Source organism: Butyrivibrio fibrisolvens, assembly GCF_037113525.1.
Classification (GTDB): domain Bacteria; phylum Bacillota; class Clostridia; order Lachnospirales; family Lachnospiraceae; genus Butyrivibrio; species Butyrivibrio fibrisolvens.
The window spans coordinates 4,152,348-4,210,018 of sequence record NZ_CP146963.1 but is presented as its reverse complement, the minus strand read 5'-3'; the positions used below and the strand labels follow the sequence as shown (position 1 = coordinate 4,210,018).

54 protein-coding genes (2 of these 54 cut by a window edge) are annotated in these 57,671 nt (G+C 37.4%); 51 read left to right on the top strand and 3 right to left on the bottom strand.

From position 1 onward, the window contains the following. A protein-coding gene (locus WAA20_RS17950) for a glycosyltransferase (RefSeq protein ID WP_139263672.1) crosses the window boundary here: on the bottom strand, window positions 1-1,043 show its 5' portion. The gene continues 250 nt to the left of window position 1, outside the view; 1,043 of the gene's 1,293 nt are visible here — the first part of the coding sequence; it begins with the start codon at window positions 1,041-1,043; the stop codon falls past the left edge of the window. A 147-nt stretch (window positions 1,044-1,190) separates the two neighbouring features. Between WAA20_RS17950 and WAA20_RS17945 the strand changes: the two genes are divergently transcribed. The 17 genes from WAA20_RS17945 to WAA20_RS17865 all read left to right on the top strand — a co-directional run bounded on the left by WAA20_RS17945 (window position 1,191) and on the right by WAA20_RS17865 (window position 20,621). Continuing rightward, window positions 1,191-2,141 (top strand): NAD-dependent epimerase/dehydratase family protein, encoded by a 951-nt coding sequence (locus tag WAA20_RS17945; RefSeq protein ID WP_073386498.1) that lies wholly within the window; start codon window positions 1,191-1,193, stop codon window positions 2,139-2,141. Between the two features lie 17 nt (window positions 2,142-2,158). Next, the gene (locus WAA20_RS17940; protein ID WP_073386496.1) at window positions 2,159-3,247 is read left to right on the top strand and encodes a glycosyltransferase; all 1,089 of its coding nucleotides are present in this window, start codon (window positions 2,159-2,161) and stop codon (window positions 3,245-3,247) included. 52 nt (window positions 3,248-3,299) lie between these two features. After that, window positions 3,300-4,178 (top strand): alpha-1,2-fucosyltransferase, encoded by an 879-nt coding sequence (locus WAA20_RS17935; protein WP_073386491.1) that lies wholly within the window; start codon window positions 3,300-3,302, stop codon window positions 4,176-4,178. Window positions 4,179-4,271: 93 nt separating this feature from the next. Beyond that, the gene (locus tag WAA20_RS17930; RefSeq protein ID WP_073386489.1) at window positions 4,272-6,104 is read left to right on the top strand and encodes an ABC transporter ATP-binding protein; all 1,833 of its coding nucleotides are present in this window, start codon (window positions 4,272-4,274) and stop codon (window positions 6,102-6,104) included. 26 nt (window positions 6,105-6,130) lie between these two features. Then, the gene (locus WAA20_RS17925; RefSeq protein WP_073386644.1) at window positions 6,131-7,084 is read left to right on the top strand and encodes a glycosyl transferase GT17 family protein; all 954 of its coding nucleotides are present in this window, start codon (window positions 6,131-6,133) and stop codon (window positions 7,082-7,084) included. A 17-nt stretch (window positions 7,085-7,101) separates the two neighbouring features. Continuing rightward, the gene (locus WAA20_RS17920) at window positions 7,102-7,854 is read left to right on the top strand and encodes a DUF5672 family protein (RefSeq protein WP_073386487.1); all 753 of its coding nucleotides are present in this window, start codon (window positions 7,102-7,104) and stop codon (window positions 7,852-7,854) included. Beyond that, on the top strand, window positions 7,855-8,625 hold the full coding sequence (locus tag WAA20_RS17915) for a glycosyltransferase family 2 protein (protein ID WP_073386486.1): 771 nt from the start codon (window positions 7,855-7,857) through the stop codon (window positions 8,623-8,625). A gap of 107 nt (window positions 8,626-8,732) precedes the next feature. Beyond that, window positions 8,733-10,232 (top strand): radical SAM protein, encoded by a 1,500-nt coding sequence (locus WAA20_RS17910; protein WP_073386484.1) that lies wholly within the window; start codon window positions 8,733-8,735, stop codon window positions 10,230-10,232. Between the two features lies 1 nt (window position 10,233). Then, window positions 10,234-11,508, top strand: coding sequence for a hypothetical protein (locus tag WAA20_RS17905; protein ID WP_073386482.1), 1,275 nt, complete (start codon window positions 10,234-10,236; stop codon window positions 11,506-11,508). Next, window positions 11,495-12,904, top strand: coding sequence for a sugar transferase (locus WAA20_RS17900; protein ID WP_073386480.1), 1,410 nt, complete (start codon window positions 11,495-11,497; stop codon window positions 12,902-12,904). Before WAA20_RS17905 ends, WAA20_RS17900 begins: the two co-directional genes overlap by 14 nt. After that, on the top strand, window positions 12,901-13,467 hold the full coding sequence (locus tag WAA20_RS17895) for a hypothetical protein (RefSeq protein ID WP_073386479.1): 567 nt from the start codon (window positions 12,901-12,903) through the stop codon (window positions 13,465-13,467). The genes WAA20_RS17900 and WAA20_RS17895 overlap by 4 nt, the downstream gene beginning before the upstream one ends. Window positions 13,468-13,485: 18 nt before the next feature. Beyond that, window positions 13,486-14,520, top strand: a complete 1,035-nt coding sequence (locus WAA20_RS17890; RefSeq protein ID WP_073386477.1) for a glycosyltransferase family 2 protein — start codon at window positions 13,486-13,488, stop codon at window positions 14,518-14,520. Then, complete coding sequence (locus WAA20_RS17885; RefSeq protein WP_073386475.1) at window positions 14,517-16,013, top strand: DUF6056 family protein; 1,497 nt, start codon at window positions 14,517-14,519, stop codon at window positions 16,011-16,013. The genes WAA20_RS17890 and WAA20_RS17885 overlap by 4 nt, the downstream gene beginning before the upstream one ends. 57 nt (window positions 16,014-16,070) lie before the next feature. Beyond that, window positions 16,071-17,603: an oligosaccharide flippase family protein gene (locus tag WAA20_RS17880; protein WP_073386474.1), complete on the top strand. Its 1,533-nt coding sequence runs from the start codon at window positions 16,071-16,073 to the stop codon at window positions 17,601-17,603. Window positions 17,604-17,630: 27 nt separating this feature from the next. After that, window positions 17,631-18,551 (top strand): alpha-1,2-fucosyltransferase, encoded by a 921-nt coding sequence (locus tag WAA20_RS17875; RefSeq protein ID WP_073386472.1) that lies wholly within the window; start codon window positions 17,631-17,633, stop codon window positions 18,549-18,551. Between the two features lie 88 nt (window positions 18,552-18,639). Next, window positions 18,640-19,827 (top strand): radical SAM protein, encoded by a 1,188-nt coding sequence (locus tag WAA20_RS17870; protein ID WP_334292857.1) that lies wholly within the window; start codon window positions 18,640-18,642, stop codon window positions 19,825-19,827. Further along, window positions 19,824-20,621, top strand: coding sequence for a glycosyltransferase family 2 protein (locus tag WAA20_RS17865; protein ID WP_073386469.1), 798 nt, complete (start codon window positions 19,824-19,826; stop codon window positions 20,619-20,621). The genes WAA20_RS17870 and WAA20_RS17865 overlap by 4 nt, the downstream gene beginning before the upstream one ends. On the opposite strand, the gene WAA20_RS17860 is transcribed toward WAA20_RS17865, so the two are convergent. After that, window positions 20,622-21,539 carry an ATP-grasp fold amidoligase family protein gene (locus tag WAA20_RS17860; RefSeq protein ID WP_073386467.1) on the bottom strand — a complete coding sequence of 306 codons (918 nt, stop codon included), beginning with the start codon at window positions 21,537-21,539 and terminating at the stop codon, window positions 20,622-20,624. Window positions 21,540-21,665: 126 nt separating this feature from the next. Between WAA20_RS17860 and WAA20_RS17855 the strand changes: the two genes are divergently transcribed. The 23 genes from WAA20_RS17855 (at window position 21,666) to WAA20_RS17745 (ending at window position 45,833) form a co-directional block, all read left to right on the top strand. Then, complete coding sequence (locus WAA20_RS17855) at window positions 21,666-22,040, top strand: desulfoferrodoxin family protein (protein ID WP_073386466.1); 375 nt, start codon at window positions 21,666-21,668, stop codon at window positions 22,038-22,040. A gap of 14 nt (window positions 22,041-22,054) precedes the next feature. Next, window positions 22,055-22,579 (top strand): hypothetical protein, encoded by a 525-nt coding sequence (locus WAA20_RS17850; RefSeq protein WP_073386465.1) that lies wholly within the window; start codon window positions 22,055-22,057, stop codon window positions 22,577-22,579. A gap of 172 nt (window positions 22,580-22,751) precedes the next feature. Further along, window positions 22,752-23,990, top strand: a complete 1,239-nt coding sequence (locus WAA20_RS17845) for an ATP-binding protein (RefSeq protein WP_207649278.1) — start codon at window positions 22,752-22,754, stop codon at window positions 23,988-23,990. Window positions 23,991-24,026: 36 nt separating this feature from the next. Further along, on the top strand, window positions 24,027-24,341 hold the full coding sequence (locus WAA20_RS17840) for an RloB family protein (RefSeq protein WP_073386462.1): 315 nt from the start codon (window positions 24,027-24,029) through the stop codon (window positions 24,339-24,341). A gap of 43 nt (window positions 24,342-24,384) precedes the next feature. Continuing rightward, window positions 24,385-25,032 (top strand): flavin reductase, encoded by a 648-nt coding sequence (locus WAA20_RS17835; RefSeq protein ID WP_073386461.1) that lies wholly within the window; start codon window positions 24,385-24,387, stop codon window positions 25,030-25,032. Between the two features lie 128 nt (window positions 25,033-25,160). Further along, window positions 25,161-25,379, top strand: a complete 219-nt coding sequence (locus WAA20_RS17830) for an AAA family ATPase (RefSeq protein ID WP_073386459.1) — start codon at window positions 25,161-25,163, stop codon at window positions 25,377-25,379. 291 nt (window positions 25,380-25,670) lie between these two features. After that, window positions 25,671-27,062, top strand: a complete 1,392-nt coding sequence (locus WAA20_RS17825; RefSeq protein WP_073386453.1) for an AAA family ATPase — start codon at window positions 25,671-25,673, stop codon at window positions 27,060-27,062. Next, window positions 27,049-27,759, top strand: coding sequence for a hypothetical protein (locus WAA20_RS17820; RefSeq protein WP_073386445.1), 711 nt, complete (start codon window positions 27,049-27,051; stop codon window positions 27,757-27,759). Before WAA20_RS17825 ends, WAA20_RS17820 begins: the two co-directional genes overlap by 14 nt. 174 nt (window positions 27,760-27,933) lie before the next feature. After that, on the top strand, window positions 27,934-28,731 hold the full coding sequence (locus WAA20_RS17815) for a hypothetical protein (RefSeq protein ID WP_073386444.1): 798 nt from the start codon (window positions 27,934-27,936) through the stop codon (window positions 28,729-28,731). 117 nt (window positions 28,732-28,848) lie between these two features. Then, window positions 28,849-29,262, top strand: coding sequence for a hypothetical protein (locus tag WAA20_RS17810; protein WP_110072106.1), 414 nt, complete (start codon window positions 28,849-28,851; stop codon window positions 29,260-29,262). Next, window positions 29,259-29,603, top strand: a complete 345-nt coding sequence (tnpB, locus tag WAA20_RS17805; RefSeq protein ID WP_110072105.1) for an IS66 family insertion sequence element accessory protein TnpB — start codon at window positions 29,259-29,261, stop codon at window positions 29,601-29,603. The genes WAA20_RS17810 and tnpB overlap by 4 nt, the downstream gene beginning before the upstream one ends. Window positions 29,604-29,754: 151 nt before the next feature. Beyond that, a complete protein-coding gene (locus WAA20_RS17800) occupies window positions 29,755-31,401 on the top strand; it encodes an IS66 family transposase (protein WP_338801708.1) in 1,647 nt (548 codons plus the stop codon). Window positions 31,402-31,552: 151 nt separating this feature from the next. Continuing rightward, window positions 31,553-33,763 carry a DEAD/DEAH box helicase family protein gene (locus WAA20_RS17795; protein WP_081374001.1) on the top strand — a complete coding sequence of 737 codons (2,211 nt, stop codon included), beginning with the start codon at window positions 31,553-31,555 and terminating at the stop codon, window positions 33,761-33,763. A 120-nt stretch (window positions 33,764-33,883) separates the two neighbouring features. Next, on the top strand, window positions 33,884-34,531 hold the full coding sequence (locus tag WAA20_RS17790; protein ID WP_338801705.1) for a flavin reductase: 648 nt from the start codon (window positions 33,884-33,886) through the stop codon (window positions 34,529-34,531). 24 nt (window positions 34,532-34,555) lie between these two features. Then, complete coding sequence (locus WAA20_RS17785) at window positions 34,556-35,614, top strand: acyltransferase (protein WP_073390097.1); 1,059 nt, start codon at window positions 34,556-34,558, stop codon at window positions 35,612-35,614. A gap of 96 nt (window positions 35,615-35,710) precedes the next feature. Continuing rightward, entirely contained in the window at window positions 35,711-36,814 is a 1,104-nt protein-coding gene (locus WAA20_RS17780; protein ID WP_073390095.1) for a hypothetical protein, read from the top strand. Between the two features lie 41 nt (window positions 36,815-36,855). Continuing rightward, window positions 36,856-37,410, top strand: coding sequence for a hypothetical protein (locus WAA20_RS17775; RefSeq protein WP_073390094.1), 555 nt, complete (start codon window positions 36,856-36,858; stop codon window positions 37,408-37,410). 419 nt (window positions 37,411-37,829) lie between these two features. After that, window positions 37,830-38,969, top strand: coding sequence for an acyltransferase family protein (locus WAA20_RS17770; protein WP_073390092.1), 1,140 nt, complete (start codon window positions 37,830-37,832; stop codon window positions 38,967-38,969). A gap of 92 nt (window positions 38,970-39,061) precedes the next feature. Further along, on the top strand, window positions 39,062-40,072 hold the full coding sequence (locus tag WAA20_RS17765) for a glycosyltransferase family 2 protein (RefSeq protein ID WP_073390091.1): 1,011 nt from the start codon (window positions 39,062-39,064) through the stop codon (window positions 40,070-40,072). A 239-nt stretch (window positions 40,073-40,311) separates the two neighbouring features. Beyond that, a complete protein-coding gene (locus WAA20_RS17760) occupies window positions 40,312-41,769 on the top strand; it encodes a hypothetical protein (protein WP_338801703.1) in 1,458 nt (485 codons plus the stop codon). 33 nt (window positions 41,770-41,802) lie between these two features. Further along, window positions 41,803-42,726, top strand: a complete 924-nt coding sequence (locus WAA20_RS17755) for an acyltransferase family protein (protein WP_073390087.1) — start codon at window positions 41,803-41,805, stop codon at window positions 42,724-42,726. Window positions 42,727-42,769: 43 nt separating this feature from the next. After that, entirely contained in the window at window positions 42,770-43,813 is a 1,044-nt protein-coding gene (locus tag WAA20_RS17750; protein ID WP_073390086.1) for a glycosyltransferase family 8 protein, read from the top strand. A gap of 13 nt (window positions 43,814-43,826) precedes the next feature. Continuing rightward, a complete protein-coding gene (locus WAA20_RS17745; RefSeq protein ID WP_073390084.1) occupies window positions 43,827-45,833 on the top strand; it encodes a glycosyltransferase family 39 protein in 2,007 nt (668 codons plus the stop codon). 27 nt (window positions 45,834-45,860) lie between these two features. Here the strand turns inward: WAA20_RS17745 and WAA20_RS17740 are convergent, their stop codons facing one another. Next, window positions 45,861-46,541, bottom strand: a complete 681-nt coding sequence (locus WAA20_RS17740) for an O-antigen ligase family protein (RefSeq protein WP_330393677.1) — start codon at window positions 46,539-46,541, stop codon at window positions 45,861-45,863. On the opposite strand from WAA20_RS17740, the gene WAA20_RS17735 reads away from it, so the two are divergent. The 11 genes from WAA20_RS17735 to WAA20_RS17685 form a co-directional block, all read left to right on the top strand. Then, window positions 46,540-46,728, top strand: coding sequence for a hypothetical protein (locus WAA20_RS17735; RefSeq protein ID WP_338801699.1), 189 nt, complete (start codon window positions 46,540-46,542; stop codon window positions 46,726-46,728). The two genes, WAA20_RS17740 and WAA20_RS17735, sit on opposite strands and share 2 nt — an antisense overlap. A gap of 225 nt (window positions 46,729-46,953) precedes the next feature. Next, window positions 46,954-47,076: a hypothetical protein gene (locus WAA20_RS17730; RefSeq protein ID WP_338801697.1), complete on the top strand. Its 123-nt coding sequence runs from the start codon at window positions 46,954-46,956 to the stop codon at window positions 47,074-47,076. A gap of 290 nt (window positions 47,077-47,366) precedes the next feature. Beyond that, window positions 47,367-48,440: a polysaccharide biosynthesis protein gene (locus WAA20_RS17725; RefSeq protein ID WP_073390081.1), complete on the top strand. Its 1,074-nt coding sequence runs from the start codon at window positions 47,367-47,369 to the stop codon at window positions 48,438-48,440. A gap of 3 nt (window positions 48,441-48,443) precedes the next feature. Beyond that, complete coding sequence (locus WAA20_RS17720; RefSeq protein WP_073390079.1) at window positions 48,444-49,721, top strand: NAD-dependent epimerase/dehydratase family protein; 1,278 nt, start codon at window positions 48,444-48,446, stop codon at window positions 49,719-49,721. A 35-nt stretch (window positions 49,722-49,756) separates the two neighbouring features. Further along, window positions 49,757-50,935 carry a non-hydrolyzing UDP-N-acetylglucosamine 2-epimerase gene (gene wecB / locus WAA20_RS17715; RefSeq protein ID WP_073390077.1) on the top strand — a complete coding sequence of 393 codons (1,179 nt, stop codon included), beginning with the start codon at window positions 49,757-49,759 and terminating at the stop codon, window positions 50,933-50,935. A gap of 79 nt (window positions 50,936-51,014) precedes the next feature. Then, window positions 51,015-52,262, top strand: a complete 1,248-nt coding sequence (locus WAA20_RS17710; protein ID WP_073390076.1) for a glycosyltransferase family 4 protein — start codon at window positions 51,015-51,017, stop codon at window positions 52,260-52,262. 80 nt (window positions 52,263-52,342) lie between these two features. Continuing rightward, window positions 52,343-53,611 carry a hypothetical protein gene (locus WAA20_RS17705; RefSeq protein WP_073390075.1) on the top strand — a complete coding sequence of 423 codons (1,269 nt, stop codon included), beginning with the start codon at window positions 52,343-52,345 and terminating at the stop codon, window positions 53,609-53,611. Window positions 53,612-53,846: 235 nt separating this feature from the next. Beyond that, window positions 53,847-54,026: a hypothetical protein gene (locus tag WAA20_RS17700; RefSeq protein ID WP_073390073.1), complete on the top strand. Its 180-nt coding sequence runs from the start codon at window positions 53,847-53,849 to the stop codon at window positions 54,024-54,026. 29 nt (window positions 54,027-54,055) lie between these two features. Then, window positions 54,056-54,286: a hypothetical protein gene (locus WAA20_RS17695; RefSeq protein WP_139263863.1), complete on the top strand. Its 231-nt coding sequence runs from the start codon at window positions 54,056-54,058 to the stop codon at window positions 54,284-54,286. A gap of 492 nt (window positions 54,287-54,778) precedes the next feature. Continuing rightward, complete coding sequence (locus WAA20_RS17690) at window positions 54,779-56,164, top strand: MBOAT family O-acyltransferase (protein WP_338801691.1); 1,386 nt, start codon at window positions 54,779-54,781, stop codon at window positions 56,162-56,164. A gap of 8 nt (window positions 56,165-56,172) precedes the next feature. Beyond that, window positions 56,173-57,671: the 5' portion of a hypothetical protein gene (locus WAA20_RS17685; RefSeq protein WP_073390069.1), read on the top strand. Its footprint extends 97 nt past the window's final position; 1,499 of the gene's 1,596 nt are visible here — the first part of the coding sequence; the start codon lies at window positions 56,173-56,175; its stop codon lies beyond the right edge, outside the window.

Below are 57,671 nucleotides of genomic sequence, written 5' to 3'. Positions count from 1 at the left end.
CACATAGCTTCAAGAAGAGCATTGGGCATACCCTCAGTATCAGAAGTGTGCAGGAATAAAGAGGCTTTGCACAGCTGACTTCTTATGTCGGTAACGACACCCGGCATAGATACCTTATCGCCTACATTAAGCTTTGCAGCAAGGTCAAGCATCTTCTGCCTGTCAGGACCATCGCCGCATATAAGGAGACTGTAGTCAGGGAAGTCCTTGCTTATCCTTGCAAAAGCGCGGATCATAAGGTCGTGACGCTTATTATCATCAACTCTTCCAACAGCAAGTATCAGCTTTTGTCTTGAATCATAATCAGGTACATCACCATTTAAATACTCATCGCGGACCATATTGTGAAGGATCTTAGCTTTCTTCTGAACAGATTCAGGGAAGAAAGAACGGCTCCTTTCAGTCTGCAATATAACACCCTTTGCCTTTGGGAAAAGGAGCTTAACTCCCATGCCCATTGCACGTCCCGGGTATTCGAGTTCGGGCATTGCGATAACATATGCTGCAACAGGAATAGAAAGCCCGTTGGCAGAAGCAAGAGCCATGAGATTGTTTTTGCCGTTACAGGAAAGAATAAGATCAGGCTTTAAGGTCTTCCAGATACGGCGAAGCTTATTACAGCGTTTTATAAAATCTGATACTCTGGATCCTCCTGAAGTAGAGATCTCAAGAGCAGCATTATCGTTTATATCGGAATAGTATCTTGTTACAGACCCTTTCCAGATATCTTCATTACCTGCAATTTCCTTATTGGATCCTGATCCGTCAAGCGTATTAATAAATGCATTTTCCGCAGCGCCGTTCATAGGAACATATCTAATATCTGTTCCCGGAATAAGGCTTTCATCTCCCGTTTTTGGAGCCTGCTTTCCGCAAAGATCATATTCATTAGGTGATCTGAAGATGGTAACGAAGCTGACCCTGTATCCTCTTTTTGCAAAATACTCTGCAAGATTTACGAATACTCTTTCAGCGCCGCCCTTAGAAAGAGAGCCGATATATAAAGCTATATGTTTTGTTTTCTTAGTATTTTCCTGATTCATAGAATCAGTATAGCACATTATTCGACTTTTTTTATTGGTTAGGATATAATGTTAAAGGCTATAAGGGGAGGTCTGCGTTTTTTGAGGTTGCAGGCCCTTATATACCTCTAATAACAAAACTATGATACCCGGAGAATACAAAGCCGAATGGCAGATAACTATTACAGTAATAAAAAAATATTGATACTTGGAGCCGGTGGTTTTATCGGAACAAATCTTACCGATGAACTTATATCCCGCGGCGCTTCTCTGACCCTTTTTGACGCTTCGTTTGAACAGACGCGTGCTGCAAGATGGGAAAAGAGCGGTGCGAAGTTTATAACAGGTGATTTTTCAAAGATAGCTGATATAGCTGATGATCTTGTAAATGGACAGGATCTTATTTTCCACCTTATCAGTACTACCTGCCCGACTAACTCCAATCAGAATATAGCAGCAGAGTACACGGACAATGTATTACCTACAACAAAGCTCCTTGATGCAAGTATCTCATCCCGTCCCCGTGTAGTGTTCCTTTCTTCAGGAGGAACTGTTTACGGCAAGGATCACACAGGTATTTGCAAGGAAGATGATGATGCATTTCCTATCTCATCATACGGAATCCAGAAGCTGACTATTGAAAAGCTATTATACCTTTATAACTATATCCACGATATTGACTATCGCATCATAAGACTTGCCAATCCTTACGGTCCATACCAGAGGACTAATGGCGTACAGGGCGTTGTTACCAATTTCCTTCACCGCGTCCTTAAAGATGAGCCGCTGACACTGGCAGGAGACGGAAGCGTAGTCAGAGACTATATCTATATAGCTGATGTTATCAAGGGAATCCTCAGGATATCAGAGGATGATGCTGCCAATAAGCTTTATAACTTTGGAAGCGGCCAGGGCACAAGCGTCCTTGAAGTTATCCAGGCTATCGAGAAGATAACGGGCAAGAAAGCAATAGTTAATCGCGTGCCTGCAAGGCTTGTGGATGTACCTGTTAATGTACTTGATATCAGCAGATATAAAGCGGATTTTGGAGATCCAGAGCTTTTGTCACTAGAAGAAGGAATACAGCTTACTGCGCAGTTTCTTAAATCGCAGATGTGATATTTAAGGTTTGATATATGAAAATACTTGAAAAATACATTCCCGGTATAATACCTGAAGCTGATCAGACAGATAAGATCAGCATATCAGTTGCTGTCTATAACGGAGAAAAATATCTTAATAAATGCGTTGATTCACTTCTGGCTCAGACTTATAAGAACATAGAAGTGATCCTTGTAGACGATGGCTCTACAGATGGATGCCCTGCAATATGCGATGAGTATGCGGATAAAGACCCTAGAGTAAAAGTCGTACATAAGAAAAACGGCGGACTTGCATCCGGAAGAAATGCAGGAATCGAAGCTGCAACAGGAACATATCTTGGCTTTATGGATGGCGATGACTGGGTTGATCCTGACATGTACATGCGTCTTATGGCAGCCATAAGAGAGCATAAGGCAGATGTAGCTATAACAAGATACCGCTGGGTATACGAAGACAGAACAGAGGATCCGTCTACTGACAAGGCTTACATTATGGAAGGTCAGGAAGCTCTTGAACAGTATATCCTTGAAAATGATGATATACAGATTCAGAACTGTGCCTGGAATAAACTCTACAGCAAAGACTTCCTCGGTGACCATCGCTTTGATGAAAGTAAATGGTATGAGGATGTTATGTTCACCACAAAGCTTATTTCAAAGGCGAATAAGGTTATTTTCCTTGATCATGCAAGTCATAATTATATCTGTGACAGATCAGGAAGCTATATGAATCAGGGAATAAGCGAGCGTATCATTACTGACCTTATCCCTATCTACAAGGAGCGCACAGCTTTCCTTAGATCAATAGGAAGAGACGACCTTGCAGATACACACAATTACTATTTTTATAAAAGGCTAATGATCTATTACACTCAGGCTTATCGCGGCCCTGATAAAAAAGATGTAAAAAGGTCCAAGATGAACCGCATCAAGGATGCTATATATAGTGAGAAAGCTAATTTTGATGCTGCCTTCAATAGTAATGGTGCTAATCCTAATGAAAAGAAGAAGATGGATATATTCCTCTTTTCACCAAAGATATATCTTATCGTTATGGCTATAAATGACAGATTTATCATTCCTGTAAAAGTTAGAAAGGCAGCTGCAGGGAAATCCAGATAAGAGATTTTGATCTGACCTGAACTAAGAATGCAGGGAGATAACGAGGATACATATGATAATAATTAAGATGCAGGGAGGCCTGGGCAACCAGCTCTTTTTGTATGGACTGTATAAGGAACTTCTTTTTCTTGGCAGGGAAGTTAAGATGGATAATAATGCAGGCTTCATAGAAGATCCTCTGCGTGATCCTGTTCTTTCAAAGCTTGGAATATCCTATGATCTTGCAGAAGATAAAGAGATAAGGAAGATGAGGGATTCATATATGGATCCTTTAAGCCGCATCAGGAGAAAGCTTACAGGCCGGAAGAATAAAGACTACTATGAAGCTCTTGATGGGAACTTTGATGAGACTGTATTAAAGGCAGATGATATATATTTAAACGGCTATTTCCAGTCTGAAAAGTATTTTAATGATGATAGTGTCAGACAGGAACTTCGAGCTGATATCTGCAAAAACAAGGAACGTTACATGAGCGAAAGTGACGTGGCAGATCTAAGACAAGAAATAGCAAATGCAAACTCAGTATCCATGCACATCAGAAGAGGAGACTATCTTACACCTGTTTCTAAAGAAACCTACGGCGGGATCTGCACTGATGAATATTATGAAAAGGCCATGGACCTTGTAAAAGAAAAGAACCCTGATGCGAGGTTTTATATTTTTTCAAATGATATAGACTGGTGCAAAGAAAAGTATAAAGATACAGACAATGTAAGCTTTGTAAGCCTTACAGGCGATGACAGTGATATTAAGGAATTCTTCCTTATGTCTGAATGCAGGCATCATATACTTGCTAATTCAAGCTTTAGCTGGTGGGCAGCATTTTTGAGCGCGGCAGATGATAATAAGAGTCTTAACATAGTCCCGTCTAAATGGACTAACACAAGACAGATGAAGGACATCTATGCCTCATGGATGACCAGGATCTAATAATAGATCATTAAGATATATCCTATAGATAACTTATCCAAGATGATATTTTGGATAATATGTAAAACGATACTAATTTGAAAGGTTTGACTCATGGGAATCGTAACTAAAGACAGAAAGAAAAGCGGAACAGCTTCCCTTAGTATACTTCATAAACTGCGTCATATATTTGATAGAAAGCAGAAGGAACAGTCATTGATCCTTGCTGTGATGATCCTCATTGGAGGTCTTCTGGAAACACTCGGAGTATCCTCAATCCTTACAGTAGTCCAGTCACTTATGGATCCGGAACAGCTCCATAATTCCATCGAGAAGATCAATGAGAAAGTTCCCTTTACCCATAAGCTTATGACTATGGTAGGGCTCAATGATGATAACAGCATCATAGTATTCATGCTGATAGCTCTTATCCTTATATTCGTTATCAAGAATATCTACCTTCTGGTGCTGACTTCAAGACAGAACTCTTTTATAGCAACAGGCCAGAACGATATGATAAGCCGTGTAATGCGAGAGTTTCTGAATAGGCCCTATGAGTATTACCTGGGAGCAGATATCCCTACAGTCTTTCGTATAACAGACAGTGATATACCTAAGATGTTCGCGCTTATCCTTGCTCTTTTGTCACTTACAACAGAGATCGTAGTATCCGTATGTCTTGCCGCAGTACTTGTATTTATCAGCTGGCAGATGACATTTTTCATAGTAGCGGTATTCCTTATACTGACTCTTATCATCATCAGACTCATGAAGCCAAGGCTCAACAGCATCGGTCAGAAGAACCAGAGCATTCAGTCAAGGATCGCCAAGTGGCGTATTCAGGCTATCTACGGACTTAAAGACGTAAAGGTGCTCCACCGCGAAGACTTTTTTATCAGGAATTATTATGAATCAGGTAAAATAGGTGCGCGCCTTGCTACAAGATATTCAGTAATGAATGCAGCCCCGAGATTCCTTATTGAGACAGTATTCATTGCTGCAGTACTTAGCTATATAGCAGTTTATATAGTAAGAGGCGGAAGCATAAATACTCTTGTTCCCCAGCTGTCAGCCTTTGCTGTTGCTGCCATGAGACTACTTCCTTCTGCTAACCGTATCAATACATATCTTGCTGAGATCGCATATGAAGAGCCCAGCCTTGACTATGTCTTTGATAACCTTACTGAATCAATGAAGTCGAACAGCGAGATGAGAGCAAAGCGTGAAGAGATCTCAGGACCTGAGCTTAGCCTTGATAAGGAGATAAAGCTTTCTCATATCACCTTCCACTATCCTGACTCAGACAAAAATATCTTCTCAAATGCAGATATGTTAATTCCAAAAGGAAAGTCAGTAGGAATTATCGGATCATCCGGTGCCGGTAAATCTACTATAGTAGATATCCTCCTTGGACTTCTCCATGCACAGACAGGTGATATCCTTTGCGATGACAGGAACGTCTTTAGTAACTATGAGTCATGGCTTTCCAAGATAGGCTATATCCCTCAGTCTATCTACCTTATAGATGAGAGTATTCGTGACAATATCGCATTTGGAATAGATGCTGACAAGATCAACGAAGACAGACTCTGGGAAGTACTTAAGGAAGCCCAGCTTGATGAGTTCATCAAAACACTTCCTGAAGGCCTCGATACCAGAATCGGTGACAGAGGTGTAAGACTGTCAGGCGGTCAGAGACAGAGAATCGGTATCGCAAGAGCTCTTTATCACAATCCCGAGATACTTGTATTCGATGAAGCGACAAGTGCACTTGATAATGAAACAGAGGCAGCAGTCATGGATGCAGTCAACAGCTTCCATGGACGCAAGACCATGATCATAATCGCCCATAGACTTAACACTATTGAAAAGTGTGATATAATCTATGAAGTTCACGATGAAAAGATAATGGAGACGACACTTGAAGGTCGTCATATAGCACACTGATTAACGACAAATTGATTGGAATAAAAATGGTTTACGATTGCTTTCCTTTTTTTAACGAAGTAGATATATTGGATCTGCGACTTCATATCCTTGATAAATATGTAGACAGATTCGTTATAGAAGAAGCTACGACTACCTTTTCGGGTCAGCCCAAGGAACTGTGCTTTGAGAAGAACAAGGACAGGTTCAAGGACTTTCTTCATAAGATCACTTATATAGTCGTAGATGAAAATCCTACTGATATAAACGCTTTTGAAAGAGATGTCTTTCAGAAGAACCACCTTATAGAAGGCCTTAAGGATGCGGGAGAAGATGACATAATAATGCTCAGCGACTGTGATGAGATCCCTGATCCCAAGGCTCTTACAAAGGTCTTTGCAGAGTTTGACCCGGGTAAGGTATATCACCTTGCCCAGGACAATTTCTATGCTTTTATAAACATGATGGAAGTATCCGGTAAGCTCCTTGAAACAGAAGGCGAGTTCCCAGAGATTCCTGAAAAAGACAGAAAGTGGCTTGGTACCAAGATCACAAGCATTAACCAGTTCCCTAAGGACGGAATCGTAAGACTTCGCGATCAGATCGCAACCACAGATCCAAGGTCAGTCCGCGTACCAAATGGCGGATGGCATTTTGGCTACATGGGCGGAATCAAAGAGACCAATGCAGCCAAGAGGATCGGCATTAAGGTCAAGGCAGCAGCTCATCAGGAATACAATGACAGAGAGATCCTTGCAGAGACAATGGATCAGCTGATACTTGGAAGAGACCTTCTCGGAAGAGATGCTGAGTTTAAAAGGGTTGAAGTAGATAACAGATACCCTCAGTACCTTCTTGATAACCTGGATTATTACGGTTACCTTGTAATGCCTCCTATCACAGGATGGATGCGCATAAAAGCAAGGCTTGACCTGACTGTGGGAAGATTTTGCCGTAAGGCTTATCATCATGTGATGAGAAAAATTGGACTAAGTAAGTAGAAATATTGAGGATTGATATGCCTGAGTATAAAAATGGTAAACTTCAGCTTCCAAATGTGACGCTTGTAGCTCTTACCAGTGTTAAGATAAAACCTACGATCAAAGCAATGCTATATAGCATGCGCGGCATAGATTTTGGTGATGCGGTTCTTATAACCCATGAAAAGCCCTTTATGCTTCCAAAGAAGATCCGCTATGCTCATATAGACAAGATAGATGAGATCAACAAGTTTAACTACGCCTGTGTATATGAGCTTGGTAAATACATAAAAACAGACTATATCCTTCTGGTTCACTATGATGGCTTTGTAATACATCCTGAGAGCTGGAGAGATGAGTTCCTTGACTATGACTATATCGGATCTCCATGGCCGCTTCCACCTGATGACGATCCTGTAAAATACAGAGATCCTGATGGAAAGATAATAAGAGTTGGTAACAGCGTCGGAATAAGAAGTAAGAAACTCTTAGACCTTCCCGGACAGCTTAATCTTCCATGGGAGAGCTTTTATGGATGGTACAATGAAGACGGCTTTCTGTGCTGCCATCATCATAAGGAGCTTGAAGCTGCCGGCTGTAAATATGCTCCTATAGAAGTTGCAAGATACTTTGGAAGAGAGCAGACATTTGAAGAGACCACAGGGATAAAGCCCTTTACCTTCCATAAATGGGGAGGCGAGAACGCAGACTTCCCTAAATTTGATAAGACTCCCTGGATCAAGGTACTGTACAGAAGAATACGGTATGGCCAGAAGAAAGAGGACACCTAAATGCCTAAGGTTTCAATATGCATACCTGCCTACAGGGACAGGGATGGCCTTGAGAGACTTTTAAACAGCATAGTAGCGCAAAGCTTCACAGACTATGAAGTGATAGTATCTGACGATGTTACAGATAATAATTCATCATCACTTGAAGACATTGCTGGAAAATACAAAGGCGCCCTCGGCGACAGACTTATTTACAAAAAGCACACATCAACAGGAAGGCCCGGAGATAACTGGAACTCTTCAATAGAAAATGCCAAGGGTCAGTACATCAAGATGATGCTTCATGATGACTGGTTTACAGATAAGGATTCGCTTTCAGAATACGTATCACTTATTGAAGAGTCAGATGCACCTCTTGCCTTTTCCGGGACATGGGAAGTGTCCGCCGACTGGAGATATGCAAGGCACATTACTGATGAAGATGTGCTTCTTATCAAAAAGGACATAAGAAATCTTTATACCAAAAGTGTAATAGGCGCTCCAAGTGCTACTATCTACAGGAATAACGGAAGGCTCTATGATCCAAAGCTTAAATGGCTTATAGATATGGAATTTTATATACGCCAGATAAGAGCAGGTGGCGGCAGCTTTGTTTATACCAATAAGCCGCTTATGAGCATAGGAAGAAGTGACAGTCAGATGACAAGCTACTGCCTGTCCCATCCAAATCTTGTACGTAAAGAGTACTTTTATGTATATAAAAAACTGGGTCTTAAAAGTGAGAAAGAGTACGCAGACTATCTTAAAGGCCAGCTTAAAAAGCCTCACTAAGTTCAAGAGACTTATAATCTGATTGATAACCAAAAATGATGATTTACATAATATAAAGAACTTAACTATCTTACTAAAAACGGATTTATAGAAAGAGAGATTTACAAATGAGAGTATCAATAGCATATCCGCCGCTTGAAAACGTAAAGGGAGTACCGCTTCTGGGACAGAATCGTCAGTTCCAGTGGTTCAACAGTCCGACATATATATACCCTATGGTACCTGCATCCTGTGCGACCCTCCTTCAGAGCAAAGGCTATGAAGTATTCTGGGATGACGGAATCGCAGAAGAGAAGACCTACAAGGACTTCACAGCTGAAGTCATGGGACGTGATCTTGACGTTATGATGATCGAGACCAAGGCTCCCGTAGTAAGATTCCACTGGGAGATCATTGATGAATACAAGAAGATGAAGCCTGATATGATCATCGTAGTAGTAGGCGATCATGTTACAGCTTTCCCTGAGGAGACAATGAACTCCTGTAAGGCAGATTATGTACTTACAGGTGGTAACTATGATTTCCTTATGGCTGACCTTCTTGATAACCTTAAAGCTAATGGCGGTAAGGTCAAAGTATCAGATCTTCCACAGGGTATCTGGTATAGAAAAGAAAATGCTGCAGGAGAAAACGCTGAAAGCGGCATTGCATCTACAGGTGTATTTGTACTTAATCAGAACCTTAACGACCTTCCTCTTATAGACAGAGACCTTACAAAGTGGAAGCTCTATAGTGAAAAGAACGGTAACTATTCCAGAACACCCGGAACCTATACAATGGCAGCACGTGACTGCTGGCACCATAAGTGTACTTTCTGCAGCTGGACAACTCTTTATCCTCAGTATCTTACAAGATCTCCCGAGAGCCTTCTTGATGAGATCGGAATGCTTATTGAAAAGTACGGCGTTAAGGAGATCATGGACGATTCAGGGGCATTCCCTATTGGAACATGGCTCCATACTTTCTGTCAGGGAATGATCGACCGCGGATATAATAAGAAAGTTATCATGGACTGTAACATGCGTCTTGATGCTCTTTCTTATGAAGAGTACAGACTTATGCGTGAAGCAGGCTTCAGATTTGTCCTCTTCGGACTTGAAAGTGCTAACCAGGAAACTCTCGACAGGATCGACAAGAGAGAGAATATTGACAAGATGGTTGAAAGCCTTAAGAATGCCAAGAAGGCAGGCCTTTCACCTCACATAACTCTTATGTTCGGATATCCATGGGAAGATGAGAAGATGGTCCAGAACACTGTAAAGCTTGGTCGTCAGATCCTTATCAAGGGCTGGGCACATACACTTCAGGCAACAGTTCTTATTCCTTATCCGGGAACACCTCTTTATAAAGAGTGTAAAGAGAACGGATGGCTCCTTACAGAAAAATATGAGGACTTCGATCAGAGAATGCCTGTTATGAAGACTCCAATGGGTTCTGAGAAGATCAAAGAAGCTGTTGAGAGTGTTTATAAGGTATCATTTAACCCTGAGTTCCTTGCAAGAAGAATAGCAGGAATCAGAAGTATCGATGACGTTAAGTTCCTCTTCAGGGCAGCAGGTAAGGTTATAGGACATCTCACAGACTTCGGCGGCAAGAACGGCAACTGATATGATGGACGAGATCAGGAAAGCATCAGATAAAAATTTAATCAGTATACTTAGAAATGTTCTCTTTGATCTTATGCTGACTATAGAGATCCTTATAGTTATCATAGATAAGAGTGCGCTTCACTTAGGCTTTGAAGGACAGGTATTCAGGATCACATTTCTTATAAATGTTATAATAGTGATCCTTGGGATATATGAAGGCTTTAAGGATAATCCCGGTGATGTCAAAAAAGGTATAACGGGCTTTTATAACTTATGGCAATGGGGACTTCTATTAGTAGCAGGATTTATCGCTGTCATAGATTATAAGACCTCCGGAAGAAATGAGATGCTAAGATTCCTTATGGTCATTGCAGCCTGCAGGAAGCTTGATATTACCAAAAAGCTAAAGATCTTTTTCTTTGAGACACTTGGAGGATGTACGATCCTTGTTCTTCTTTCCTTACTGGGAATACTTGGTGAAGTGCAAAAGCTCTCCGGAACAACCGGCCAGATGCAGTATGTACTTGGAATGGGAGATCCCAACGCTCTTCACTGCATGTTCCTTATGCTAGTACTTCTTGCCATATATCTGTATATGGAGAAGATGAAGTGGTATCATTATCTGGCTTTAGTTATAGCGGATATCATCTTGTGGAGGATGACAGGAAGCGAGATAGGAGCGGGGGTAACGCTCCTTGCTATTATAGCGGCTGTCATAGTACAGGCTACTAAGATCAAAGAATATAAGTTTCCTTATATTACAGGGATTGTCTTACTTATATTTGAAGTCCTCTTTTCCATATGGTCAGGATGGTTAAGTGTATATAGCATAGGACAGTCATCTGCCATGGATGAGCTAAGGGCCATGGGGCGTGAAGCAGTTCTTATAGATGGCTGGCTTGAAGATATACTTAAGATAGTAAACAGGATCTTAACTGGACGCATAACATATCTGTATTGGGGTAACGAATACCACCAGGGTTCGATATTTTCCTGGCATCTCTTTGCGGATGACAAGTACGAGATATATTATGATATGGGTTTTTGCAGGCTCTTCTTCTGGTACGGATGGGTACCTGCAATTTGTGTGATTGGGTTAATAATTTTTGTATATATTCTGTCCATGCTCAAAAAAGATGGCAAGACACTTGTTGTGCTATCCTGCATGTGCATTTATACTGTTGTAGAAGCACATTTAGTCTCGGTTTATGCGGGACGAAATTTTGGGCTTTTGGTGATGGGATTATATATTATGAATTATGCTCGGGAGGAGCAGGGGAATGAACGGGGATAATAAGTTTTCAATTAAATATCTTTTGTGGTTTTTGGATATGGTTGTCGCAGTTATATGCTTTTATGCTGCAACCTTCATCAGGTTCCAGAATTTCAGGGACATGTATTCCAAAAATCTCCACTTTTTAGTTTGTGTAGTCATAATATTTGTGGCTTCGGTATATTCATTTGGTGTTGACTATAACAGAGATTTTATGAAGAGGCGTATGCCGCAGGAAAGCTATGCTCTCATAAAATACGAGATGGTTATTTTTGTTGGCACAACAGTTATCATATACCTTATAAATATCGGAAGTACCTTCTCAAGACTTGTAATGTTTTATTTTGCAATTCTTGATTATATCCTTACACTTCTTTCACACCACTTTGCCAAGACATTTCTTGGTGCATACTGGAAAAATGCAGATACAGCAGTTAAGATGCTTGTCCTTACAGAAGAGAAGTTCCTGGAGAAGACTATAAGACACCTTCAGCATCATCTTGACATCAACTATAGGATAGTTGGTGCTGTATGCCTTGATAAGGATATGAAGGGCGAAGTTGTAAGAGGAGTCAATATCATTGCAGATAGAAAAGGCCTTCTTAAGACTGTTACTATCATGCCACTTGATGATGTATTTATATATACACCTGACAGTACCCAGAATGCTCTGGAAGACGTTATCAACGCATTTCAGGATATGGGCGTAAGAGTTAATTACTGCGTAGAACTTCCCGGCATGAGAGGAAGGACCTCCGTTGATATGATCGGCGGATACAGCGTAGTTACTTATTCCAAGGGTACAGGCCGTTACAGAGCACTTATCATAAAGAGAATGTTCGATATCCTTGGAGGACTTGTAGGTATTATCTTTACAGGAATACTTACAGTATTTGTCGGACTTGCGATCAAGATCGACTCACCCGGCCCCATCTTCTTTTCTCAGACGAGAATAGGAAGGAACGGACGAAGGTTCAAGATATACAAATTCAGATCTATGTATATAGATGCTGAGGAGAGAAAAAAGGAGCTTGAATCTCAGAATGAGATGACAGGTCTTATGTTCAAGATGAAGGATGATCCAAGGATCACAAAGGTGGGAGCCTTTATCCGTAAGACATCACTTGATGAGTTCCCACAGTTTCTCAACATCCTTAAGGGTGATATGAGCCTTGTTGGTACAAGACCACCGACAGAGGCAGAATTTGAACAGTACAACGAGTATTACAGACGTCGTATATCAATGACTCCCGGCCTTACAGGAATGTGGCAGGTCAGTGGAAGAAGTGATATTGAAGACTTTGATGAGATCGTAAAACTGGATCTTCAGTATATTGATAACTGGTCCTTAGGACTTGATCTGAAGATATTATTAAAAACCGTTAGCGTAGTATTTAAGGGAAGCGGAGCGTCATGAATCTTGCAATAGATTGCTTCAGGCTGGTCAAAGGGGACCAGTCAACAAACGGAATATATGAGCTGACAGTAAAGCTGATACATTATCTCGGGAATGAGAATTCCAGAAGAGATATGGAGCATCATATCATGGTACTGGGTAATATTACTAATCAGTGTGATATGGATGTCGATGGTGTAAGCTTTCTTCTTATGGAGGGTGACCCCGGAGACAGAATGCTTTCAGCATGGTGGCAGAAATGGAAGTCAGGAGCCATAGCCAGGAAACTTGGCTGTGACAGGATCTTTTTTCCGGAAGGAAGACTCCCAATAGTGTATAGAGGGAGAAAGACCATCATGATCTACGAAGACAGTTCTGAGAAAGAAAAGCGGATCAGCTGGAAACTGGTATCAGCAGCTAGACGTTCCGATCACATCATTGTGATAAATGAAGCAACTAAGGACAAGCTCATAGCTGCCGCGCCCAAGACCCAGAAGCGAATTAGACTGTTAAAGGATCTTGGAACCAAAGATCGTAATCCCATGGAACTGGGAGGATACTGGATAGATCTTTTCAGTGATTGACAACAGAAAGGTTATTTAATGGAAATCTCAAAACCAGGTAAGAATTTCATATCGATAATAGTGCCTGTTTATAATGCGGAAAACTGTCTCCCAAGATGTGTAGAGTCTATTCTTGCCCAGACTTACAGGAATTTTGAACTGATACTTGTTGATGACGGATCTACAGACGGAAGCAGTAAGCTTTGTGATGGCTATACTACAGACTATGGCGCTATTCCTGCTGTATTTGTTAAGCATACTAAGAACATGGGCGTATCTCATGCAAGGAATGAAGGTCTCTCCTATGCAGAAGGAGAATGGATCACCTTCATTGATGCTGATGACTACATAGAGCCTGATTATCTTGAGAGGCTGATAAGCCCTATAGAATCAAGACAGAATGCTATAAGGATAGCTAAGGAGGAAGGCGCAAATGTTGCTAATCCCACGGTGATTTCTGTTATCACCATGACAGACCAGATACTTGATACTCAGCCTATAACTGGTTTTTATTTCCTTGAGCATGGAATCCTTAACCGTGATGCCCATGTCTGGAGTAAGCTCTACAGCAAAGAAATCATGCAGGACATGAGATTTGAAGATGACCTTACTATCGGCGAAGACATGGTGCTTCTTGTAAAGCTTGCGATCAAGATCGGCAATGCAAAGTCAGTCCTTTCAATTGATGCCGGTTCCTATAAATATTATGACAATGAAAACGGGGCTATGAACAGCTCCTATAAACCAAGTTATATAGACCAGATCAGATGCTGGCAGAGAGCAGAAGAGCTCCTTACACCATACAAAGACGACATCAGCGACATTATCTTCTCTCAGCTTGCTACTACGCAGATCGTTTCTGCAATGCTTGTTGCAGGTAAGATCGCACAGGTTCCTCATGATGAGAACACCAAAGATGCTATAGTAAAGGTTCGCGAAGCCCTTAATCATGCTTGTAAGAGAGAGGGAGCATTTGCAGGACTTTCCAAAGGATATAAATTAAAAGTATCTATATTCAGACTTTCACCGGCTTTGTATTTGAAGCTCTACGGAACGTGGAAGAAGAATAAATGATCCTTAATCCCAGAAAGAGAAATAATAAGATGGTATCAAATCTTAAGAATACAGATCTTAAGAATATAGATCTAAAGAACAGAAAGATATGCTTTTACTTAATAGTGATGATATCTTTCTTTCTTATATTTGCAATGAATTGTTTTACTCCGATGTTATCGGATGATTTTGATTATGCCGGTCAGGCAAGATCGGCTGGCAGCCTTCTTGACCTTTTCAGGCAGGAATATCACCAGTACATGACCTGGAATGGCAGGAGCGTAACCTTCATGTGCTTTAGAATATTCCTGAATGCTCCTGAGATCATTCTAAAGCTTGCAAACAGCATTGTATTCACAACATTATCAGTACTCATATATCTGAATATAGATGGCAAAAAAGAATACGATCCTTTCGTAATGCTTCTTTCACAGCTTGGACTTTGGATATTTACAGTATCCTTCTCACAGACAATCCTGTGGGAATGCGGAGCCTTTGTTTACCTTTGGGGAATGACCATAATACTTGGATTTGTGACCCTTGTAAGGCAACTGCTCATTGAATTTGATAAGAATGAAAGCATAGATAAAAAGGTACTTTGGGTTATCCTTGTGTTTATATTTGGATGGCTTGCAGGATGGTGCAATGAGAATACTTCAGGTGGAAGTATCCTTTTTATTCTCATCTATATAATCTATCGAAAAGTTAAAAAGATAAAGATTCCCACATTCTTATATAGTGCCCTTTCAGGAAATCTTATAGGACTTGGATTTCTCGTACTGGGACCCGGAGTAAGAACAAGAGCAGCTCTTGCTGCTGACGATAACTATACAGGTATCATGGCGATAGTAGCAAGAGTTCAGAAGCTGACTTTATACGAAAAGGATGCCTTTTTAGTACTCCTTATGATCATGGCGGCTACAATGATCTGGACAGTTGTTATTAGCGTTGCGGATGGAAAAGAAAAAGGCCTTATTGATTACGTTGTAGTGATGAGGAAAAGGTTACTTTATTTATTCCTTCACTTTGCAACTGTATATGCACTGGCACTTACATCTCTTCCGGAGATAAGAGCAGTCTTTGGCCCAGGAATATTCCTTCTTATTGCCTGCATTCAGGGTATTACTGACAATATGCAGACAGATTCTCCTCTTACAGATGGAGAGCACAAGGCAGCAGGTATCATGCTCCACTTTGTATACGTCTCTGTTGCTATTGCTATGACTATATATCTTCTTTTTGATATCGTAGAAGGAGCAGTTAATCTTCAGCGTATCAGAAGAGATTATGATGAACGTATAGCATATATTGAAGAGCAGATTGCTTCGGGCAATCAGGATATAGTTGTAGCAAGGTTCCATACAGATTTTGCCTGTAGATATACCTGTGCTTATGAGATGGAGCTTTCTGATGATCCGACATATTGGACCAATGTTCAATACACTAAATATTTTGGAGTAAATTCCATAATAGCAATCCCTTATGATGAATGGGAAAGCACCTATGGGCAATGATAAAGCCTATGATAAGTTTTGATCACTTAATAATAATAAATATAAATGAGGGAAGAAATGGCTAATACCTCAGGAAGAGTCAAAAATACCGTTCGAAATATTTTCTTTGGATATCTCGGTACAGTCATAACAGCGCTTCTTGGCTTTGGAGCAAGGAAGCTGTTCATTATGCGCCTGTCAGATACGCTTCTTGGCGTTAATGAATTCTATACAGGCATATTATCAGCTTTGTCATTGGCGGAGCTTGGAATAGGAACAGCCCTTAATTTCAGCCTTTATAAGCCGATCGCTGAGGATGACACAGAGACTATCAAGTCATATATGGCCCTTTATAAGAAGGCATATAGAATAATCGCTGCTACAGTCGGAGTTATAGGTCTTGCTATAGCTCCTTTTCTTCCATACATAGTTAAGGACAGGGGAAGTGTAACTGTCAGGGATCTGACACTGTACTATCTGATATTTCTCTTCAACAGCGCGACATCATATCTTGTTGCATATAAATACAGTCTTGTTAATGCCCAGCAGAAATCCTATATACAGACCAATATAACAACTGTGACCAAGATGTTCTCAGTCACAGCACAGATAGTAGTTCTATTTCTTACATCCAGCTTTTATGCCTACCTTCTTACAGATGCTTTTGTACAGCTCTTGCAGAAGGTTGTTGTGAGCCGCTATCTTAATAAGATGTATCCTTATCTTGAAGATAAGGAAGTAAGGCCTCTTACCAAACAGCAGACAGATGTTGTAAAAGAAAAGACAGCATCTCTTCTGTGGCTTAAGATAGGCGATACAGCAAGGCTTCAGACAGATTCCATCATTATTACAGCATTTATTGATGTTACGACTACAGGACTTGTAGGTAACTTCAACATGGTCATAAATACGATATCCAGTTTCGTTAACACCATATTTAATGCAGCGCTTCCTGGATTTGGCAATCTTATCGCAACTGAGACCAAAAAGCGCCAGTACGAGCTGTTTAAGGTATATAGATTCTTTGCAGTATGGATATATGGATTTTCTGCAGTTGGATTCTATATCCTCTTAACACCTCTTATAGTGATAATGTACGGCCAGGAATGGGCTATGGCCCAGAATATACTTGCTTGGATAGTAGTAGAGTATTATCTTAAGGGCGAAAGGATAGTAGTTAATAACTTCAAAACAGCGGCCGGCAAGTTTGAACAGGACAAGTATCTTGCTATGATACAGGGTATAGTAAACCTTGTTATATCTATCGCTCTTGCTAAGACTATAGGCCTTGTGGGTGTATATATCGGAACCGTTGTATCAGGACTTATTGCCAACTTTGTAAGACCTGTAATAATCTACAATGAATGCTTTGATATTAAAGCCGGAGAGTATTTTATAGATTCTGTAAAGTACCATGTAGTGCTTATAGTAACGCTTGTTGTATGCGTATTTCTTAGTAAGTATACCCTTCCTGTTATATCAATTCCTGCTTTTATAGTTTCAGGTCTTGTGATAAGCCTTGTTTACAATGCATTCTTCCTGATCATATTTGGAAGAAGCAGTGAATTTAAGTATTTACTGGGCATCTTAAGACGCAGGAAGAAAGCCTAAAAAGATAGCGAAGATAAAAGGGGTCACATGATAATAATCAGAGTCGCAGGCGGCCTGGGCAATCAGATGCAGCAGTACGCCATGTATAGAAAACTAAAGAGTCTTGGCAAGGACGTAAAGCTTGACCTGTCATGGTTTGATGCAGACAGCCAGAAGGGTCTGGCAGCTCCAAGGAAGTGCGAGCTTAAGTATTTCAAGGATCTTCCTATGGATGTCTGCTCTAATGATGAACGCGGAAAGTTTGTGAATAGAAGCTTTGTAACAAAAACTTTGAATAAGCTGATACCATCCACAAGCCGTATCTTTGAAGAAAGCAAAATGTATCACCCTGAGATATTTGATCTTGAAGATAAATATCTTGAAGGGTTCTTTCTTTGCAATAAGTATTATGCGGATATTATGCCGCAGCTTCAGAAGGATTTTGTATTCCCTCTCCATTCTGATCCTAAGAAGCAGGAAATAAATGAAGCCTTAATGGATGAGATGATGAATAAAAACGGCGGAGAGTCAGCCTGCATACATCTAAGACGCGGTGATTATGTAACGCAGCAGGTCAATGTAGACCTTTTTGGAAATATAGCAACTGACGCTTATTATGACGCAGCTGTAGAATATGTCCTGTCGAAGTCTCCTGATGCTCACTTTTATATCTTCTCTAATGATCCTGAGTATGCAGAAGAAAAGTACCCTGACAGAGCCCGCTTTACTATCGTTACCGGCAATGAAGGAACAGACAGCCTTCTTGATATGCAGCTTATGAGCAGATGTAAATATAATATCTGTGCAAACTCAACCTTCTCCTTCTGGGGAGCAAGACTCAATGCAAGACCTGACAAGATCATGATAAGGACCTACAAGATGCGCAATAACCAGGATGTAGTAGAAGACCTCATGCATGATTACTGGCAGGGCTGGGTACTTATAGATGAAAATGGTATAATTAGGTGATATTTGCATATACATATGATCATCTTGTATATAAAGAGATAATATAAATTGGCTGATAAAATTTGAAAATTGGTAGAAAGAGATTTTTATTAAGATGAAAAAGTTAAATGGTACCGTCATAATAACATACAGATGTAATGCGCGCTGCAATATGTGCAACCGCTATAAAGCGCCTTCCAAACCTGATGAAGAGCTTTCAATAGAGACTATTAAAAAACTTCCGCCCATGTACTTTACAAACATTACAGGTGGAGAGCCTTTTATCAGAGAGGATATTAAGGACATCGTAAGAGAGCTCAAGAAGAAGAGCGACAGAATCGTTATATCAACTAACGGATTCTTTACAGACAGGATCATCGACCTTTGTAAGGAGTTCCCTGATATAGGTATCCGTATATCCATCGAAGGCCTAGAACAGACCAATAACGAGATAAGAGGCCTTCCTGATGGCTTCAACAGAGGCTATACGACCCTTAAAAAGCTTCGTGAGATGGGTCTTAAGGATGTTGGCTTTGGAATGACTGTTCAGGACAGGAATGCGGCAGACCTTGTGCCTCTTTACAAGCTTTCTGATGAACTTGATATGGAGTTTGCAACGGCATCTCTCCATAACAGCTTCTATTTTGTAGAAGCCAAGAATATCATTCATGACAGAATGATGGTTGGTAAACACTTCGAAGATCTTGTAAATGAGCTTCTTGATTCAAACAGCCCTAAGAAGTGGTTCAGAGCTTATTTTAATCACGGACTTATAAACTATATCTATGGTCAGAAGCGCCTTCTGCCTTGTGATATGAGTTTTGATACCTTCTTTATCGATCCTTATGGCGATGTAATGCCATGTAACGGAACCAAGGATAAAGAGGTAATGGGTAACCTTAATACCCAGAGTTGGGATGAACTTTGGAACAGCGAAGATGCCGAGAAGGTACGTGCTAAAGTAAGACACTGTGACAGAAACTGCTGGATGATAGGATCTGTATCACCTGCAATGCACAAGTATATATGGGTTCCTGCTCTGTGGGTAATCCATCATAAGTTCCTTAGATTCTGGAAGAAGAAAAAGTATAGCATGTATGAGCTTAAGGTTGTAAGAGACTACCGTGACGGTAAGGTGACCAAAGAGCAGCTCGATAAGTGCAGTACCTGTGATTTTAATGCAGCTGTTAACAATGGCCTTTCTGCAGCATCGATGGAGCAGCTTAAGAATAAGACTGGAGAAGAGATCGTTGCTGAAGATATCGAAAGGCAGCAGAGCAGAAAGCAATCCCGATGAAACAGAAGACTAAAAAAGTATCCCTGATCATGACAACCTTCAATTGTCATGATCAGTTTCTAATTTCAATAAAGAGCGCCCTTACTCAGGATTATCCTGATATAGAGCTTGTTATAGTAGACGGCGGATCAACTGATGGAACTCTTGATGTCATCAAGGGGTATGCTGATAAGATCAGTGCAGATCCTGAGCACTATAAGAACTTTTCCATAAGATGGATAAGCGAGCCTGATAAGGGAATATATGATGGCATGAACAAGGGCATACGTATGGCATCAGGAGATGTCATAGCTGTATTTAACGACGAGTTCACATGCCCCGATGCAGTATCCAATTATATGTATATTCTGGAAGATGGCGGATATGATGCAGTCCACTCAGATCTTGTATATGCCCAGGGTGATGTGTGGAAGCGCTATTGGCATATGCCAAATGGAAACATACATACTGGATGGATGCCGGCTCATCCGACTCTTTATATCAGGAAAGAAATATACGACAGATACGGCCTTTATAAGACCGAATATAGAAGCTCATCAGATTATGAGTTTATGATAAGGATCCTTGCAGATGGAACCTTAAAGCTTGGCTACATTCCCAAAGTCCTTATCAGAATGTTCTATGGCGGAACTTCAAGCGCAGGCTTAAAGGGTTATGCACGAAATACAAGGGAAGCATACCTGTCACTTGTTCATAACAAGGTATCCTTCCCCATAACAATAATCGTATTAAGGATCATAAGAACTTTGCATCAGTACCGCGTGGCAGAGAAGATGCAAAAGGAACTGGAGTGATCACAGCTTAGGAAGAGTGATCATATCTCCAAGCTTTCTATCCCACTCATCTGGCTCAAATATCATGAAGCCGTCCCAGGTATTGAAAGTAAGTTCGCCAAAGTAGATAACACCATCTACGATGTAGAAATCAGCACGCACATAAGGAATGCCTGCGGATAACTTCTCAGCATAGCTTATCATCTCATCTATCTGTGGTGGAAGGCTTACAGGCTCCTTGGAAGGCTTGTAATAAGCATACCATGGCATCTTATTGCCCTGTCTGTCGAAATGATCATTGGAACGAAGACTTAAGTCTGTGTGTGCTATGCCTTTGCAAACTGTGGTGAAGGCAACCTTACCATCGATACAGGTCAGCTTATACTCAAGAGAGTCCGGTCTTCCAAGAGAATCAATATACTTATCAGCAATTATCCTTGGCTTAATATTCTTATATTGCCATTCACGGCCACTCCAGTAGAAATTGCGCTTTAAAGCCTTGTCGAATTTTTTCTTGGCAGCAGCTTTATCAAAAGTCTTTTTGTCTTTGCAGATCATGAATCCGCCACTATCATGAGTGGTCTTTAAGATGAACTGATCCGGAAGCTTATCAAAATCAATATCATCAAAACTATCCCATACCCCATAATTAGGAATAACGTGTTCTGCACCTATAGCATCAGCAACAACCTGCTTTACCGCATACTTATCAGCAAGTGTGGTATAACGAGGATTGTGATCGTGGATCTTGAGCCACTGAAGCTTCTCGCAGATAGTCTTGGGATCGTCAAGATTCAAAGGTTTATTCATCTTGTATTTCCAGAGCCTCTTGACATAGTCTTCATCAGACATTGAGTGGTAGAAACCGTGTGCGGAAAGATAATAGAACCTTGTTGCCGGATCCTTGATAAGATCGGCTAAGAAGTTTAATTTACCCATATTTAAACCTTCTCCCTAACAAAAATTTATTAATCCTTTTTATTATAACAATCATAAGTTAACAGTGCTATAATTAAAATTACAGTATCGTATTGATATATTTTTTCAAATAAGGAGGGTGCCTACATGAAATTCTACAGATGTGAAACTTGCGGTAACATAATTACGAAGTTGAATGATTCAGGTGTTCCAGTTGTATGCTGTGGCCAGCCAATGAAAGAGCTCGTGCCCGGTGCAGTTGACGGCGCAGTAGAAAAGCACGTACCTGCAGTAACCGTTGATGGTAATACTGTAAAGGTTCAGGTAGGCGAAGTAGAGCACCCTATGGTTGAAGGACACTTCATTCAGTTTATCGCACTTGAAACAACTGTTGGAGCACAGATCAAATACTTAAAGCCTGAAGAAAAGCCTGTTGCTGAATTCGTAGTAGCAGATGGCGCTAAGGCAGTAGCAGTATATGAGTATTGTAACCTTCATGGACTTTGGGTTAAAGAGATTTAAATAAAAGAGCCGAAATGTCTGCAAGGGAAGTATCCTTTGCAGACATTTTTTGTAAGCCCGATAAGCGGCGAACATATAAAAAAGAGAGAGGATCTAAAGAGACTATGACTCCCGACAAACATATAATAAGTGGCATCATCCTGGGAGCAGGAGCATATGCAATAACTAAGAATATAGCGCTGGCTGGCACATCCTGCCTGTCAGCTTTTATGTGTGATATAGATCATGCTTTAGAATATGGCATGTACTGCGCAAGAACAAAAGTAAAACCTACACTTAAAGAGTTTTCAAGCGGAGAGTATTTTGAGAAGAAAGATACGATATGCGTTATCTTTCACGCGTATGAGTATCTTGCAGTATTGATAATAGCAGCGCTTATAACAAGGAACCCTGTCATAATAGGGATAACTATGGGGTATGCTTTGCATTTGTTACTGGATACGATAGGCAATGATTGTACGTTCATAGGATATTGTATAACGTATAGGATCAAAGTCAGGTTTAAGCTAGGTAAGATATGTGTGAGGGCTAAGGGCTGAAGGAGCTGAAGGAATAGGACAAGGTAAACTTTTTACAGAATATAAAATTGATTATTGCGTAATAATGGCAAATATTAAAATTAATTTTTGACATTACAGGAATATAAGCATATACTTTTACTAGAAAGGGTGGTAAAAGTATATGCTTATTCAGTTTTCTGTAAAAAACTATATGTCATTTAAGGAAAAGGCTGTTTTGGCGTTAAATCCTTCGCTAGATACAGATCATCCGGAAAACATAAATGAGAAAAATGGATATTCTGCAACTAATCTAATAGCGATATATGGTGCAAATGCTTCTGGTAAGACCAGCTTATTTAAGGCAATGACTGCAGCAATAAATATGGTAAGACTATCTAATATTATGCAGGTAAACCAGTCGATTGGATCTGTGATTCCATTCAAATTTGATGCGAAAACTGTTGAAGAACCATCGGAATTCGAATTTATCTTTGTTGCAGATGATGACATTAGGTATGTTTATGGATTCGCCGCTGATAGTAAAAGAATAACTGAGGAGTATTTATATCAGTACAAGAGCCAAAGGCCGACTATTATTTTTGAAAGAACTGCTGAAAAATATGAGTTTAAGGGGCAAAAAACTATACTTGAGCCTTTGGTTAGATTTAACACGCCTAATAAGCTTTTTTTGGCTACTGCCACAAATTGGAATACTGAGAGCACTACGGTTCCATATAAGTGGCTGTCTGAGAAAATGGTGACCTTTACAGATACGCAGTCACTTACGGATTTGGCGTTGGACTTATACAAGAGTGAGAAAAAACAGGATTACATAAGCTTTACAGAAGGCTTATTACAGTCAGCAGATATCAATATTTCTAAGATTAGCATAGATGTTAAGAAAACAAAAATGCAGTATCCAGTTGGAATACAAGCCCCTCAAGTAATTATTAATGGACAGACATTATCAGCTATAGCGGCTCAAGAAATTGAACAAATCGAAGTGAACACTGAGCATATTATTGGCGACGGTGATGACCAAACAAGGTATATATTGGGAATGGGAGAAGAGTCTCTGGGAACAAATCAGCTCTTTATTTTGGGACCTTTTCTCAAAGATGCTTTTGAAAAGGGGATAGTGGTAGTTGTTGATGAGATTGATAAGAGCCTACATACGTTTATTGTTAAACATATTATTAATATGTTCAGGGATAAAGAAATCAATAAAAAAGGGGCTCAGCTGATTTTTACTACACATGATACATCCCTACTCTCATTAGCTACATTTAGAAGAGACCAGGTGTATTTTACAGAGAAAAATAATAAGACAGGAGTATCAGATCTATATTCTTTGGATGAGTTGTCAGTAAGAAAAACAGACAATATAGAGAAGGGATATCTTCTTGGCCGCTATGGCGCTATACCTTATATTCGTGGGGAGGAACTGTAATGCCAAAGCGTGAGATAGGTATAAAAAAGAGGGGGATTGGCAAAAGAAAAGCTAAGCCGGTCTATTAGTTTTGTGATATCAAATCCTACTTTTGAAATATGGTTTTTATTGCATTTCAAGTTTACGACAAAGACATATCTTAATGGTGACATGGTTATTGGTGACTTAAAGAAATATATTCCGGACTATGAGAAAAGTAAGGATGTTTATAGCCTGTGTAATGATAGGATTTCAGACGCACTACGCAATGCAGATAAACTTGAGGCGTATCATGCAGGAAAAGATTGGCCCTCAGAAGACTGTAACCCAAGAACAGATGTTGCTGAGATAGTGAGAATTTTTGAGGGTTAAAAAATTGTTAAGTGTAAATATCCCAAGAAAGGAGATCAATACCATGAATTCAAAAGAACTCAACCCCAAAGCAATGTACAAGTTATCCTACGGACTATTCGTCTGCACAGCAGTATCAGGTGAAAAGAAAAACGGCTGTATCATCAACACCGCAGCCCAGATAGCCTCAGATCCAAACAGAATATCCATAGCCATAAATAAAGCTAATCTAACCCATGATATGGTCAAAGAAACAGGAGCATGCAATATATCAGTCATCAGTAATGAAGCTGACTTTGCCCTGTTCAAACATTTTGGATTCCAGTCAGGAAAAACAGTAGATAAGTTTGCTAAGGATTCAGGCGCTCCGGCCTATGAGATAGCAGATAATGGTATCCCATATATCACAGCAGGCACCAATGCATACTTCTCATTAAAAGTAGATAAAGAAATGGACCTTGGTTCACATACTCTATTTATCTGTGAACCTGTCTTTATGACAGTTCTATCTGATGCTACCTCCTGTACATATGAGTATTATCAGAACAATATAAAACCAAAGCCACAGCCTGTAGGTACAACACCAAAAGGCGAAACAGTATGGCGCTGTACTATATGCGGATATGAGTATGTAGGTGAGGATCTCCCGGATGATTTCATCTGCCCGATCTGTAAGCACGGTAAGGATGATTTTGAAAAAATTATAAGATAAAGAATAAAAAAAGGCAGTAATAAATGGAAAACGAGTATGCTTTGAGAGCTAATAATTTGCGATTTTTTGGCGCGATGTTGATTAACCCTCATAATCCAAATGGAGTATAGCAACTTATTGGAGGACCTATGGGATTATTTCTTAATCCGGGAAACGAAAATTTCAAATCCATATTAAATGGAATATACGTAGATAAAACCGGTATTATCGAGTCTATTAATAACACAATAAATACCACTGACAAACTCACATGCATCAGCAGGCCACGCCGCTTTGGTAAATCATACACGGCGAAGATGTTATGCGCATATTATGGAAAAACATGCGATTCATGCTCGATATTTTGAAGTATCGCATTTATGATTGCGAGTTAGAGGATAGTAATCATGTAATGTTTCAACAGAAGGTAATCAGCAAGGATGAGTTAAGGTTAAACTATGATGAAGGCATATTTCTGAAGAAGGTAAATAATGATTATAGTTTTAACTGTAAGGCAATGTAAGGCGCATCTATTTGGGGTGCCAATTTTGTTATAAATGCAAATGTTTTTGACGAAAACGTATTTTAATTACGATTTTACCAAAAACATTTGCATTTTTTAGATGCTATGCTATGATACAGGTAGGAGGTTGCAGTAGATGAATAATATAGTACGTATAGCAGCTCTTACTATTAAGAACTTTAAAAATGTTGGAAATGGAAAAATAGTTATGCCATCATGCCTAAAAAAAGAGTTTGTTAACGATAGCTCAGAAGTACTTGGCATATATGGACAAAATGGATCTGGAAAAACAGCAGTTGTAGATGCTATGTTCTTTCTTCAGAAAATTCTAGTGGGAAGTACACTTGATGAGGATATTGCTGAATACCTGACTACAGGCTCTCAAAGCGCAGAAATTGAAGTGGATTTCAATATTTTTATTGAAAAAGTGGTTTTTGAAGTAACATATAAAGTTGTTTTAAAAAGAGAAGATAAAAGTATTGTTATAGATAAAGAGTCATTGAGTTGTGCAAAGAATGAAAATGGTGATCGCACGAATAAAACTGTTTTTATTGAGTTTGACAGGAATGATTCATCACAGCTATTTAAACCTGCTATAAGAGTTCAGGAATTGGTTGAAGAGAATAAAGAAAATAAAACAGATTTAATTGTAGCTAAGAAGATGGCAGAAAAGAGCCGGTGCTCATACATATTTGGTGAGAGTAGCAGAGAAGTATTTTGCAGACAGTATTCAAACGGTTTTAGGGATTACTCAGATATTATCAAGACGTTATATCATTTTGCGGTAAAAGATCTATTTGTGATCAGAAATGCACATTCCGGTGTGATAACAGCACAGATAATCTTGCCAATGGCATTTAGAATTGAAGAGAATGAAGGCGGAAGTAAAGGCGATTTGCCGGTTTTGTTGAGAGAACCTATAACATTACCTTTTGAAGAAAAAGAGCTATTACATAGAATAGTAGATCAGATCAATATCGTACTTAATAAGATTATTCCAGGGCTTCAGATTGTAGTAAAAGAGCATGGAAAGCAGGCGCTGGATTCTGGCGAAGATGGATGGAAGGTTGAACTTATGTCTAAGAGAGATGATCAGCCTGAAATACCGATCAGAATGGAATCAGAAGGGATAGTTAAGATTATTTCCATACTTAGCGCATTGATACAGGCTTATAATCAGCCATCAGTATGCCTAGTTATAGATGAGCTTGATGCTGGAATTTTTGAATACATGCTGGGCGAACTTCTAGATATTTTTAATACTGATGGTAAAGGCCAGCTGATTTTTACTTCTCATAATCTTAGAGCTTTAGAAATGCTTGATAAAGAGAATATCGTATTCTCTACAGTAAATCCTGATAATCGATATATAAGAATGAAGAATGTAAGAGAGTCTAATAACCTTAGAAAGCAATATATAAAGGCTCTTACATTGGGGGGACAGGATGAAGTTATTTATGATGAGACCAACAGCTTAAAGATTGCTAGAGCTTTTAGAAAGGCAGGAAAGAGTATTGGGGAATCTTGAGAAGAAAGTTATTGTTTTCATCGTAGAGGGAGCTTCTGACAAAGCTGCGTTAGGTACCATAATTCAGGAATATTTCTCTAGTGAAAAACTTGAATTTGTAGTAATAGGTGGTGATATAACCACAGATTTCTCTGTTTCAGTAGAAAATATTGTATCTAAACTGAATAATTTGGTTCAACAAACTATGGAAAAATATGGATATGATCCAGATGACATAATCGAGATTATTCATTTGGCTGATACTGATGGTGCTTTTGTGAATTCGACCTTCGTTAAGGAAAATAAGCTTGCTACAGAAATCCTGTATTTTGAAGATAGAATGGAAACTGATAATGTCAAATCTACAATTAGTAGAAATGATCGTAAAAAAGCAGCTTTAGAAAAATTGTTTCTGACAGGTCATATATGTGATTCGCTAAAGGCTGGGGGAATAAAATATAGGATATATTATAATTCCTGTAATTTAGAGCATGTATTATATGGGGAACTTAAATCATATACAGATGCTGAGAAGATAGAACTTGCAGATGAGTTTGCAGAAAAATATGAAGACGATTTAAATGGATTTATAAATTTTATAACCAATCCTGAATTTGCTGCTTTAGATTCTTACAAGAAGACGTGGATGTATATTGAAAAGGACAATAATTCGCTTAAGAGACATACGAATTTGGGATTGATTTTTAGGACAAAGTAAAAATGTTCTACTTCATAATCAGGCTTTGATCGTTGCCAGGGATCATGCTGAAACTCATCCTATGATAATTGTACTATCTGCTTGACTCAGGCAAAGATGGTAAAAGTCATGTTCTCGTGATTATTCTATTACATATGCGTACCTCATAAAATACAAAGATCGGAACCAGTTAACATGAATGAATCCCAATACCTATCCAGAATCGCATCACTTGAAAACGAGATTGATTACCTGCACAGCCTACTTGACGTTGCAGGTATACCCTATAAGCGTGAAGCCAAAGACATAGAAGATCTATCTCCTGACAAGAACATCTTATTTGATTCAGATCAAGGCGCCAGGATAAAACCCTTAGAAATCACAAAACAGCGTATCAAGTTCTATCGCAACCTCTTTAACGGTCGAAGCGATGTATACAGTCTTCGCTCTGGCAAACCCAATAAGAAAACAGGAAAACATGATTACTACACCCAATGCTGGAATTTCTGGAAGGATGGATTATGTCCTAAAAAGAGTGGTACAAAGGTAACCTGTGGAGAGTGTCGTAATCAGAATTATAAAGAACTAACTGACGAAATTGTTTATGAACATATGATGGGAAATAAGGTAGATGCCTCGGATGTACTTGGCATGTACCCTTTATTCCCTGATGAAACCATAAATTTTCTGGTTTTCGATTTCGACTGTCATGATGAAGCTATCTGCGGCGACGATGGTGCAAACCAAGATGCTGAATGGATGCAGGAAGTAAATGCATTCAGACAGATATGTGAAGATAATGATATCCCTATACTTGTTGAGCGTTCAAGATCTGGCAAGGGCGCGCATATCTGGATGTTCTTCGAAAAGCCAATCCTTGCGCTTACAGCAAGAAGATTTGGATCTGCTCTACTTACAAAAGGAGCTGAATCTGTCAATATGAAGTCATTTGATTATTATGACGTAAGCGCTAAGTTTTCCGGCGGATTCTGAAATCCGCCTAAATACTTCATAATGAATCTGAACAACAGACCACATTTTACTGTCACACCAGTGTTGCTGATTTGAACTATTAGACAACATTTTGGTGTCTATATCAGGAGGTTTAAGATGTCAGATTCATTAACAAGTTACAAGTCTCTTGACGATTGGTTCCGTATTGTTACTGAATGTCGTCAGAGTGGTTTGACCGATGATCAATGGTGTCAGATCAATGGTATTAATAAAAATACCTTTTATAGTGCTATCAAGCGGCTTCGCCAGAAGGCATATGAAGTACCATCTCCAATGCGATGTCCGCATGATGATATACACGACCTGACCTGCTCTAAGCAGGATGTGGTCAAAGTAGATATCGTTTCAGATATCGAACCACCAGAGGAATATATTCCTAAAGTGGTGCCGCACATTGACAATTCACATATGATAGAAATCGAGATTGGTGGAGCAAGAGTTTCTCTTTGTAACGGAGCTGATCCGGATCTTGTTTCTAAGACACTCTCAGTCTTGAGGAGTCTTTCATGATCGGCGATATAACAGCTGCAGATGAGATATACATCGTCTGTGGCTATACAGATATGCGAAAATCCATTGACGGGTTATGTGCTATCGTTGAAGATAAGCTTCACATGGATCCAAGAAGCAGTGCGCTTTTTCTTTTTTGTGGAAGACGAGCAGACCGTCTGAAGATACTCATGTGGGAGTCTGATGGATTTGTTCTCCTTTACAAGAGGCTTTCTGTTACGCAAGGCAGATATCGCTGGCCCAGAAATAAAGATGAAGTTAGAAATCTTACCTGGCGTGAGTTTGACTGGCTTCTTTCAGGCATCGATATCGAACAGCCTAAGGCCATCAGAGCTTCTTGAAATTTCGGTTCTGCTTTTTGTGCAGTTTTCTCCAAAGCCCCTTAAATGGATTAATACGAGGTCAAATTTTCTTGTACTTTGGCATATTTGACGATATTAATTGCTCTTAATGTCTGATAAAATCTATGTATCAGACTTAAGGAGGCTTTAAGTGGCAAGAGATTCCAAAGATCTTCAGCTTATAGAGCTGAAAGACAACATCAAAGAATTAAATAATACTATCGGGAATCTCAATTCACTCATTGAGGCTGCTAATAAGCGTGAAGCTGAGCATCTGGCGGAAGAGCAAAGGCTTCGCGAACAGATAGACTATCTGACCAAAAAGCTTTTTGGAAAGTCCAGTGAAAAGCGTGATGATATCGAAGGACAGTTAAGCCTTTTTGATGAAGCAGAAACTCTTGCATCTGATGATGATCCGGAAGAACAGGAATTCATCTCTGTTGAGCAGCATACACGTAAAAAGAAAACCACTATGGCAGATAAGTTTGCTAACCTTCCGACACAGAAGGTTTATCTTGATGTTCCGGAAGATCAGCGAAAATGCGAAGTCTGTGGTACTCCCCTCGAAAAGATAGGTGAAGAGTTTGTACGCAGAGAAATCGAGATCATAAAGCCTGCCATAAAGATAATCGAGTATTACAGCATCAGCTACGGCTGCCCTAACTGCAAAGTAAATGCAGAAATTCCATACATCGTAAAAGGTCGAGATGGACATCCACACATGCTTCATGGTATGGCATCAGCAGGAACTGTTGCCTGGGTAATGTATCAGAAGTACGTTAACAGCCTTCCACTATATAGACAGGAAAAAGATTTCAAGATGTATGGAGCAGAAATCTGCCGTGGAACAATCGCAAGCTGGATTACCAAAAATGCTGAAGAGTTCTTTACACCTATGGCTGAGTACTTCAGAAGAAAACTTGTTTCAGGCAGATATGCAATGGCAGACGAAACTCCCGTTCAGGTCCTTAAAGAACCCGGAAGAAGAGCTGAATCCAAGTCGTACATGTGGGTATTCCGTTCGGGGGAGTTTGATAAGGAACAGATAGTATTGTTCCATTACTCACCAACTCGTGCCGGTGATACTGCAAAAGATTTCCTTGATGGTTTTCATGGTTATCTGATGACAGATGGTTACAGCGGGTACAACAAGTTGAAAGACTGTACGCGGACTTCATGTTGGTCGCATATACGACGCTATCTGATAGATGCCATTCCTAAAGGCCAGCAGTATGATCTTGCCCAACCTGCTGTACAGGGACTGGTATATATAGACAGGCTCTTCGATATGGAACGAAAAATCCATGAAAAGAAGGGCGTTACTTATGATGCCATAAAGGAATATCGTATCGAGAAAGAAAAACCAGTTCTTGAAGGATTCTGGAATTGGGTAGATGATCAAAAACCGTCCCCAAATACAAGATTCCACAAGGCTATAGTATATATCCAAAACAGAAGACCATATCTTGAAACATATCTTGAGGATGGAGGTTGCAGTTTTAACAACAATACTTCCGAAAGATCATGTAAGGCTTTTGTTACAGGACGTAAGAACTGGTTGTTCTCTGACAGTACCAAAGGTGCCAACGCAAGTGCTCTAACCTATTCCATGGTAGAAACAGCAAAAGCAAACGGAGTAGATGTATATCTTTATCTAAAACTACTCCTTACCAAGTGTCCAACATCGGATTTGAGTGATGAAGAACTGGAAAAACTTTCTCCATGGAATCCTGAGTGTAAAGAAGCGTTGGATAAGCTTTACATTCAGCAGCAAAATGCCATCTTTGATTCAATGTAATCTTTATCATATGTGAATTGTCAAGGTGCTCCGATTACTGAAATCATAGTAATCGGGGTATATTTTTATGGGCGTTATGCCCTTGTACCTAATAATTAGTTGGGGTGGCATGCGTTACCACCGGAAAACTTAGCGCTTACATTATGACAGAATGCTTCCTGCTCAGGATCATATTCCCATAAATTCGAAAACAGGTAAGCCCGGACTGGGTAACCTTATAGCTCTTCCATTACAGGGGCTGGCATTACAGAATGGCAATAGTGCATTTATTGATAAGAACTGGAATGCTTATCATGATCAGTGGGAGTGCTTGAAGAGCGTCAAAAGGATCCCCAATACATTTATTGAAGACAAGATCAAAGAATGGTGTAAAGAAGGCGTATTAGGTGCACTATGCGATGATTTTGATGATGATAATAATGATGATTCAAAACCAAAGCCATGGGAAAAGAGACAACTCTTATTCCATAAAGAAGATGCACCTTCTAATATTGAAATTGTCATATCAGATAGGATCTATATAAATACCAAGGATATGGCAAAAAGAATGCAGAATGCCATAAGGCGCATGGCTGCGTTTAGCAATTCGGAATTTTATAAGAAATCACGTATGGGATTTTCAACTAAAGGAATCCCAAGAATTATCTATTGCGGTCAGGATGAAGGCGGATATATATGCATTCCGAGAGCGCTTCTGGATTCATTAATCGAAAAGATTAAGATTGCAGATATATCTTTTTCTCTAACGGATAATAGGTGCGAAGGAACACATTTAGATGTCACTTTTAATGGCGAGCTCTATGAAGAACAGATGAGAGCTGCCACAGCCATACTTGAACATGACAACGGAGTTCTTGCAGCTACAACATCTTTTGGAAAAACGGTTGTCGGTGCATACATGATAGCCCAACGGAAAACTAACACTTTGATCCTTGTTCATAATACAGAGATACAGAAGAACTGGATAGAAGATTTAGAGAAATTCCTGGATTTAAAAGCTGAACTACCTGAATATAAAACTAAAACAGGTCGTGTAAGAAAGAGAAAAAGCCTGATAGGCAAGCTCTATGCCGGGCATAATTCAATGACCGGTATTGTTGACGTTGCAATCTTTTCATCTCTTGGCAAAGGCGATGATATTGATCCAATCATTGAAAACTATGGAATGGTGATCATGGATGAGTGTCACCATGGTGCAGCTCAGACTGTTGAAGATGTAATAGGTGCTGCGAAAGCAAGATATGTTTATGGATTAACTGCAACTCCCAAAAGAGAAGATGGTCTTGAAAAGAAAGTATTCATGCAATTTGGACCTATCAGGTTCAGATACACCGCTAAGGAAAGAGCGCAGAAACAAGGTATTGCTCATTACGTATATCCTCGTTTTACAAGACTGGTTAGTCCTATTGATCTAAAGATAACAGAAGCTAACAGAGCTGTTGTAGAATCCGATGTGAGAAACGAGCAGATCATCTCTGATGTTGAAAGCTGCATCCAAAATGGAAGAACTCCTCTTGTTTTGACCAAATATAAAGAACATGCACAGCTTCTGTACCAGAAACTCCAAGGAAAAGCAGACCATGTGTATCTTCTTCAAGGAGGAGGCAACAGAAAAGAGAAAGATGAGATGAGAGCGCAAATGCGGTCAGCACCAGAGAATGAATCTGTCATTCTTGTTGCAATAGATAAGTATGTTGGCGAAGGCTTTAATTTTCCAAGACTTGATACTATGATGCTTGCTATGCCTGCAGCAGCTGAAGGTAATATAGAGCAATTTGCTGGGCGCTTGCACAGAGATTATAAAGGCAAAACAGAAGTGATCATCTACGATTACGTAGATTCTCATATTCGTGTTCTTGAAAAAATGTATCATAAACGCCTAAGAACGTATAAGAAGATAGGGTACGAGATCTGCAACAATATAATTTTGAAAAAACAAAGTACAGGCTCTATTTTTGATATGAATACTTATGAGACTGTTTATGAAAAGGATCTGCTAGAGGCAAATAAAGAAATAGTTATTTCCAGCCCTGGATTAAATCATTCTAAAGTAAATGCTTTTATAAGATTGATTAAGCAAAGACATGAAAGTGGCGTTAAGCTTACAATAGTTACCCTTGATCCGGAAGGGTATCCAGAAGAGAAGATTGAAGATACAAGGCTGCTTGTTAGGCTGCTGCGAGATAATGCTATAAATGTACATCTTAAAGAACACATGCATGAACACTTTGCTATCATTGATGATGAAATTGTCTGGTACGGAAGCATGAACCTTCTTTCTCGAGCTAAAGCAGATGATAACTTAATGAGGGTAAAAAGCAAAGAAGCGGCGATTGAGTTGTTGGAAATTACTTTTGGATGAAATATGGTACAATTTTGATAATAAGATGGAGTTGCGGCTATATTTAAGTAGATAAATCTGTCGTCTAATAGTACAAGGAATTAATGGAAATGTTGTTATCTCAAGAAAGGAGACTACTGCATGAATCCCAAAGAACTCAACCCCAAAGCAATGTACAAGTTATCTTACGGACTCTTTGTCTGCACAGCAGTATCAGGTGAAAAGAAAAACGGCTGTATCATCAACACCGCAGCCCAGATAGCATCAGATCCAAACAGAATATCCATAGCCATAAATAAGGCTAATCTAACCCATGATATGGTCAAAGAAACAGGAGCATGCAATATATCAGTCATCAGTAATGAAGCAGATTTTGCCCTGTTCAAACATTTTGGATTCCAATCTGGAAAAACAGTAGATAAATTTGCTAAGGATTCAGGCGTTCCGGCCTATGAGATAGCAGATAATGGTATCCCATATATCACAGCAGGCACCAATGCCTATTTCTCACTAAAAGTAGATAAAGAAATGGACCTTGGTTCACATACTCTATTTATCTGTGAACCTGTCTTTATGACAGTTCTATCTGATGCTACCTCCTGTACATATGAGTATTATCAGAACAATATAAAACCAAAGCCACAGCCTGTAGGCACAACACCAAAAGGTGAGACTGTATGGCGCTGTACTATCTGCGGATATGAGTATGTAGGCGAGGATCTCCCGGATGACTTCATCTGCCCGATCTGTAAGCATGGCAAGGATGATTTTGAAAAGATTATAAGATAAAAGAATTAAAAAAGGCAGTAATAAATGGAAAACGTTAAAAGCCAAAAAAACAGAATATTATGGTTAGATCTTCTAAGAATATTTGCAATGCTTAAAGTTGTCAGCATACATGTCTGCTCATGCTTTAGCTGGGATGATCTTCCTGATTTTGACAGGAAGATGATTGAAATAACAGGACTTCCTCTTCATGGATGCGTAACATATTTCTTTCTTATGAGTGGAATGTTATTGCTTGATAAAAAGCCCAACATTAAGAGAATATGGACATCCCGTATTCCCAGGCTTGTTGCTGCAATCGTAATAAGACTTGTGCTAATCGTTGCACTAATGGTTGCTGTAGCAGTTACAGGATGTATTGTTTACAAACATCCATTTCCGGTAGAGATATTTGATGACTTCCAAGGCAATGACAACATGTTTTTATATAGCATGATTGGCATATATATCATATATCCGTTTCTTTATGATATTTGTCAGGATAGGAAAAAAGAGGAATATTTTCTGCTACTAAGTTTCGTCTTTTCTGTAATCGTTCCAATACTAAAGGCAATCCCAGTCACATCATTTATTACATCCCATATAGTTAGGCAGATGGTTGAATATTTTCCATTTGGAATCCCCCTGATCTTTGTATTAGGACATTGGCTTTATAAGTATGTTTTTCCTGCTTTAGAACACTTTAATAAATGGCTATTGTTTTTTGCAGCTGTTGCAGGACTTGTTCTAAATATCCTGATCAGAGAATTTATACCTGCCCTGGCTGCAAATGAAGTGGCATATGTAGGATTTTGTGAACTTATAATCTGTGTTCCGACTTTCTGCTTCTTTGGTGTCGTAGTTTCAAAATGGAATATTAAGAACGATAGAGTTAAGAATCTTATTTCCCATATGGGTGAAAATGGTATAGCCATCTTTGTTCTTCATTGGACGGTCATAAATTTCATCAGAGCTTGTGGCGTAATGCCTGACCAGGGACATTTCCTCATTGGAAGACCTTTATGGACAGTGATTGTTTATCTGGTAAGTTTTGGGTTATCATTGGTATGGGAGAGAATACCGGTTTTTAATAAAATTATAAGATGAGTAGAACAAACTTTTGAAAACAAGAATAATTTTCTAGAGATTTGACTTTCACAATGTTAATCCTTGATTAAAAATTTGCAAGAAAGGTTTTGGACAATGAAGCAGTTTAAGGTCTTTTATTCATGGCAGTCAGATTTGCCTGGGAATAAGACAAAATGGTTTATTAACGAGTGCATAAAGGAAGCAGTGGAGAATTGTAATCTTGTTGTGGAAGGTATTGAAATTGTTGCTGATCGTGATACACAAGGTAAAACAGGATCTCCGAATATCATGCAAACGATATTTGAAAAGATAGACGAGTGTGACCTTTTTATTGCAGATGTGAGTATCGTAAACGGGTATGGAATAAGGCAAGAAGACTTTACAGAGGATGATGCGGTAAAACGTGATTATGGTACTGCAAATGTACTGCTAATGGATAGTAAAAAAAAGCAAATTAAATACACACCAAATCCTAATGTGCTTATTGAACTTGGATATGCTGTAAGGTGTTTGGGATGGGAAAAAGTAATCTGCTTTCTAAATGCTGACTTTGGTAGAATAGAACAACTTCCATTTGACCTTGATCATCAGAGAGTTACATCGTATTCACTTGATGATGATAAAAATGGAATGAGAAATAAAAAAGAATGCAGAGAAAGGGTCAAGAAAGAGCTTAGGGGGATTATAGTTGACACGATTTTAGAATTGGCAAATCAGGGTGGAAGGCCTAAGAAAGGCAAAGCGTATCATATAATTGGAACTTATAACCCTGATAATAAGCGAATAGATGCGGATCTAGTTGCATACGATGTGACTCGAAATTGTCGGATTGATGAATATAATGAAAAGCATAAGAATAAGGCAATAGAACTAATACATAGGATAAAGGAATATCAACTAACCATAAGTGACGAAGGACATAATCTTGAGTGGCTTAAGGAAGATATTCAGGAAGATCCAATAAAAAATCTTCAGAAAATACTCTCTTTCAAAGATGACGATAACATGATAAGTTGTCGGATTAGCGATTCAGATCAAGATGAAATAAAGGAACTCGCACATAAATATCTTGACATTTCAGAAGGGTACTTTGATAAATCCTTTTTTAATCTTGGAAATCTTCGAATACAAAGGGTTACTCCTGTTAATCCATTAGTTGGGAGAAGAGAGCCTCTAAAAAAGGAACTGATGATGAAAAAAAGAAGTATGAGAAGATAAATGAGTTAACAAGTGAACTGACACAACTACAGGAACTTGATTTGTATCTTAAAACATTTGAGGATGTTTTATTATTTCCCCTTGCAATCGAAAACAATTCTTCTGAACTGGATGAGGATTTGGAAGTGACCGTAGAGGTGTATGGTAATTGCGAGCCAATAATTCCTTCTGTTGAATTCATTAATCCTATGCTTAGAGAAGTCGCTTCTGTAATATATCAGGATGGATTCCCACGAGACTTATTCTATTTGCAAGATGATATTGATATTAAGTATGATAATAACAAACTTTTGAATTATGATCAGGAAAGACCTTTCTATAGTTCTGCTGTCTTGCAAGGATTTCCTGTAAACATAGAGAATAAGGAATACGAATATGCCATGAAGCGATATATTGCTACCCCTGATAGTGATAATAGATATTCTTTTTCAATAGATAACTTAAGAGCAACAGAAAAGAAATGGCTTGGAAAGATAATAGCATTGAGGTTACCAAAACATGAAAAGCCTTCCGTTAAAATGAGATATAGAATTATTTCAAACAATACATCTGGAGATTTAGAAGGAGAGTTAGAGTACATGAGAATTATTAGATAAGTTGGTGGGAATGGTTGTATCTATTGTTCAACTTGTACATTCTTGCCTGACAATAGGAGAAAAAAGTGTAATAATATTTGGAGGCTAAATTTCAAGAAAATGATCTTTGAGTCTTCATTTTCTATAGAAGTCCCAACCTTTTGATACTTGGTGCTGCTCACACCAAGATAATATAGTTAAAGAACATGATTGCTGTTTTTGGATAATGTTAGCCGCTTGGAAATATTAGTTGGTGACCTAATTTTATAGTATATATAAAAAGGCTTCCTTAAATGTATTTTGGAATGTATCTAATGGATATGGTAGTATTAACAGGTGCGTGTAGATGAGAACTTATTGATCTGGAATTTATGATCAAATAACTTCTATTGGGATAGGATAAAAAACAAAAGAAAAGTTATTAGGAAGTAAGGCTAAAAATGGAAGACTCTATTCAAATAGATTCAAAAACATCAAATAGAAACGGCGGACTTGATATTTTTAGAATCATCCTCTGCGTTTTCATCATTATAGGCCATATGCAAAGCCAGTCCTTTATTATGGATATGTCCATAAAGGATGGCTTATGTGACTATTTATTTGAAACGATATTTGGCAATGCCGAAAGAACAGCTATTAATGGCTTTATCATGATCAGTTCCTGGTATTTGATTGGCAGAAAATTTAGTGCAAAAAGATTTGTAACAACATGGTTTATGGTCTTTGTTTTAAATGTACTTATTACAATCTTGATGTTTCTATCTTTAGCAGTTCCATTTAGTGCAGTGTTTTTTATTCAAGCATTCCTGCCCATAATAGGTAGACCACAATGGTATATGTGTGAGTATCTATTATTGCTCTTGACGATTCCTTTTTTGAATAGAATGCTTGATTCTCTTAATATAAGAGCGATACGTCTGTTGCTAATAATAGGAGCAGTATTTATTATAGGTTCTGCGACGATAATTCCTATCGAGTATACACAGCCTATGTTTTGCGAGTATATATGGTTTCTGTACATATTTGTTTTGATGGGATACTGTAAAAAGACAAATGCGAGATTTATAAAAAATGATAATAATTGGCTGATCATAGCAGTGATTGCCTATTTGTTTATTGTTGCGTTGTTGCTGATTGGTAATATTACAAGTTATACTAATCCCTTTTTAGGAGAAAAAATCCTAGCTATAGGCAAGTATTATTGTGACCATTATGAAGCTTTACCGGCATTTCTTTGTTCTTTTGCATTGTTTATGTGGTTTAAGAGCCGTCGGGTAGAAGGTAATAAAAGGATAACAGATATAGCAAGGGCTACAGGAACCATATATATTATTCACACTGTTCCTGTTTTTTATTGGTTTGATGATTTTAAAATTTGGGAGAATGTATTTCATATCAGTTATTGGTATGAGAAAAATCTCCTTATAATAGCAATGATACTGATTACAATGATTGTTATATGCTTGGGAACAATTATCTTTTGGATATATGAGTTCTTATTTTCAAAACTTATAATAAATACTAGATTAGTTAAGTTTATCATTCGGTGGTTAGACGAAAAGTACCAGGTAGTAGAGTAGTTAAGAAATAAACACGTTTTAATAATTATAAGTAATTCTTACTGACAAAGAGTGATAGTGTTAATTTGAGTAAAGGGAGAAACATAAAACTAATGAGACCGTTTTTTTCAATAGTAATTCCTACTTACAATTCCGAAAGGACTTTGGAATATACTTTAAAATCAATAAGAAGCCAAAAATTCGATCAAAACGATTTAGAAATATTAGTAATAGATGGCGGATCTACTGATCTGACATTAGAAATAGCAAGAAAATATGGTGCTGTGATATTGGACAACCCAAAGCGTCTGCCGGAGTATGCGAAAGCAATAGGAGCTGAAAAAGCTACTGGAAAATATCTCATGAGAATGGATTCTGATGAAGAGTTTTCATACGATACCCAATTGCAGGACAAAAAAGACTTGCTAGACCAATACGATGTGAAGGTTCTTATTTCAGATACGATTGGTAACGGAAGAAAAGAGTTATGCGGTGTTTCTGCCGTTTATTCAAATGCATTAGGAGATCCGTTCTCTTATTTTATTTATAAGGTTAAGAGCAGTAAATATGAAACTTATAAGAAGAATGTGATCAAAGAAAATGGCAAGAATGCAATAATGCAATTTGATGAAGGTGATCTTCTGCCACTTGCAGATGCTGCAACATGTGTCATGTCTTTGGATTATATTAGAGAAAAGTATCCGGAAAAGTATAGTTCCATAGAATTTACATGTAGTGCTTTTGATCAGATCATCAGCGATACTCATACCTGCGGTATTGTTCGAGGCGATAATACAATGCATAACTGCAGCTCTAAATTTAAAACATACCTTTCTAAGCTGAAATTCAGAGTAATTAATAATCTTTTTAATAAGCAGGAAAGTGGATTCTCTTCTAGAGAAAGTGGAACTAAGATATTAACGAAAAGAAAATATCTATTTGTTTTATATGCAGCAATAATACCATTGCCTATTCTTGATAGTATTAGATTAGCTATAGTGTATAAACACTGGTCATTTTTATTGCATTTTGTTTATTTATATTATGTTTGCTTTGAAATATTTATATTAGGCATTGCTAAAAAACTGAATTTTAATATAAGCAATAATAATTATGGCAAATAAGGTGATATAAAGCTGATTACTTTGTGATGATTCTTGTCTGTTTGGGGCGAGAATCATCAGTTATTATAATGTGTATAATTAGTACATTGTTCAGACTAAAAACAGAAAAGTATTTATTACTCTTTAGAGTATTAACAATTTATGGTTGACGAAAAATGAAACAAAAACGAATACAATCTACATTTCAAAATTTCATCTGGTCTGCTTACGCCATGCTGATTACTTCAGTATTTCCTTTTATGATCAGGACTGCAATTATCCGATTTATAGGAATGGAATATGCGGGTGTAAGCAGCTTATTTACGTCAATACTTCAGATTATCAATCTTTCGGATTTGGGATTTGAAAGTGCTATGACGTATTTTTTGTATAAGCCAATGGCTGAACAAAACGAGAAAAACAAAGCACGAATATGTTCGATTCTTCATATGCTTCGAAGATTATATTTGTTTGCGGGCACTCTTATTTTACTAATAGGTCTTGCTTGTATGCCATTAATTCCATCTCTTATTCATGGGAAGAGCTATCCGGCAGATCTAAATATTTATTTTGTGTATTTTATTTATATTATCAATTCTGCTATTCCATATTTTATAGGACACTATAGAGCAGCACTATTTAAGGCGGATCAAAAAGGTGATATTTTAAATCGTATGGGCGGAACTACAGCTGGAATAATGTATATTTGTCAGCTTGTCGTTCTTGTTGTATTTACAGATTTTTATTTATATACAATTCTTTTGTCGGTAAGTAATATATTATATGCAATTTGGCTTATTAGAGAAACTCGAAGACATTATCCGGAATATAAGGCATATGGATGGCCGGATAGCAGTTTTATAAAAAGCTTTAAGAAGCAGGTATTTGCAATTGCATTATCTAAGCTGCGTACGATTACCAGGAATTCTTTTGACAGTGTTGTTATTTCAACGTTTTTGGGTCTTGTATGGCTTGCAAAATATCAAAATTACTATCAGGTTATGCAATTGCTGATTTATGTTGTTATCCTGCTTAGAACAGCTGTAACACCTTCGTTAGGGAATGGAATGGCAACAGAAAGTAAGGACTCAAATTATGGGGTATTGACGGTATATACTTTTATACAGTGTGCTATTTTAACAGTATTGATCGGTTGTACCATCAATTTATATCAGCCTTTTATAACTCTTTGGGTAGGTAAAAAATCGCTTTTACCATTTTCGATGGTAATACTTTTTTGCATCTATATATTTGCATATGGTATGTCAGATAGTATGGGGATGCTACGGGAAACATCCGGAGTCTGGTGGAAAGGAAGATATATCTCAATTATAGAATCCATTAGTAATCTGATTTTAAATGTTCTCCTAGTAAGGACGTTTGGAGTTGGTGGTGTTGTATTTGCAACGATCATAACAATTGTTTGTATAAATCTCCCGTCGGATATTCATTATATTTTTAAGTATTATTTTGAAAGATCGCCAAGGCAATATATAGGAATGCTGTTGATGTATACGTTAACAACGATATTGTCTACAATAGTATCGTATTTAATTGTTTCCAAGATTGCGATGGATGGGATATTAGGATTTTTGTGCAAAGGTATATTATCATTTATAGTTTCTTTAACTATGTTTTTGATGTTACAGTTTAAAAATCCAAAGCTACGGGAATTGCTTGATATTTTAAAAATAATACGAATAAATAAAACAAAGTAATAAAAAAGATTGATTGGGGGAAATAGGAGTTTAATGAGTCAAGATACTAGAGATACAAGTTTAGATATAGCCAAAGGATTTGCTGAAATATTAGTCATTTTTTCACATTTGAATTTTGCATGGCTGGCACCTAAAACAGAAAATGTGTTAATGCTAATATTAGTATCATTGCATAACACTACATTTTTCTTTATTTCAGGATTCTTATTTAGATATTCATTTGAAAAATACTCATTGGATCAGCTGGTTAAGAAGAAGTTGTATTCCGTATTCAGACTTTTTATATTGTGGGGATTGATATTAGGTTGCGTGCATTTTTTACTTTTAAAAGGGGAGTTAAGATATCATTTCTTTGAATCGTTTAATTCTGTATGGTTCTTAGGCGAATTGTCTGCGGGGTATTTTCTGATCGTTTTATTTAAGAAATTAATCCATTCAGACACAATCATCTCAGTCATATGGATTTCATTATTTGTAGTAGGAACGTTCATTTCGACTGCTGTGGGTAAAGTATTTCTGTTTTCATTTATAATGTGGATAGGATTTCAGATAAGAAATGTTACAAATAAATATTTTGGAATTTATGCGGCTGTATGGGCAGCAGCTATAATTGTTTTACAGATGAGTGGACGTTTTTGGGTATTCGAAGTTAATGCGCAGCCAGGATATAAATTGTTATTACTAGAGCTTTTAGAAATATATTCATCAGCAATTCTGATTAAACTTGTAAAAACAATTCGTTTAAATGATTTTCTGGGCAATTTTTTGAGATATGTTGGAAAAACGAGTATTAGATATTATGTGTTGCACTTTATTATTATCTATATGTTTTTATCTTTTGATAAGAGTTCACCAATAATGTCCATATTATGTTTTATACTCTGCTTGATCTTCCCGTATGTCATTGATAAGTGCAGTGAATTTAAATACGGAAAATGGATCAATTCTTTGTTTTAGATTTTAAGAAATATATAAATAATTGATTTAGAAGAGGATGATAATGAATATTATTTATGCCACAGATGATAATTATGCATATCTGGCAGGAGTCTCAATGGAATCTCTGTTTATAAATAACAGAAGCACAGAGGTAATAGATGTCTATATATTAGATGATGGGATTTCTGATACTAATAAGAATAAGCTTAATATAATTGCGCAAAACTATAATAGGAAAGTTTTATTTATAGATGTCAAAACAATATCAGAGAGTATAAAAAAGGTAACATCCGTAGGCTTTAGTTATGAAGGAAAAAACAGTTTTACCGCATATTCAAGGTTGTTTATGGACGTTGTATTACCGGAAAGTGTGAAGAGAGCATTATATATTGACTGTGATACTCTCATATTATCAAGTTTGGAAAGTGCATATAATACTAAAATGTCGGATGATTGTGTAATATCTATGGTAGTAGATTGTACTCAGCGTGAGTATATTAAATCTTTAGATATGAATCAGGATAGTAGCTATTATAATTCCGGCATTATTTTATTTGATATTGATAGATGGAGAAGCAGTAAATGTGGACATTTACTTATTGATCATCTGCAAAATGTTAGAAGTAAGTATCCGCTTCCGGATCAGGATCTGTTAAATGTTGTGTTGGGAGATAAGATAAGCAAATTACCGCTAAAATACAATGTCCAAAGCCCCAATTTCATGTATAAGACATATTCGTCTATATGTAGTGCTTATGGCCTGGATGAAAAGCATTATTACAGTAAAGAAGATTGGTCTGATGCAATGAGTAATCCTGTTATTATTCACTTTAGTGGATCTTCTTTTATAAGACCCTGGTATTTCAATAGCAATCATCCTGTGAAAAAATTATATTTAAGCTATTATAAGAAAAACATTTTTTATACGGAAGATTCATATACAAACAGGCTTTTTAATGCAACTATTTCAATAAAGATTCGGTATTTAATGTATTTATTGTTACCACCATTTATAAATGGTATTGTTTCCGGACGCATCTTGAAAAGATGGATTCAAAAACAGTATATAGGCGAAAATGCTTTATGGTACCAAAAAGTAAAGTGATGGAGATCAAAGAATGATAATTGTGGCTGGAATTGTATTAAGCATTATGTATGCATCAATAAAAGTCAGTTATGAAAGGTGCATCGTAAGGGTTGCGTATGCCATAACAGGACTTGGATTATTTATATATGTGCTGACAGAAGTATTATCATTGTTTGGTAAGATGAACCGATTTACATGTACTGCTACATGGATAATATATGATTGCATTCTACTGGCACTAGTATTAAGCCAATGGCGCATAAATAAAATGCGATTAACAGATATAACTCATGAGATTTTGGCTAAGATATCTGCAAAAGAGTATTTATGCGTTGCAATATTTGCTGTTTATGGACTGTTCATCTGCCTTCTGGCTGTAAGAATAGTTCCATATAACTGGGATTCTTTATCTTATCATTTGAGTAGGATATGGTTCTGGACGCAGAATGAAAGCGTTGGTCATTTTACTACTTCGGATACAAGAATGCTTGGAACACCGGCGTTTAAAGAATTTATTGATCTTCATTTATATCTTCTTTATGGGAAGAATAATGATTCGGTATTTAACTTGACCCAATCTGTTTCATATCTATTTAACATTTTATTTGTCTATAGCATTGCAAGACGTATAGGTTGTTCCTTCAAAGGCGGTTTATTTGCAGCTGTATTATTTGCGACTTCACCAACAGTGTTTGCAGAGAGCTTATCAACACAGACTGATGAATTTGCAGCGCTATGGATTTTTGTATTTGTCAGTGTTTTGCTGGAATTAGTAAATTGTGACGATAAATTGCAGTTGAATAAAAGAGGAATTCTCAGACTGTGCGTGCTGGCATTTTCGCTTGCACTTAGTATTTTGACAAAACCAAGTGGCTTGTTTTGCGTTGCAGTGTTTTTCTTTTGGTTACTATATATATGTCTTAAGCGTGGTGACAATATTACACTTATCACAAAGTGGATACTTCTTGTAGTGGCAATAATGATAATAACTATATTACCGGAAGCTATTAGGAATATAGTCACATATGGAGCTATATCTGATCCATGGCAGGGACCTGGGCAGCTGGTTTTGACATTTGACTTACGATACCAGATAGTTAACTTTTTCAAAAGTATTGGATATTTTCTTCCGGGAGTTTTGTGGCCTTCTTTCAACCAGATATGGCAACATATGGTGTATTACCTTGGATATGTATTACATATAGATGTTGATTCATTGATCATAAGTGAAGGCGGCAATTATCATGATAGCCTAATCTATAAAATTGAGAATTATGAATATGATACAGCTACGAATTCTGTAATAACGATATTGTTCATTGTTATATCGCTGGTTGCTATTGTTAAGTGTGTTTGGTACTTCATTTGCAGGATCAGAAAGACAGGAAGTACATCAAATACATGTCCAGTGAGATTGGGATACAGTACAGCCGCATTTGCTGCTTTTATAGTGACCTGTGCATTTGTTAAATCTGAAGTATATGTGTGCAGATATATGATAGCTGCATTTGGTCTTCTGGCTGTGGCGATTAGTTTTCAGATTCAAAAGCTTGGTGAACATAGATCAAAACTTTTAGAGGGAGTAGTATACGGTGCGGCAGGCCTTTTGATATGTTCTCAGTTTATAGGTATGACCAATTATCATATGGGACATATATTTGTTGGAACTGACGAAGAGAGAGCAAAAGCATATTATGAAACCTATAATATGTCAGAATATGAATCAGTTTATGTAGCCCTCAAACAGTATTTGGAAGATAATGGAGAAACTTATCACAGTATAGGCTTAAAAATGGATGCAGGAGCATATAGTTATCCTACATTACGTCTCCTTGAGGAATATTCTGATAGTGTTTATTTTATAGACGTGTATAATTCTTCCTCTAAGTATTTGGATAAAACCAATGTCCCTGATAGTATAGTTGTCATTACCTTTTCTGATATGGGTGATATGTATAGTGAAGGCTATTCATATAATGGATATAACTATATACGGGATGGACAATTATCAGGTAGATGCAATGTTTTCATAAAATAAAGGGCTATTGAATAGCCCTTTAAACAGTTAAGCAGTTTTATCTTCCTTTGATGTTATGACAGTAGCTGTCATTATCATCATCATAAGAGTAGGTGCCATAATATACTGCAGATCATAGAAGAATGCCGTAACTGCGCCGCAGATGAACATAAGTGCATAAATAGCATCCTCATTGGATATACATGATTCACTTCTGAATTTGTAATATAGTTTTCTAAATGCCAGGAATAATATGTAGACAATAGCTATGATCATCACTATGCCATACTCATACAACACTGACAGATACGAATTATCAACTACATTGTAGTGATCAAGCTCCCAATACGGTGAACTCATGAACATAGGAACTGTACTTCCCGGACCGTGGCCGGTAATCCAAAATATAGGATTACAATGGAAGAAGATATCTAAAAGGTATACTGAATGTGTAGTACGGACAGAATAGGCTTCAGAAACAGGACCGGTTTTTATATGGAATAGCCTAGTAGTTATTACTTCACTAACTTCTGGTATTTGCAAAAGACCTATAATAATAGTTAGTAGTAAGATCCAAAGTATAATGCGGATAGGTCTTTTTATTGTCACGTAAAGCTTGGTAATGGTATTTTTGTTGATCACAACAAATAGAAATAAGCCAAGCAATAATGCAAGCCATGCGGATCTTGACATACAAAGGAATATAGCTACTAAGTATACGACTTTCATGACTAAGTCTAGAACTATTTTACCGGTAAGTGGTAAGAAAATACATAAAACCCAGACGGTTCCTGCGGGGATTGGATTATTATATACAGAGAATACACGTGTTAATATTCCATTATTGGAAAAGAAAATAAGCTCTTCAAATAATGCATGTAAAGCGGATGCAAAACCCAACCAAGATATGATATGAAGGCTTTTGTTGAATTGGTCAAAATGGAATCTATATAGATATAACCCAATAATAAGAAATAGGATGGTATTAATCTGTTGAACAACAGAACCAAAATAATAGATGCCCTTCATCATATAAGTAATCTGGTATGCAAAACTGATAATAACAGATAACAATATTACGGCTATTATCAGGGCGCCTTTTTTGGAAAAAAGATTTCTGTGATTTCTGATACAATCGACTATGAAGAAAATGACTGCTATCAAAGCTAATGCCATAAGAACTGTTGTAGATATAGCAATCTTGAAATCAAATGTAGAAATAATAAATAATATTGGAATTATGGATATTAGTAAGATATTATAGATAGTGGTTTTGTTCATATACATAGCTCCTCCATACTACAAAACATTATAATCATAACATCAAAACATCTTAATAACAATGAATATATAGAAGTCGCAGCTTCTTTGAGATTTCGTCTGATTTGAAGATTGCAATATTCATACCGCATTTTGCCTGTATGTTTGAATAAATGAGGAAATCGAGATATGATGATATAGATTGTTTTAAAAGTTAAGATATTATATTTTAGCGATAAAGCAATGCATTTTAGCATATTGAAATAAAAGACAATGATCAAGGAGATACTATAAATGGGATCAACTTCAATAAAAGAATCGTTTAAAGATAAAACACTAGTAATAACAGGGGGAACAGGATCATTTGGATCAACGGTTTTGAAGCACTTCCTGACTTCAGATATCTCAGAGATACGTATCATCTCCCGTGATGAGAAGAAACAGGACATGATGCGTCATATCCTTCAGGCACGCTATCCTGAGCAGTTCTCAAAGGTACAGTTTTACATCGGAGATGTTAGAAATCTTGAATCAGTTCGCGATGTTATGTACGGAGCTAATTACGTATTCCATGCAGCTGCCCTTAAGGAAGTACCATCCTGTGAATTCTTCCCAATGGAAGCTGTAAGAACAAATATAATTGGTACAGATAACGTAATAACTGCAGCAGTTGAGAATCATGTTGAGAAAGTTGTATTTCTGAGTACAGATAAGGCTGCTTATCCTATTAATTCAATGGGTATGTCCAAGGCGCTAGGTGAAAAAGTAGTACAGGCAAGAGCTCAGAAAGCGTTTGAAAGATCAGGAACAGTTCTTTCCTGCACCAGATACGGCAATGTTATGTGTAGCCGTGGTTCTGTTATTCCGCTTTTTATTGATCAGATTAAGGCTGGTCATCCGATTACTATTACAGACCCAAATATGACAAGATTTCTTATGAATCTTGATGAGGCAGTAGATCTTGTTGCATTTGCATTTGAACATGCTGAACCAGGAGACCTCTTTATTCAGAAAGCAGATGCCAGCACAATCGGAGACCTTGCAAAGGGTGTTATGAAAGTATTTGGCGAAACTGACGTTAAGATAATCGGTACAAGGCATGGAGAGAAGCTCTTTGAGACTCTGATGACAAGAGAAGAAAGACTCCGTGCTACTGATATGGGTGACTATTTCAGAATAGCTCCGGATGGAAGAAGTCTTAATTATGACCAGTTCTATGTTGAAGGTCATGTTATGACTCAGAGTGATGAGGCGTATACTAGTCACAACACAAGAATACTTGATGTTGATGGCGTTGTTAAGAAGATCACAGCAACAGATTACGTCAAAGAAGAGCTTGAAGGACGCCCACACACGGTGGAGGCATAAGACATGAGAATATTGGTGACAGGATCCAATGGATTTGTCGGTCGTAATCTTGTTTGGAATCTCAAAAATCTCAGGGACGGACGTAACAATACAAGACCTAATCTGACTATTACAGAGATATACGGATATGATATAGGGACTAGTGATGATATACTTGAGAATGCATGCGAGAGAGCAGACTTCGTCTTTAACCTTGCAGGAGTGAACAGACCTAAGGACAATGCTGAATTTATGGCTGGTAACTTTGGTTTTGCTTCAAAACTACTTGATACGCTCAAGAAGTACAATAATACCTGTCCTGTTATGTTATCAAGCTCAATACAGGCATCGCTAGTGGGAAGGTTTGAAGGCTCTGAGTATGGTAAGAGTAAGCTTGCAGGCGAAGAGCTGTTTATGGATTATCAGAAGAAAACTGGAAGTAAGGTACTTGTCTATAGATTCCCTAACCTTTTTGGAAAGTGGTGTAAGCCCAATTATAACTCTGCTGTAGCAACTTTCTGCAACGCTGTTGCTAATGACCTTGAGTACAAGGTTAATGACAGAGCTACTGAATTAGAGCTTCTGTATATTGATGATCTTATAGAAGAGATGCTTGACGCATTAGAAGGCAAGGAACATAGGTGCGAATATGAGGTGGCCGGTGGCAGCATAGATCCTACTCCTAAGGAAGATGGCAGATACTGCTACGTACCAACAACACATAAGGCAACTCTTGGGGAAATTGTTGATCTTCTTAATTCATTTAAGGAGATGCCAAGCACACTTGTTATGCCATCGATACCAGAAGGATCATTTGCCAAGAAGCTGTACAGCACATACCTGTCATATCTTCCGGCTGAGAAGATGTGTTACGACTTTAAGTCTAACATTGATCACAGAGGCACTTTTACAGAACTTATCAGAACTTTAGATCATGGGCAGGTAAGTATCAATGTTGCAAAGCCTGGAATAACCAGAGGACAGCACTGGCATAATAGCAAATGGGAGATATTCATAGTAGTATCAGGACATGGGCTTATTCAGCAAAGGCGTATTGGAATAGATCCGGAGACTTGTAAGGGATATCCAGTGATTGAATTTGAGGTTACTGGAGAGCAGATGAAAGCTATCCAGATGATTCCGGGATATACTCACAATATCATCAATCTATCTAAAACTCAGGATCTTGTTACAGTGATGTGGGCAAATGAGAGCTTTGATCAGAACCACCCTGATACATTTTATGAGATAGTTGACAGAGATGGTGATGAGAAGATCAACGCAGAAAAAGGTAATGTATAAGATAATAACTTATAAGAAAGCATAGTGAGAATAATATGAGTTCATTCAGCTGGAAAAATAATGGAAAGATTAAACTGGCCATAATAGTTGGAACAAGACCTGAGATCATCAGACTTGCAGCAGTTATTAATAAATGTCGCAAGTATTTTGATACACTTCTTGTTCATACAGGCCAGAACTATGATTATAACTTAAATGGTGTATTCTTCAAGGATTTAGGCCTTGCTGATCCGGAAGTATATCTTGAGGCTGTAGGTAATGACTTGGGTGAGACTATGGGCAATATAATAGCCAAGTCATATCAGTTTTTCGTAGAAGCTCAGCCTGATGCTGTACTTGTACTGGGAGATACTAATTCCTGCCTTTCAGTTATAGGTGCTAAGAGACTTCATATTCCGATTTTCCATATGGAAGCTGGTAACAGATGCAAGGACGAGTGTCTTCCTGAAGAGACTAACAGAAGGATAGTGGATATTATATCTGATGTGAATCTGGCATATTCAGAGCATGCTAGAAGATATCTGGCAGATTGTGGTCTCCCTAAGGAGAGGACATATGTTACAGGCAGCCCCATGGCTGAAGTTCTGTCAGAAAACCTTGATAAGATAAAGGCATCTGACATTCATTCAAGACTAGGTCTTGAAAAAGGTAGATATATCCTTCTTTCTGCGCATAGGGAAGAAAATATTGATACTGAGAAGAACTTCCTGAGTTTGTTTAATGCTATCAATTCTATAGCAGCTAAATATGATATGCCAATCCTCTACTCATGCCACCCAAGGTCCAAAAAGCGCCTTGATCAGATGAAGACAGATGGTAAGTTTGAACTCAATTCTCGCGTAATCCAGCATGAACCTCTTGGCTTCCATGATTATAACTGCCTTCAAATGAATGCATTTGCAGTTGTTTCAGATTCAGGTACACTTCCTGAAGAGTCATCTTTCTATACATCAATAGGCCATCCTATTCCTGCTGTATGTATCAGGACATCTACAGAAAGACCAGAAGCGCTTGATAAAGGATGCTTCATTATCTCCGGAATAGATGAAGATGGACTTAAGCAGTCAGTTGATCTTGCTGTAGAGATGGTAAGAAATGGTGATAACGGAATTCCTGTTCCGGATTATACTGATATCAATGTTAGTAGTAAAGTTGTAAAAATCATTCAGTCGTACGTTGGAATCGTTAACAAAATGGTATGGCGTAAAGAATAAAAGAGTAGTTAATATTATAGAGCAATGATAGCGGTGTTATACACATCGCTGTTTTTGCGTATAAGGGAAGAGATTATCTATGAAGAAAATTCTGGTTATATGTCAGTACTTTTATCCGGAACAGTTTCGAATAAATGATATATGCATGGAGTGGGTTAATCGAGGATATGATGTAACAGTACTTACAGGTATCCCTAATTATCCACAGGGAAAGTTCTATAAAGGTTATGGATTATTTAAAAAGAGAAGAGAAGTCTGGAATGGCGTTAAAATAATAAGAATTCCCTTGATACCAAGGGGACATACACCAATAGGTCTTGTACTTAATTACTTCTCGTTCCCTGTTTCAGGTTTCTTTTGGAACCTGTTTACAAAAGTTAAAGCAGACTATGTTTTTATGTTTGAAACATCACCAATGACCCAGTGTAAGATCGGTGTACGATATGCAAAGAAACACAAGGTACCGCTTTATTTATATGTTCAGGATCTCTGGCCTGAAAATGTTGAGATAGTTACAGGAATTCATAGTCCACTTGTAATAAAACCAATAGATAGAATGGTTGATAAGATCTATAAAGCATGCGATCAGATATTCGTAACAAGTCCAAGCTTTGTAAAGGCTGTAGTAAATCGTAGGGTAACTGTTGACCCTAATAAGGTGCATTACTGGCCCCAGTACGCAGAAGAGTTCTATGAGCCTCTTACGAAGGATGAGGGCCTTGAGAGGTACTGTAAACATGAATGCGATGAGAGCATACAGGAACAGATACGAAAACTGTATGATGATAAATCCTTTAAGATCGCATTTACCGGTAATATCGGCTATGCTCAGGGACTTGATGTGTTGCCTAAAACAGCAAAGCTGTTAGGTGATAGTAATGTCAGATTCGTTATAATAGGAGACGGTCGATATAAGAGCAGACTTCTTGAAGAAATAGATATATGCGGTGTGTCGGATAAATTTATCATGATAGATAGACAACCGGCGCAGAGAATACCGGAAATATTGGCACTGTGCGATGCTGCATTTATCTCATTTATGGATACGGAACTATTCACATGGACGATACCGGCAAAGCTTCAGTCATACATGGCATGCGGTATGCCTATAATTGCTGCTGCCAAGGGCGAAACAGAAAGAGTTATTAAAGAGGCAGATTGCGGTATTTGTACAGGAATAGGCGATGCTGATGAGCTTGCAAAAGCTATCAAGCAGAGAGATGTGACTGCTTTTAAGCATACATATGGTGTAAATGCAAGGGAGTATTTTGAAAAGCATTTTGATAAGAAGATGTTGATGGATGAAATTGATACACATTTTGTATGATAAAATGTGGCTCTTCAGGGGTGATGGTGGGTAAAAAATCCACATAACCTGCTTTTTATATGAACGAGGGATGCTAAGACATGGAGAAAGAAAAAAGAGTTGAGTCAATTTTAGATTTCGTAAAACTGCCTATAACAATAGATTCTGATGATGATTACAAAAAAGTATTACAAGAAAAACTTGAGTTGTATATTAATTGGATTAGTGTTTTTATCAATGATTCGAATTATTACATTTCCAGAGCTACAGATGATGATAAAATAAAGCTGATTAATAGAATAAAATATGATTGTATAGCAATAAAAAAATGTGTTAACGATTATTACGTTGGAAAGGTTGGGTCAGCTTCACAAAGAATTAGAAGTTTACTTGAAAAGATAATAAAAGAGGATACTAATAAGTTTGTAGTCGCACCAATAGATAGTAGTTATAGTACAAGACTATCATCATGTTTCGCAGGAATAGAAAACGAAAATATATATCAATTATTAAAAAAACAAAGAGAAGAACAATTGTGTTTTTATAGGGCGAGAACGGATTTTTTTGACAATCCTAAAGAAATGTATCATATTCCCCTAAATAAGAGAGATTTAGTTGGTACTGAGAGATTTAGTATTCCAGGAGTACCATGTTTATATTTAGGAACTTCTGCTTTTGACGTTTGGCTAGAGTTGGATAGACCACCATACTGCAAATTTAATGTGTCTGCGATTAGATTAAATGAGGAAGGAAAGAAACTTTCTATATTAAACCTTGCATGCAATCCATATATATTATTTGGGATTTCAAGCATAGGAAATGATGATTCTGGAAAAAATATTGGAAAAATAAATAATCTAACTAGAATTATATTGAGACTTTATCCATTAGTAATTGCTACTTCTATTAGAAATAAAGGCTCGGCAGGGAAATTCAGATCCGAATATATAGTTTCACAGCTCTTGATGATGAATCTTCAATCGCTTGGATGTGATGGAATATCATACATTTCTAAAAGAATTGGGGAAAACGAGGAGTATGCATTTCCCCAGATGGTTAATATTGCACTACCAGTTTACAAAGCATCGGAAATTGCTAGAGAGTATGGAGAAATTTGTGAGAAAATTGAAATAACTAAGCCTTTAAACTATGAAGAGTTCATGTCATTAGAATTAGATGCACTAGAAAGAAATGTGAAAAATAGCTATTATGCAAAGGTGTTCAATGTGTCAATGATGCAAAATCCATCAACTAATATTGTGAGCTGTGGAAGGACAGTAAATTATGGTAAAACTAAGTTTTTTAGATTTGAAAATAGTCTATGTGGTCAAAAGTTTTACAGAATGAATGAGGTGATGGGTGAAAAATAGACGTTTGAAAAAGAAATTGTGTCAAGCCAGAGTAGATTACTGTATTAGAGGATTGTACTAACTTTTTGGCGTTTTTTATGTATATATCAATTTGTTGATGAAGAATACTTAAATGATGAAAATGATAACGAGGAAGTGTTTTCTAATATTTCTATTCAGAGTTTATAAGTGTGGTATTGCTATAGGAAGGATCTGATTTTTAGTACATACGAAGTAATGCTCAGAGGAGAATATAATGAGTCCAGAAGAATACAGTGAGCATGAAACTATCAAAAGAATGCTCAAGCAAATAATAGATAATAACTGTCAGTTAACTGAAGAACAAAAGTTTATAGCTAAGCAAAATGTTGATATAGCGTCGCAGCAAGCTGATTGGCTTATTGAAATTCTTCGGGCATGTGGGTACTTGAAATGAGTAAAAGAGTATTATTAATTAATTCTGTCTTGGGTTTTGGTTCCACCGGCAACATCGTCCTTGACCTAGCAAAAGAATACGAGCAGAACGGATATAAAGCAAAAGTTGCATACGGCAGAACCTTCAAAGTTTCCGAAGACAAGAATGCAGATATGTATAAATATGGCGTGCGTATCGGAAACGATATAGACGTCAAATTTCACGTTCTCCATACAAGGCTTACAGATAAGCACGCACGGTCTTACATCCACCAAAGGTAAGCGTCAAATAACCTGCCTATGATTTAATCTGCTTCTATGGTTTACTTTAAAAAACCGAAAAAACTAACTAGTTTTTTTAAGGAGGCCGGGAATGGATCAAATCATAGGCGGGTTATTTGACGCTTGCCAATGTTATGTTTTCCCATTGGCTGAAAAGTTATCTAAAATACTATGATGTTCCTGAGTAAAAGCAATGGAAACAGGCTTCGAAAATGTTACAGAGATGACTTGAAATATTAAAATCCAGTGAAAAGGTAAATTCCACCACTTTTTTATTCTTTGTTTGTTAGTAATTGTTTTAGCTTCCAATTTGACGATAGGCGGTATGAAAATCATAAAACATGCATAAATAACATCATTTATGATATGATTAAATACAGTGTCCTATTGAATATTATATTTTGGATAAAAGCTGGGATGGTGTAATATATGCAGTTTAATAGCTATGAGTTCATATTGTATTTCTTACCGATTACAGTATTGTTCTATTTCTTGGCTAACAAAATTAAGCCAGTTATAGGAAAGTTGGTAATAATTCTTGCTAGCATTATTTTCTATTCAATGGGCAGAACTAACATGCTCATTTACTTAGGAATAAGCATGTTGATTAATTATGGATCTGCTTTAGCTGTTAGAAAGTTCAAAATAAAAAATAAGGTATTTATGGCTTTGCCTATTATTGTAAATGTGGGCTTGCTGTTATATTTCAAGTATTTGAATTTTGCTATCACAAATATAAATACTTTTTTTGGCAAAGAACTAGAGCTTCAGGAGATAGTCCTGCCACTTGGAATATCGTTTTATACATTCCAGCAGATTGCCTATATTGTTGCAACTGAGCGTGGAGACCTTGAAAACAATAATATAATTGATTATTTGGCATACATATTGTATTTTCCTAAACTAGTCATGGGTCCGATTATTGATCCAGTAGATTATATTTCGCAGCTTAATCAAGATGCTAGAAAAAAAGCTGATATAACCAATATAACAACAGGTATCAAGATTTTTAGCTTGGGTCTTATAAAAAAAGTACTTTTGGCAGATACTTTTGCCAAAGCAGTTTCATGGGCATATACAAATATTGATGCGACAACAGCAATGGATTGTATTTTGCTGATATTGTTCTACACCTTTGAAATATACTTTGATTTCAGTGGCTATAGTGATATGGCAGTAGGTGTATCATCAATGCTTAACATTGATTTGCCTATGAACTTTGATTCTCCATATAAAGCGATTTCTATCAGGGATTTTTGGAAAAGATGGCATATATCTTTAACGAAGTTTTTGACAAAGTATATCTATATTCCACTTGGAGGATCACGCAAAGGCGTAATATTTACCTATGTAAATACTCTTATAGTTTTCTTGGCGAGTGGATTATGGCATGGTGCGAACTGGACATTCATTTTATGGGGCTTGATCCACGGTCTGATCAGTTGCATTGACAGGCTGTTTGAGAAAACTGAAGAAAAAGTATTCTTGCCGGTTAGGTGGTTATGCACTTTTGGAGTTGTTAGTGTTTTATGGCTTCTTTTTAGTGCTCAGACCGTAGAACAGTGGAAAACAATTCTGCTTAAGATTCTGTTCATGCAAAGTACAGTAGTAAGTGATGGGATGATTGCTTCGTTTAACTTGGTTGAAAACCAGTTCATTTATAACATGCTAGGTTTGAATTTCTTGCCTGCAAATGTTCGCGGTTTTAATATGCTGATATTTATTCTGGTGGCATGTTTTGTATGCTTTGTTCCTGAAAACAATTTTAAGAAAAAGGATAGTTTAAGTATTGGCTCATTACTTCTTACCTCATTTTCATTTATATGGGGGATCATATGTTTGGGAGAAGAGTCAACTTTCGTATATTTTGGATTTTAGGGGAAACTATGAAGGCAAAGATTTGGTTAATAAGCTGGTTGGTTATAGTTGTATCAGCATTAAGTATTTTTGGATTTTATGTATATAAGATAGACCCATTTTTTCACTATCATAAACCAGACTTAGATGAATATTATTATATATTAGATAATCAGAGAAGTCAGAACGATGGAATTACTAAGCATTTCAATTATGATGCAATTATAACAGGGACTTCTATGACAGAAAACTTTAGAAAAACAGAAGTAGATGAGATATTTGGATGTGATGCAATAAAAGTCCCTTTTTCGGGAGGAAGATATAAAGAAGTAAATGACAATGTAGAGCGTGGGCTGAAAGCGAATGATAATATAAGATTAGTTATAAGATGCTTAGATACATTGGAAGGATACACGATAAACGATGATACTTATATGCGTGAAGATTTAGGCATGTATCCAACGTATCTATATGATGATAATCCATTTAATGATGTTCAATATATCTGGAATAGAGATATTATCTTCGGAAGAGTATATCAAATGACTATAGATAATGACAAAGAAGATTTTATATCAGGTATTAGATCTTTTGATGAATATTCGAGATGGCAAAGTCTTTATACATTTGGAATCAATACTGTGGTTCCAAACGGGATAACTGACATCGTTCCTGAAAATGAAATTCATTTAACAGAAGATGAAAAGATTATAATTAAGAAAAATATTGAAGAAAATGTTATAGCAGTTGCTGATAATAATCCTAATGTTGATTTTTATTATTTCTTTCCTCCATATAGTATCAAATCATGGAGTAATTGGAAAAACGAGGGGGTTTTATACAAAAATTTAGAAATAGAGGCATATATGATGGAATTAATTGTTCCTCATAGAAATATCCATTTGTATTCATTTAATAATCGAACAGATATAATAATGGATTTGAATAATTACAAAGATGATTGGCATTATGCATGCTGGGTAAACTCATTAATGCTTAAGTGGATGCATGATGGACAGTATCAGTTGACGGAAGATAATTATAAAGATTACCTCAAACAAGAATACGATTTCTATACTACATTTGATTATGCTAGTGTAAATGACCAGGAAGATTATGAAGCGGATTTTTATGCAGCTGCGTTGTTAAATAAAGAACTTACAGGTGTAGATCCAATAGATGTTTTAAATGATGATCAGGTGCATGTTTCTATTAACGGAGCAGAAGTATATAAAGACAATGATGGAAGGTATGCATATGTAAGTTGCCATGGAACATTGGCTAGAGATTATAATACAGAACCTTTGGCTGATTATATCAGAGACAAGGGATTTATAGGAATTAAATTTGATGTAAATTTAAATGATGGCTATAACTATCTTTCCTTTTATGGACAGAAAATTATGGATCAAGGAAGACTTACTGCTTATGTCTATGATGAAAATGGGATTGTGGTAAGAGAGATTGAAGTTAACTATTCTGATTTGGATAATGAAGTTCATCAGTATGTAATTGATTTGTCTACCAT

What these genes read in the sequence shown, in the direction of transcription:
- WAA20_RS17925 (WP_073386644.1), top strand. Translation starts at nt 6,131, where the DNA reads ATGGTTTACGATTGCTTTCCTTTTTTTAACGAAGTAGATATATTGGAT.
- WAA20_RS17945 (WP_073386498.1), top strand. Translation starts at nt 1,191, where the DNA reads ATGGCAGATAACTATTACAGTAATAAAAAAATATTGATACTTGGAGCC.
- tnpB (WP_110072105.1), top strand. Translation starts at nt 29,259, where the DNA reads ATGATCGGCGATATAACAGCTGCAGATGAGATATACATCGTCTGTGGC.
- WAA20_RS17910 (WP_073386484.1), top strand. Translation starts at nt 8,733, where the DNA reads ATGAGAGTATCAATAGCATATCCGCCGCTTGAAAACGTAAAGGGAGTA.
- WAA20_RS17730 (WP_338801697.1), top strand. Translation starts at nt 46,954, where the DNA reads ATGAAGAAAATGACTGCTATCAAAGCTAATGCCATAAGAACTGTTGTA.
- WAA20_RS17940 (WP_073386496.1), top strand. Translation starts at nt 2,159, where the DNA reads ATGAAAATACTTGAAAAATACATTCCCGGTATAATACCTGAAGCTGAT.
- WAA20_RS17825 (WP_073386453.1), top strand. Translation starts at nt 25,671, where the DNA reads ATGAATAATATAGTACGTATAGCAGCTCTTACTATTAAGAACTTTAAA.
- WAA20_RS17895 (WP_073386479.1), top strand. Translation starts at nt 12,901, where the DNA reads ATGAATCTTGCAATAGATTGCTTCAGGCTGGTCAAAGGGGACCAGTCA.
- WAA20_RS17935 (WP_073386491.1), top strand. Translation starts at nt 3,300, where the DNA reads ATGATAATAATTAAGATGCAGGGAGGCCTGGGCAACCAGCTCTTTTTG.
- WAA20_RS17790 (WP_338801705.1), top strand. Translation starts at nt 33,884, where the DNA reads ATGAATCCCAAAGAACTCAACCCCAAAGCAATGTACAAGTTATCTTAC.
- WAA20_RS17720 (WP_073390079.1), top strand. Translation starts at nt 48,444, where the DNA reads ATGAGAATATTGGTGACAGGATCCAATGGATTTGTCGGTCGTAATCTT.
- WAA20_RS17880 (WP_073386474.1), top strand. Translation starts at nt 16,071, where the DNA reads ATGGCTAATACCTCAGGAAGAGTCAAAAATACCGTTCGAAATATTTTC.
- WAA20_RS17770 (WP_073390092.1), top strand. Translation starts at nt 37,830, where the DNA reads ATGGAAGACTCTATTCAAATAGATTCAAAAACATCAAATAGAAACGGC.
- WAA20_RS17905 (WP_073386482.1), top strand. Translation starts at nt 10,234, where the DNA reads ATGATGGACGAGATCAGGAAAGCATCAGATAAAAATTTAATCAGTATA.
- WAA20_RS17830 (WP_073386459.1), top strand. Translation starts at nt 25,161, where the DNA reads ATGGGATTATTTCTTAATCCGGGAAACGAAAATTTCAAATCCATATTA.
- WAA20_RS17875 (WP_073386472.1), top strand. Translation starts at nt 17,631, where the DNA reads ATGATAATAATCAGAGTCGCAGGCGGCCTGGGCAATCAGATGCAGCAG.
- WAA20_RS17725 (WP_073390081.1), top strand. Translation starts at nt 47,367, where the DNA reads ATGGGATCAACTTCAATAAAAGAATCGTTTAAAGATAAAACACTAGTA.
- WAA20_RS17855 (WP_073386466.1), top strand. Translation starts at nt 21,666, where the DNA reads ATGAAATTCTACAGATGTGAAACTTGCGGTAACATAATTACGAAGTTG.
- WAA20_RS17865 (WP_073386469.1), top strand. Translation starts at nt 19,824, where the DNA reads ATGAAACAGAAGACTAAAAAAGTATCCCTGATCATGACAACCTTCAAT.
- WAA20_RS17850 (WP_073386465.1), top strand. Translation starts at nt 22,055, where the DNA reads ATGTCTGCAAGGGAAGTATCCTTTGCAGACATTTTTTGTAAGCCCGAT.
- WAA20_RS17760 (WP_338801703.1), top strand. Translation starts at nt 40,312, where the DNA reads ATGATCAGGACTGCAATTATCCGATTTATAGGAATGGAATATGCGGGT.
- WAA20_RS17740 (WP_330393677.1), bottom strand. Translation starts at nt 46,541, where the DNA reads ATGAAAGTCGTATACTTAGTAGCTATATTCCTTTGTATGTCAAGATCC.
- WAA20_RS17710 (WP_073390076.1), top strand. Translation starts at nt 51,015, where the DNA reads ATGAAGAAAATTCTGGTTATATGTCAGTACTTTTATCCGGAACAGTTT.
- WAA20_RS17735 (WP_338801699.1), top strand. Translation starts at nt 46,540, where the DNA reads ATGACTAAGTCTAGAACTATTTTACCGGTAAGTGGTAAGAAAATACAT.
- WAA20_RS17915 (WP_073386486.1), top strand. Translation starts at nt 7,855, where the DNA reads ATGCCTAAGGTTTCAATATGCATACCTGCCTACAGGGACAGGGATGGC.
- WAA20_RS17845 (WP_207649278.1), top strand. Translation starts at nt 22,752, where the DNA reads ATGTCATTTAAGGAAAAGGCTGTTTTGGCGTTAAATCCTTCGCTAGAT.
- WAA20_RS17890 (WP_073386477.1), top strand. Translation starts at nt 13,486, where the DNA reads ATGGAAATCTCAAAACCAGGTAAGAATTTCATATCGATAATAGTGCCT.
- wecB (WP_073390077.1), top strand. Translation starts at nt 49,757, where the DNA reads ATGAGTTCATTCAGCTGGAAAAATAATGGAAAGATTAAACTGGCCATA.
- WAA20_RS17885 (WP_073386475.1), top strand. Translation starts at nt 14,517, where the DNA reads ATGATCCTTAATCCCAGAAAGAGAAATAATAAGATGGTATCAAATCTT.
- WAA20_RS17780 (WP_073390095.1), top strand. Translation starts at nt 35,711, where the DNA reads ATGAAGCAGTTTAAGGTCTTTTATTCATGGCAGTCAGATTTGCCTGGG.
- WAA20_RS17700 (WP_073390073.1), top strand. Translation starts at nt 53,847, where the DNA reads ATGAGTCCAGAAGAATACAGTGAGCATGAAACTATCAAAAGAATGCTC.
- WAA20_RS17755 (WP_073390087.1), top strand. Translation starts at nt 41,803, where the DNA reads ATGAGTCAAGATACTAGAGATACAAGTTTAGATATAGCCAAAGGATTT.
- WAA20_RS17860 (WP_073386467.1), bottom strand. Translation starts at nt 21,539, where the DNA reads ATGGGTAAATTAAACTTCTTAGCCGATCTTATCAAGGATCCGGCAACA.
- WAA20_RS17705 (WP_073390075.1), top strand. Translation starts at nt 52,343, where the DNA reads ATGGAGAAAGAAAAAAGAGTTGAGTCAATTTTAGATTTCGTAAAACTG.
- WAA20_RS17815 (WP_073386444.1), top strand. Translation starts at nt 27,934, where the DNA reads ATGAATGAATCCCAATACCTATCCAGAATCGCATCACTTGAAAACGAG.
- WAA20_RS17795 (WP_081374001.1), top strand. Translation starts at nt 31,553, where the DNA reads ATGCTTCCTGCTCAGGATCATATTCCCATAAATTCGAAAACAGGTAAG.
- WAA20_RS17900 (WP_073386480.1), top strand. Translation starts at nt 11,495, where the DNA reads ATGAACGGGGATAATAAGTTTTCAATTAAATATCTTTTGTGGTTTTTG.
- WAA20_RS17765 (WP_073390091.1), top strand. Translation starts at nt 39,062, where the DNA reads ATGAGACCGTTTTTTTCAATAGTAATTCCTACTTACAATTCCGAAAGG.
- WAA20_RS17750 (WP_073390086.1), top strand. Translation starts at nt 42,770, where the DNA reads ATGAATATTATTTATGCCACAGATGATAATTATGCATATCTGGCAGGA.
- WAA20_RS17930 (WP_073386489.1), top strand. Translation starts at nt 4,272, where the DNA reads ATGGGAATCGTAACTAAAGACAGAAAGAAAAGCGGAACAGCTTCCCTT.
- WAA20_RS17810 (WP_110072106.1), top strand. Translation starts at nt 28,849, where the DNA reads ATGTCAGATTCATTAACAAGTTACAAGTCTCTTGACGATTGGTTCCGT.
- WAA20_RS17920 (WP_073386487.1), top strand. Translation starts at nt 7,102, where the DNA reads ATGCCTGAGTATAAAAATGGTAAACTTCAGCTTCCAAATGTGACGCTT.
- WAA20_RS17745 (WP_073390084.1), top strand. Translation starts at nt 43,827, where the DNA reads ATGATAATTGTGGCTGGAATTGTATTAAGCATTATGTATGCATCAATA.
- WAA20_RS17835 (WP_073386461.1), top strand. Translation starts at nt 24,385, where the DNA reads ATGAATTCAAAAGAACTCAACCCCAAAGCAATGTACAAGTTATCCTAC.
- WAA20_RS17785 (WP_073390097.1), top strand. Translation starts at nt 34,556, where the DNA reads ATGGAAAACGTTAAAAGCCAAAAAAACAGAATATTATGGTTAGATCTT.